General features: G+C 70.5%; 51 protein-coding genes, 1 tRNA gene, 1 other RNA gene and 3 pseudogenes (1 of these 56 cut by a window edge). 29 read left to right on the top strand and 27 right to left on the bottom strand.

Annotation, left to right across the window (positions count from 1 at the left end; genetic code table 11):
• The first annotated feature begins 68 nt into the window (after positions 1 to 68).
• A complete protein-coding gene (locus AC27L4_RS28820; RefSeq protein ID WP_487144520.1) occupies positions 69 to 386 on the top strand; it encodes a hypothetical protein in 318 nt (105 codons plus the stop codon).
• Between the two features lie 90 nt (positions 387 to 476).
• Positions 477 to 800 (top strand): hypothetical protein, encoded by a 324-nt coding sequence (locus AC27L4_RS28825; protein WP_487144519.1) that lies wholly within the window; start codon positions 477 to 479, stop codon positions 798 to 800.
• Positions 801 to 821: 21 nt separating this feature from the next.
• Here AC27L4_RS28825 and AC27L4_RS28830 read toward each other — a convergent pair whose 3' ends face one another.
• Both AC27L4_RS28830 and AC27L4_RS28835 read right to left on the bottom strand, forming a co-directional pair.
• Positions 822 to 1,001, bottom strand: coding sequence for a hypothetical protein (locus tag AC27L4_RS28830; RefSeq protein ID WP_487146070.1), 180 nt, complete (start codon positions 999 to 1,001; stop codon positions 822 to 824).
• A gap of 116 nt (positions 1,002 to 1,117) precedes the next feature.
• Positions 1,118 to 2,014 (bottom strand): annotated as a pseudogene (locus AC27L4_RS28835) (Mrp/NBP35 family ATP-binding protein); the annotation flags it as partial.
• Here AC27L4_RS28835 and AC27L4_RS28840 point away from each other — a divergent pair.
• The 3 genes from AC27L4_RS28840 to AC27L4_RS28850 all read left to right on the top strand — a co-directional run bounded on the left by AC27L4_RS28840 (position 1,924) and on the right by AC27L4_RS28850 (position 3,905).
• Entirely contained in the window at positions 1,924 to 2,604 is a 681-nt protein-coding gene (locus tag AC27L4_RS28840; RefSeq protein ID WP_487146382.1) for an RtcB family protein, read from the top strand. The pseudogene AC27L4_RS28835 and the gene AC27L4_RS28840 overlap by 91 nt on opposite strands.
• A 2-nt stretch (positions 2,605 to 2,606) precedes the next feature.
• Positions 2,607 to 3,209, top strand: a complete 603-nt coding sequence (prfH, locus tag AC27L4_RS28845; RefSeq protein WP_487146071.1) for a peptide chain release factor H — start codon at positions 2,607 to 2,609, stop codon at positions 3,207 to 3,209.
• Between the two features lie 237 nt (positions 3,210 to 3,446).
• Complete coding sequence (locus tag AC27L4_RS28850; protein WP_487146072.1) at positions 3,447 to 3,905, top strand: FAD-dependent oxidoreductase; 459 nt, start codon at positions 3,447 to 3,449, stop codon at positions 3,903 to 3,905.
• Here the strand turns inward: AC27L4_RS28850 and AC27L4_RS28855 are convergent.
• Positions 3,892 to 4,620, bottom strand: a complete 729-nt coding sequence (locus AC27L4_RS28855; RefSeq protein ID WP_487142885.1) for an SDR family oxidoreductase — start codon at positions 4,618 to 4,620, stop codon at positions 3,892 to 3,894. The two genes, AC27L4_RS28850 and AC27L4_RS28855, sit on opposite strands and share 14 nt — an antisense overlap.
• A 447-nt stretch (positions 4,621 to 5,067) precedes the next feature.
• Between AC27L4_RS28855 and AC27L4_RS28860 the strand changes: the two genes are divergently transcribed.
• The 3 genes and pseudogenes from AC27L4_RS28860 to AC27L4_RS28870 form a co-directional block, all read left to right on the top strand.
• Positions 5,068 to 5,364 carry a hypothetical protein gene (locus tag AC27L4_RS28860; protein WP_487146383.1) on the top strand — a complete coding sequence of 99 codons (297 nt, stop codon included), beginning with the start codon at positions 5,068 to 5,070 and terminating at the stop codon, positions 5,362 to 5,364.
• Positions 5,352 to 6,113 (top strand): annotated as a pseudogene (locus AC27L4_RS28865) (fumarate hydratase C-terminal domain-containing protein); the annotation flags it as partial. The gene AC27L4_RS28860 and the pseudogene AC27L4_RS28865, both read left to right, overlap by 13 nt.
• Positions 6,108 to 6,616, top strand: a pseudogene (locus AC27L4_RS28870) (sodium/proton-translocating pyrophosphatase); the annotation flags it as partial. The pseudogenes AC27L4_RS28865 and AC27L4_RS28870, both read left to right, overlap by 6 nt.
• 704 nt (positions 6,617 to 7,320) lie before the next feature.
• Here AC27L4_RS28870 and AC27L4_RS28875 read toward each other — a convergent pair.
• The 4 genes from AC27L4_RS28875 to plsX form a co-directional block, all read right to left on the bottom strand.
• A complete protein-coding gene (locus tag AC27L4_RS28875) occupies positions 7,321 to 8,052 on the bottom strand; it encodes a MerR family transcriptional regulator (protein ID WP_487146073.1) in 732 nt (243 codons plus the stop codon).
• Between the two features lie 28 nt (positions 8,053 to 8,080).
• Positions 8,081 to 8,398 carry an integration host factor subunit alpha gene (locus AC27L4_RS28880; RefSeq protein ID WP_487146074.1) on the bottom strand — a complete coding sequence of 106 codons (318 nt, stop codon included), beginning with the start codon at positions 8,396 to 8,398 and terminating at the stop codon, positions 8,081 to 8,083.
• 126 nt (positions 8,399 to 8,524) lie between these two features.
• Positions 8,525 to 9,502: a beta-ketoacyl-ACP synthase III gene (locus AC27L4_RS28885; protein ID WP_487146075.1), complete on the bottom strand. Its 978-nt coding sequence runs from the start codon at positions 9,500 to 9,502 to the stop codon at positions 8,525 to 8,527.
• Positions 9,502 to 10,560, bottom strand: a complete 1,059-nt coding sequence (gene plsX / locus AC27L4_RS28890) for a phosphate acyltransferase PlsX (protein ID WP_487146076.1) — start codon at positions 10,558 to 10,560, stop codon at positions 9,502 to 9,504. Before plsX ends, AC27L4_RS28885 begins: the two co-directional genes overlap by 1 nt.
• Positions 10,561 to 10,796: 236 nt before the next feature.
• Between plsX and AC27L4_RS28895 the strand changes: the two genes are divergently transcribed.
• Positions 10,797 to 11,735 carry a hypothetical protein gene (locus tag AC27L4_RS28895; protein WP_487146077.1) on the top strand — a complete coding sequence of 313 codons (939 nt, stop codon included), beginning with the start codon at positions 10,797 to 10,799 and terminating at the stop codon, positions 11,733 to 11,735.
• A 46-nt stretch (positions 11,736 to 11,781) separates the two neighbouring features.
• On the opposite strand, the gene AC27L4_RS28900 is transcribed toward AC27L4_RS28895, so the two are convergent.
• Both AC27L4_RS28900 and AC27L4_RS28905 read right to left on the bottom strand, forming a co-directional pair.
• Entirely contained in the window at positions 11,782 to 13,278 is a 1,497-nt protein-coding gene (locus AC27L4_RS28900) for a DUF1176 domain-containing protein (RefSeq protein WP_487146078.1), read from the bottom strand.
• A 131-nt stretch (positions 13,279 to 13,409) separates the two neighbouring features.
• Positions 13,410 to 14,774 carry an L-serine ammonia-lyase gene (locus AC27L4_RS28905; protein WP_487146079.1) on the bottom strand — a complete coding sequence of 455 codons (1,365 nt, stop codon included), beginning with the start codon at positions 14,772 to 14,774 and terminating at the stop codon, positions 13,410 to 13,412.
• Positions 14,775 to 15,099: 325 nt separating this feature from the next.
• On the opposite strand from AC27L4_RS28905, the gene AC27L4_RS28910 reads away from it, so the two are divergent.
• From AC27L4_RS28910 to AC27L4_RS28925, 4 genes are all read left to right on the top strand, one after another.
• Positions 15,100 to 15,175 (top strand) — tRNA-Thr (locus tag AC27L4_RS28910).
• Between the two features lie 104 nt (positions 15,176 to 15,279).
• Positions 15,280 to 16,758 (top strand): protein adenylyltransferase SelO, encoded by a 1,479-nt coding sequence (locus tag AC27L4_RS28915; RefSeq protein ID WP_487146080.1) that lies wholly within the window; start codon positions 15,280 to 15,282, stop codon positions 16,756 to 16,758.
• A 265-nt stretch (positions 16,759 to 17,023) separates the two neighbouring features.
• Entirely contained in the window at positions 17,024 to 17,989 is a 966-nt protein-coding gene (locus AC27L4_RS28920; RefSeq protein WP_487146081.1) for a DMT family transporter, read from the top strand.
• Positions 17,990 to 18,881: 892 nt separating this feature from the next.
• Positions 18,882 to 19,724 carry a Cof-type HAD-IIB family hydrolase gene (locus AC27L4_RS28925; RefSeq protein WP_487146082.1) on the top strand — a complete coding sequence of 281 codons (843 nt, stop codon included), beginning with the start codon at positions 18,882 to 18,884 and terminating at the stop codon, positions 19,722 to 19,724.
• A gap of 18 nt (positions 19,725 to 19,742) precedes the next feature.
• On the opposite strand, the gene AC27L4_RS28930 is transcribed toward AC27L4_RS28925, so the two are convergent.
• Entirely contained in the window at positions 19,743 to 21,185 is a 1,443-nt protein-coding gene (locus tag AC27L4_RS28930; RefSeq protein ID WP_487146083.1) for a DEAD/DEAH box helicase family protein, read from the bottom strand.
• Between the two features lie 169 nt (positions 21,186 to 21,354).
• Between AC27L4_RS28930 and AC27L4_RS28935 the strand changes: the two genes are divergently transcribed.
• Positions 21,355 to 21,588, top strand: a complete 234-nt coding sequence (locus tag AC27L4_RS28935) for a BrnA antitoxin family protein (RefSeq protein ID WP_487146084.1) — start codon at positions 21,355 to 21,357, stop codon at positions 21,586 to 21,588.
• 72 nt (positions 21,589 to 21,660) lie between these two features.
• Entirely contained in the window at positions 21,661 to 22,086 is a 426-nt protein-coding gene (locus AC27L4_RS28940; RefSeq protein WP_487146085.1) for a cupin domain-containing protein, read from the top strand.
• 19 nt (positions 22,087 to 22,105) lie between these two features.
• Here the strand turns inward: AC27L4_RS28940 and AC27L4_RS28945 are convergent, their stop codons facing one another.
• Positions 22,106 to 23,047 (bottom strand): NAD-dependent epimerase/dehydratase family protein, encoded by a 942-nt coding sequence (locus tag AC27L4_RS28945; RefSeq protein WP_487146086.1) that lies wholly within the window; start codon positions 23,045 to 23,047, stop codon positions 22,106 to 22,108.
• A 372-nt stretch (positions 23,048 to 23,419) separates the two neighbouring features.
• Between AC27L4_RS28945 and AC27L4_RS28950 the strand changes: the two genes are divergently transcribed.
• The gene (locus AC27L4_RS28950) at positions 23,420 to 25,462 is read left to right on the top strand and encodes a M3 family metallopeptidase (protein WP_487146087.1); all 2,043 of its coding nucleotides are present in this window, start codon (positions 23,420 to 23,422) and stop codon (positions 25,460 to 25,462) included.
• A 75-nt stretch (positions 25,463 to 25,537) separates the two neighbouring features.
• Here the strand turns inward: AC27L4_RS28950 and AC27L4_RS28955 are convergent, their stop codons facing one another.
• Positions 25,538 to 26,311: an AraC family transcriptional regulator gene (locus tag AC27L4_RS28955; protein WP_487146088.1), complete on the bottom strand. Its 774-nt coding sequence runs from the start codon at positions 26,309 to 26,311 to the stop codon at positions 25,538 to 25,540.
• 91 nt (positions 26,312 to 26,402) lie between these two features.
• Here AC27L4_RS28955 and AC27L4_RS28960 point away from each other — a divergent pair, with 91 nt between their 5' ends.
• From AC27L4_RS28960 to AC27L4_RS28970, 3 genes are all read left to right on the top strand, one after another.
• The gene (locus AC27L4_RS28960) at positions 26,403 to 27,317 is read left to right on the top strand and encodes a DMT family transporter (RefSeq protein ID WP_487146089.1); all 915 of its coding nucleotides are present in this window, start codon (positions 26,403 to 26,405) and stop codon (positions 27,315 to 27,317) included.
• A 458-nt stretch (positions 27,318 to 27,775) separates the two neighbouring features.
• Entirely contained in the window at positions 27,776 to 28,036 is a 261-nt protein-coding gene (locus AC27L4_RS28965) for a hypothetical protein (RefSeq protein ID WP_487146090.1), read from the top strand.
• Between the two features lie 150 nt (positions 28,037 to 28,186).
• Positions 28,187 to 28,417, top strand: coding sequence for a DUF6894 family protein (locus AC27L4_RS28970; protein ID WP_487146091.1), 231 nt, complete (start codon positions 28,187 to 28,189; stop codon positions 28,415 to 28,417).
• Between the two features lie 64 nt (positions 28,418 to 28,481).
• Here the strand turns inward: AC27L4_RS28970 and AC27L4_RS28975 are convergent, their stop codons facing one another.
• The 3 genes from AC27L4_RS28975 to AC27L4_RS28985 form a co-directional block, all read right to left on the bottom strand.
• Positions 28,482 to 28,721 (bottom strand): hypothetical protein, encoded by a 240-nt coding sequence (locus AC27L4_RS28975; RefSeq protein ID WP_487146092.1) that lies wholly within the window; start codon positions 28,719 to 28,721, stop codon positions 28,482 to 28,484.
• Positions 28,722 to 28,916: 195 nt separating this feature from the next.
• Entirely contained in the window at positions 28,917 to 29,372 is a 456-nt protein-coding gene (locus AC27L4_RS28980; protein WP_487146093.1) for a hypothetical protein, read from the bottom strand.
• 170 nt (positions 29,373 to 29,542) lie between these two features.
• Entirely contained in the window at positions 29,543 to 31,918 is a 2,376-nt protein-coding gene (locus tag AC27L4_RS28985; RefSeq protein WP_487146094.1) for an ATP-dependent helicase, read from the bottom strand.
• Between the two features lie 138 nt (positions 31,919 to 32,056).
• Between AC27L4_RS28985 and AC27L4_RS28990 the strand changes: the two genes are divergently transcribed.
• Complete coding sequence (locus AC27L4_RS28990) at positions 32,057 to 33,610, top strand: acetolactate synthase large subunit (protein WP_487146095.1); 1,554 nt, start codon at positions 32,057 to 32,059, stop codon at positions 33,608 to 33,610.
• A gap of 41 nt (positions 33,611 to 33,651) precedes the next feature.
• Here AC27L4_RS28990 and AC27L4_RS28995 read toward each other — a convergent pair whose 3' ends face one another.
• Entirely contained in the window at positions 33,652 to 34,134 is a 483-nt protein-coding gene (locus tag AC27L4_RS28995) for a YidB family protein (RefSeq protein ID WP_487146096.1), read from the bottom strand.
• 203 nt (positions 34,135 to 34,337) lie between these two features.
• Between AC27L4_RS28995 and AC27L4_RS29000 the strand changes: the two genes are divergently transcribed.
• The gene (locus tag AC27L4_RS29000) at positions 34,338 to 34,595 is read left to right on the top strand and encodes a GlsB/YeaQ/YmgE family stress response membrane protein (RefSeq protein ID WP_487146097.1); all 258 of its coding nucleotides are present in this window, start codon (positions 34,338 to 34,340) and stop codon (positions 34,593 to 34,595) included.
• A gap of 160 nt (positions 34,596 to 34,755) precedes the next feature.
• Entirely contained in the window at positions 34,756 to 35,388 is a 633-nt protein-coding gene (locus AC27L4_RS29005; protein WP_487146098.1) for a LysE family translocator, read from the top strand.
• A gap of 32 nt (positions 35,389 to 35,420) precedes the next feature.
• Here the strand turns inward: AC27L4_RS29005 and AC27L4_RS29010 are convergent, their stop codons facing one another.
• Positions 35,421 to 35,942, bottom strand: a complete 522-nt coding sequence (locus AC27L4_RS29010; protein ID WP_487146099.1) for a thioesterase family protein — start codon at positions 35,940 to 35,942, stop codon at positions 35,421 to 35,423.
• Between the two features lie 181 nt (positions 35,943 to 36,123).
• Between AC27L4_RS29010 and AC27L4_RS29015 the strand changes: the two genes are divergently transcribed.
• Positions 36,124 to 37,536, top strand: coding sequence for an FAD-binding oxidoreductase (locus tag AC27L4_RS29015; protein ID WP_487146100.1), 1,413 nt, complete (start codon positions 36,124 to 36,126; stop codon positions 37,534 to 37,536).
• Here the strand turns inward: AC27L4_RS29015 and AC27L4_RS29020 are convergent.
• Positions 37,526 to 37,795 carry a hypothetical protein gene (locus tag AC27L4_RS29020; RefSeq protein ID WP_487146101.1) on the bottom strand — a complete coding sequence of 90 codons (270 nt, stop codon included), beginning with the start codon at positions 37,793 to 37,795 and terminating at the stop codon, positions 37,526 to 37,528. The two genes, AC27L4_RS29015 and AC27L4_RS29020, sit on opposite strands and share 11 nt — an antisense overlap.
• 241 nt (positions 37,796 to 38,036) lie before the next feature.
• Here AC27L4_RS29020 and AC27L4_RS29025 point away from each other — a divergent pair, with 241 nt between their 5' ends.
• Entirely contained in the window at positions 38,037 to 41,813 is a 3,777-nt protein-coding gene (locus tag AC27L4_RS29025) for an AsmA family protein (protein WP_487146102.1), read from the top strand.
• A gap of 119 nt (positions 41,814 to 41,932) precedes the next feature.
• Here AC27L4_RS29025 and AC27L4_RS29030 read toward each other — a convergent pair whose 3' ends face one another.
• The 3 genes from AC27L4_RS29030 to fumC form a co-directional block, all read right to left on the bottom strand.
• On the bottom strand, positions 41,933 to 42,148 hold the full coding sequence (locus AC27L4_RS29030; protein ID WP_487146103.1) for a ribbon-helix-helix domain-containing protein: 216 nt from the start codon (positions 42,146 to 42,148) through the stop codon (positions 41,933 to 41,935).
• Entirely contained in the window at positions 42,145 to 42,345 is a 201-nt protein-coding gene (locus AC27L4_RS29035; RefSeq protein ID WP_487146104.1) for a DUF4169 family protein, read from the bottom strand. Before AC27L4_RS29035 ends, AC27L4_RS29030 begins: the two co-directional genes overlap by 4 nt.
• Before the next feature lie 116 nt (positions 42,346 to 42,461).
• Positions 42,462 to 43,856: a class II fumarate hydratase gene (gene fumC / locus AC27L4_RS29040; RefSeq protein WP_487146105.1), complete on the bottom strand. Its 1,395-nt coding sequence runs from the start codon at positions 43,854 to 43,856 to the stop codon at positions 42,462 to 42,464.
• 141 nt (positions 43,857 to 43,997) lie between these two features.
• On the opposite strand from fumC, the gene ssrA reads away from it, so the two are divergent.
• Both ssrA and AC27L4_RS29050 read left to right on the top strand, forming a co-directional pair.
• Positions 43,998 to 44,353: a transfer-messenger RNA gene (ssrA, locus tag AC27L4_RS29045) on the top strand.
• Positions 44,354 to 44,393: 40 nt separating this feature from the next.
• Positions 44,394 to 45,014 carry an SspB family protein gene (locus tag AC27L4_RS29050; RefSeq protein ID WP_487146106.1) on the top strand — a complete coding sequence of 207 codons (621 nt, stop codon included), beginning with the start codon at positions 44,394 to 44,396 and terminating at the stop codon, positions 45,012 to 45,014.
• A 508-nt stretch (positions 45,015 to 45,522) separates the two neighbouring features.
• Here the strand turns inward: AC27L4_RS29050 and AC27L4_RS29055 are convergent.
• The 5 genes from AC27L4_RS29055 to miaA form a co-directional block, all read right to left on the bottom strand.
• Positions 45,523 to 47,010, bottom strand: a complete 1,488-nt coding sequence (locus tag AC27L4_RS29055) for a Do family serine endopeptidase (protein WP_487146107.1) — start codon at positions 47,008 to 47,010, stop codon at positions 45,523 to 45,525.
• Positions 47,011 to 47,139: 129 nt separating this feature from the next.
• Positions 47,140 to 47,340 (bottom strand): DUF2065 domain-containing protein, encoded by a 201-nt coding sequence (locus AC27L4_RS29060; protein ID WP_487146108.1) that lies wholly within the window; start codon positions 47,338 to 47,340, stop codon positions 47,140 to 47,142.
• Between the two features lie 78 nt (positions 47,341 to 47,418).
• Positions 47,419 to 48,375: a protease modulator HflC gene (gene hflC, locus AC27L4_RS29065; protein ID WP_487146109.1), complete on the bottom strand. Its 957-nt coding sequence runs from the start codon at positions 48,373 to 48,375 to the stop codon at positions 47,419 to 47,421.
• Positions 48,372 to 49,508, bottom strand: a complete 1,137-nt coding sequence (hflK, locus tag AC27L4_RS29070) for an FtsH protease activity modulator HflK (protein ID WP_487146110.1) — start codon at positions 49,506 to 49,508, stop codon at positions 48,372 to 48,374. Before hflK ends, hflC begins: the two co-directional genes overlap by 4 nt.
• 182 nt (positions 49,509 to 49,690) lie before the next feature.
• Positions 49,691 to 50,623, bottom strand: a complete 933-nt coding sequence (gene miaA / locus AC27L4_RS29075) for a tRNA (adenosine(37)-N6)-dimethylallyltransferase MiaA (protein WP_487146111.1) — start codon at positions 50,621 to 50,623, stop codon at positions 49,691 to 49,693.
• 3 nt (positions 50,624 to 50,626) lie between these two features.
• Between miaA and serB the strand changes: the two genes are divergently transcribed.
• Positions 50,627 to 51,517: a phosphoserine phosphatase SerB gene (serB, locus tag AC27L4_RS29080; RefSeq protein WP_487146112.1), complete on the top strand. Its 891-nt coding sequence runs from the start codon at positions 50,627 to 50,629 to the stop codon at positions 51,515 to 51,517.
• Positions 51,518 to 51,614: 97 nt separating this feature from the next.
• On the opposite strand, the gene AC27L4_RS29085 is transcribed toward serB, so the two are convergent.
• Positions 51,615 to 53,003 carry an esterase-like activity of phytase family protein gene (locus AC27L4_RS29085; protein ID WP_487146113.1) on the bottom strand — a complete coding sequence of 463 codons (1,389 nt, stop codon included), beginning with the start codon at positions 53,001 to 53,003 and terminating at the stop codon, positions 51,615 to 51,617.
• A 139-nt stretch (positions 53,004 to 53,142) separates the two neighbouring features.
• Between AC27L4_RS29085 and AC27L4_RS29090 the strand changes: the two genes are divergently transcribed.
• Entirely contained in the window at positions 53,143 to 54,084 is a 942-nt protein-coding gene (locus AC27L4_RS29090) for a thymidylate synthase (RefSeq protein WP_487146114.1), read from the top strand.
• Between the two features lie 11 nt (positions 54,085 to 54,095).
• Positions 54,096 to 54,433: the 5' portion of a dihydrofolate reductase gene (locus tag AC27L4_RS29095; RefSeq protein WP_487146115.1), read on the top strand. Its footprint extends 178 nt past the window's final position; only the first 338 of its 516 coding nucleotides appear in the window; it begins with the start codon at positions 54,096 to 54,098; its stop codon lies beyond the right edge, outside the window.

The raw sequence follows: 54,433 nt of genomic DNA on the forward strand, positions 1-54,433 counted from the left end.
TGCGGCGCGCAGACCTGGGCTTACATGGACCCGCGCCGGTTTGAGAGGCTCAAGCGCCTGGTGCGATCGTGAGGGACCGGTGGGACGCACCAAAGGCTCGGCTGGGCGAGCTGCGCGAGGCCGGCGTCGGCGTCTGGATGTCCTGTCCGAGCTGCCACGCCACATGGACGATCGAACCGGCCGAGATCGCCGGCGACGACATGATGCCGCTCCCGGCCCTGGCGGCGTCGCAGCGCTGCGGCACATGCGGCCGGCACGGCGGTATCGATGCGTCGCCCGATCCGCAGCCGTGGGTGCGATGGCTGCGGCGCACCAAGCAGCATCATCGGCTGCCGTTCTACGCGCCGATGATCCGCGACGACGACGAGCCGCCGGCGCCCGGGTGACGCGATGGCCGCCATGTCCCGCGGCCCGGCCGGGCTCTATGGTCCACCTCCGCCGCGATCGATTCGGCTTCAACCAACTGCGCCCGCCCCATGCAGCACTATGTCGACGCCCTCGCGCTCCTGCGCAAATCCGATCCGGTCGATATGCCGAGCCGCTGGCGACAGGCCGTCGACGATGCGACGGAATTCCTGGCAGACTGGGGCGAAAGGGCCGCGGCAGGCGGATGGACCGTCGAGGAGCTGTTCGGGCTCGACGCGGTCGCGCCGCTCGCGCGCTACGACCGCATGGGCCTCATCTGGCTGCTGCGCGGCAAGCCGGTGAAGGCGCTGGATGAGCGGCACGCCAGGATCGGCACGAGTACGACCTATTGGCGCAAGCATGCCTGCCCGGGCGTGACGATCGCCGCCCTTTGATTGTGGACGTGTCGTCGCGCCCTACGGATCGGCCGGAGGGAAGTCCCGCTCGGCCCGCTGCATCAGCGTCCGCTTGCCCGGCGCATAGGGCGCGCTCGCGGGCGGCGGCGGCGCGAGGCGCTTGAGCGTCTCATTAAGCACCTCGATCCGGGTCGTCATCGCCGCCATGCCGCCCGACAGCCGGTCGAAGCCGTCCTTCATCGTGTCCGCCACCCGGTCGACCCTGGCATTGAGCGCGGCGATCGAGCCCTCGACGGCTCCGACGCGAAAGCCGAGATTTTCGATCGGGGCTGCCTTGGTTTCCACCGCCGCGAAGCGGGCCGCGACCGCCGTGGCGGCGTGCCGGCATCGGAGCGCTCGCGGACGTCGAGGGACAGCGGCAATTCGCCGAGGAACGGCACGCCGAGGCGTTCCGCCTCGTGCCGCGCCCCGCCATGGCCGAACAGGTTGGTGACGTGGCCGCAGTTCGGGCAGCTGAACGTCGACATGTTCTCGACGATGCCGAGCACCGGCACGCTCACCTTCTGGAACATGGCGACGCCGCGGCGGGCGTCGATCAGCGCCAGATCCTGCGGCGTCGAGACGATCACCGCACCGGCAAGCGGGGTGTGCTGGGCCATGGTGAGCTGCGCGTCGCCGGTGCCCGGCGGCATGTCGACGACCATGACGTCGAGCTCGCCCCAGCGCACTTCGCGCAGGAGCTGGGTCAGCGCCGACATCACCATCGGGCCGCGCCAGATCATCGGCGTCTCCTCGTCGACGAGGAAGCCGATCGACATGACCTTGACCCCATAGGCCTCCAGCGGCTTCATGATCCGCCCCTCGACGATCTCGGGCTTGCCGTGCAGGCCGAAGAGCTTCGGCATGGACGGGCCGAAGATGTCGGCGTCGAGGAGGCCGATCTTCAGGCCCTGCTGGGCAAGGCCGATGGCGAGGTTGCACGCCGTGGTCGACTTGCCGACGCCCCCCTTGCCGGAGGCGACGGCGATGACATGGGTGACGCCCGGCAGGCCCGGGGCACGCTGGGCGGCCGCCTGGGCCCGCGGCCGGCCTGCCCGCCGACATCGCCGCCGCCCATGCGCAGGCGATCGGCACGGTCGGCGGCGGCAATCACTTCGTCGAGCTGCAGGCGGTCCACGCGGTGGTGGACGAGCCGGCCTGCGCCCGGGCGGGGCTGGAGGCCGGACGCCTCCTGCTGCTGGTGCATTCCGGCTCGCGCGGGCTCGGGCCGGAAGTGCTGGCGCGCCATCCCTTCGTCCACGGTGAGGGCTTGGCGCTGGACGGGCCGGGCCGGGCCTACGTCGCCGACCACGACGTCGCCCTGGTCTTCGCCCGCCTCAACCGGGCGGGGCTGGCCGAACGCGCCGCCGGCCTCCTCGGGCTCGGCGGCCGGCCCTGGCTTGATGTGCCGCACAACCACGTTACCGTGGCGGGCGGCCAGGTCCTGCACCGCAAGGGCGCGGCGCAGGCCGATCTCGGCCTGGTGCCGGTGCCTGGCTCGCGCGGCGCCATGACCTACCTCGTCGCGCCCGATCCGGATGCGCCGGGGGCCTTGTGCTCCATCGCCCACGGCGCCGGCCGCAAGCGCGACCGCGCCTCCATGCACGGGCGGCGGCGCGACGCCGAGCGGCCCAACCCGGTCGGCAACCGCGTCATCTGCGCCGACCGCAAGCTGGCGCTGGAGGAGGCGCCCGAGGCCTACAAGGACATCGCCCGGGTCGTCGCCGACCTGGCGATGCACGGGCTCGCGCGCACCGTCGCCGTGCTGCGCCCGATCGTCACCTTCAAGACCGGGAGAGCCTGAGCATGGCCGACCTCGTTCTGATGGTGACGGCCGGCCGCGGCCCGGCGGAATGCCGCATCGTCGCCGTGCGCGTCGCCCGGCGACTGGCGGAAGAAGCGACAGCCGCCGGCCTCGGCGTAGCGCTCGGCCTGGAGCCGGGCCGCGAGGCCGCGGCCTCGGTCCTGGTCTGTCTCGGCGGCGATGGCGTCGAGGCCTTCGCCGCGGCCTGGACCGGCAGCGTGCTCTGGGTCGACGGCCGGCTGCGCGGCGGCGGGGCGCGACGCAACTGGTACGTGGCGGTGCACCGGCTTCCTCCCCCGGCAGCCCGCCCGGCGCTGTCGGACGGCGACGTCCGCTACGAGGCGATGCGGGCGGGCGGCCCGGGCGGCCAGCACCAGAACGTCACCGAGAGTGCGGTGCGCGCCGTGCATGGACCGACCGGCCTCAGCGCCATCGCCCGTGACGGCCGCTCGCAGCACCAGAACCGCAAGCTCGCCCGCGAGCGCCTCGGCGCCCTCGTCGCCGCCCTGGCCGAGCAGGCCAAGGCGGGGGCACAGCGCGCCGAGTGGCTCGACCGCATCGCGGTCGAGCGCGGCAATCCGCGGCGGACGTTCCGCGGACCGTGAGGGCAAGCCGGCGCGCCCTGCCCGCGCCGGAAGCCGCTTTGCCCACGCAGCCTGTCCGGCTTGGAGGATATCCCATCGAAGATGACATGAAACGGTGGTAGGCCGCGTCGAACGCGATCCGTCGAGTGCCCAGGGGAACCGGTTGCATGAGCGTTACTCTCGCCCAGATGAAGGCCGTCGAGGCGCTGTCGCGAACAGGCAAATTCGCCGCCGCTTTGCAACGAAGAGCACGGGACCATGAAGGACAGTTTTGATCTCGTCGTCGTCGGCGCAGGCATCGTCGGCCTCGGCACGGCGCTGGCGGCGGCGCGCAAGGGCAGGAAGGTCGCGGTCGTCGAACGCAATGCCCGGGCGGTCGGCGCCTCGATCCGCAATTTCGGCTTCGTCACCGTCTCCGGCCAGAAGGCCGGCGACCATTGGGGCCGCGCCCGCCGCTCCCGCGACGTCTGGACCGAGATCGCGCACGAGGCGGGCATCGAAATCCTGCATCGCGGCCTCGTCATGCCGGCCTATCGCCCGGAGGCGGAAGACGTTCTCGAGGCCTTCCTCGCCACGCCCATGGGCGCGGACTGCCGCACTGCGACACCGGCGGAGGCCGCCCCACCCTCTCGCGGTTGGCGGGGGGCGGACGGCGAGAGGAGCGGCGCAGCGCGCCGGCCCCTCGCACCCGCCCGTCCAGGCCTCAAACGGCCGTGAAGCCGCCGTCGATCGGCAGGGAGACGCCGGTGATCATCGCCGCGCCCTCGCTCAGCAGGAAGACGATCGGCGCGGCGATCTCGTCCTCGGTCGCCCAGCGGCCGAGCGGCATCGTCTTGAGGAACGGGTCGCGGATCTGCGGCTGGCCCCAGTAGGCGGCCGACATCTCGGTCATCACGACCGTCGGATTGACGCTGTTGACGCGGATGCCGTACTTGCCGAGCTCGAGCGCCGACACGCGCGTGATGTTGTCGAGCGCCGCCTTGGACGAGCCGTAGGAGATGTGGCCGGGCAGGGCGACGAGCGAGGCCTGGCTCGAGACGTTGACGATCGCGCCGCCCTTGCCGAGCCGGACCATCGACTGGGACGTGTACTTGGTGACCAGCAGGGCGCCGCGGGCGTTGATCGCGATCACCTTGTCGAAGATGGCGATGTCGGTGTCCATCGGGGTGGCGATCTCGCCGCCGAAGCCGCCGCAATTGACCACGCCCCAGACGTCGAGGCCTTCGAGCGCGCTGCGGATGCTCTCGTCCGAGGTCAGGTCGAACGGCAGGGTGCGGCAGCCCGTCTCGGCCGCGAGCGCCTCGAGCTTGCCGCCGTCGCGGCCGCTGGCGATGACGTCGGCGCCGGCGGCGCGGAGCTGGCGGACGGTGGCGGCGCCGATGCCGCCGCTGGCGCCGGTGACGAGGATGGGACCCTTGTCGAAATCAGGCATGTCGGGATGTTTCCTTTCGTGTGGACCAGAGCGAAAACGTTATAGAGCATGGACGGCGTTCGGATGAGCCGGATAATGACGGAACGGCCGCGCATGCCGGATCCGTGCCGCCGGGTCGAGCAGGCGGTGGAGGCCTTCCGCGTGGCGCCGCCCTCGCTGCCGGAGGAGGAGGTGGAGGAGGCGTGCCAGCTGCTGCAATGGCTCGCCGCCAACAACTTCACGCTGCTGGGCCTGCGCGAATACCGCTTCGCCTCCGCCGACATGGCCACGGCCGAGGTGGTGGAAGGGCCGGGCCTTGGCATCCTGCGCGATCCCTCGGTCAAGATCCTGCGCCGCGGCGCCGAGCTGGTGGTGATGACGCCGGAGATCCGCGAGTTCCTGCGCGAGCCGACGGCGCTGATCGTCACCAAGGCCAATGTGAAGAGCCGGGTGCACCGGCGCATCCACATGGACTATGTCGGCGTCAAGCTCTACGCGCCGTCGGGCAGGCTCGAGGGCGAGCTGCGCATCGTCGGCCTGCTCACCTCCACCGCCTATACCCGCTCGGTGCGGCAGATCCCCTATCTCCGTCACAAGGTGGCGCAGGTGCTGCGCCGCGCCGGCTTCGAATCCGACAGCCATTCCGGCAAGGCGGCGCTGCACATCCTGGAGGAATATCCGCGCGACGAGCTGTTCCAGATCGATGTCGAGACGCTGTTCGGCTTCGTCATGGAGATCCTGATGCTCTACGAGCGGCCGAACTGACGCTGAAGGCGGTGAAGCTGGCCTCGGCCCGCTACCTCGACACGTTGCCGACGCAGGGCTCCGAGCTCGGCCATGCCTTCCGCGACCTGGAGATGGAGGCCGAGGTGCACAAGCTGACCCAGGCGCTCGGGGTCGGCGCCCAGTTCGGCGGCAAGTATTTCTGCCACGACGTCCGGGTCATCCGCTTGCCGCGCCACGGCGCCAGCCTGCCGATCGGCCTCGGCGTCTCCTGCTCGGCCGATCGCCAGGCGCTGGGCAAGATCACCCGCGAGGGCGTGTTCCTGGAGGAACTGGAGCACAACCCGGCCCGCTTCCTGCCGGAGATCGACGAGACCAAGCTCGGCGGCGAGGTGGTGCGCATCGACCTCACCCGGCCGATGCCGGAGATCCTGTCGGCCTTGTCGCGGAATCCGATCCGCACCCGCGTCTCGCTCACCGGCCCGATGATCGTCGCCCGCGACCTTGCCCATGCCAAGCTGCGTGAGCGCCTGGAGGCGGGGGGAGGGCTGCCCGACTACATCAAGAACCACCCGGTCTATTATGCCGGCCCGGCGAAGACCCCGGCGGGCTACGCCTCCGGCTCCTTCGGCCCGACCACCGCCGGGCGCATGGACGCCTATGTCGACCAGTTCCAGGCGGCCGGGGGCTCGATGGTGATGCTGGCCAAGGGCAACCGCTCGCGCGAGGTGCGCGAGGCCTGCGCCAAGCATGGCGGCTTCTACCTCGGCTCGATCGGCGGCCCGGCGGCCTCGGCCATCGTCGAGGAGGTGCGGCGCCAGTTCCGCGAGCGGCCCGGCATCATGAAGGGCACGGAGAGAAGCCGGACTACGGCAAGGCCGTCGACCTTCTGACCAAGGCCGCGATCCGCGAGATGGTGGTGCCCTCGCTGCTGCCGGTGCTGTCGCCGATCGTGATCTACTTCGCGGTGCTGTGGATCACCGGCTCGAAGTCGGACGCCTTCGCCGCGGTCGGCGCCATGCTGCTCGGCGTGATCGTCACCGGCCTGTTCGTCGCCGTGTCGATGACCGCCGGCGGCGGCGCCTGGGACAATGCCAAGAAGTCGTTCGAGGACGGCTTCGTCGACGCCAACGGCCAGAAGCACATGAAGGGCTCGGAAGCGCACAAGGCCTCGGTGACCGGCGACACGGTCGGCGACCCCTACAAGGACACGGCCGGCCCGGCGGTCAACCCGGCGATCAAGATCACCAACATCGTGGCGCTGCTGCTGCTGGCGATCCTGGCGCATCATTGAGGGCAGGGCGGGCGCGCCGGGGGACCTGCGCGCCCGCTGCCCGAACGGTCCGGAATGGGGGCGAAAAGCCTTCTCCACGCAGGCCGGACGTTTCCGACCTGCTCTTCGCATGCCGATCTCGGGAACATTCGAGATCGGGGATGGGAAAGTGCCCCCGACGCAGTCGGGGCGAATCGTGTGGTCCGCGGGTCTCGCCCTTTGCCTGCCCTGCACCACCGTCGTGCCAGCCGAACACGGACTTGCACTTGCCCGCCACACCCCACCCGGCGCCGCTTCGCGGCGCCACCCTCCCCACCTTCGGTGGCTAGTGTCGGCACACAAGTCGTTCATGAGATTTCAAGCGCGACGCCAGCCGATCCCCTCCCCCTTGCGGGGAGGGGTAAGGGGGTGGGGGTCGTTGACGCAGGGCTCTTCCTACCCTGCACGACCCCCACCCTTCATCCCTCCCCGCAAGGGGGAGGGAAGACGCAAGCGTCCCGCCTCAGCCTGTCTCCGCCCCTCTCGCCCGGCCCCTAGGATGTGTGCCGACACTAGCCTTCGGTGGAGAGGGTTTTTTGTGCGGCGGCTCCTTCGGTCATCCTGGACCGCACGGAAGAACCAAGGCCTTGCCGGCGGTCAGCCAGGAAACTCGCGCGGGGACAGCGGCGCACGAGGATGCGCGGAAACGATGCTGCGGTGGGCCGTATGGATGAAGCGCGCCGCGCCTATCGCGTCGCGTCGAGGATCCGCTTGCACTCCAGCAACTCGAACAAGGCCGTCTGCAGCCGGCGCCCGGTCTCGCGACCGACCGCGTAGGGCGGGAGCGGGGCCGGAGGGGCGGGGGCGGCCGGCGGCGGCGCCGGAGAGCGGGCCGGCTCCGGAGGCGGCGTGACGCCGCGCGGCGCCGTCGGCGCGGCATGGGAGGCCGGTGCGGCGCGGCTGGCCTGGGGGGCATGGCCGGCCGGCGGAGCGGCCGCGCGCGGCGACTCGAATGCGGCAGCCTCGTCCGCCTCGAAGCCGCCGTCGTCGAAGAGGGGCGCCTGATCGAACAAGGGCTCCTGCCGCGCCGCGCCGTCGGCCTTGCGGCCGGGCAGCTCGGCCTCCGGCCAGTCCTGCCGGCGGCGGCGCTCCTCCTCGCTCTCGACGCGCGGGATGGTGGCGACGGGCGGCGCGAAATTCTCGGTCTGGGCCCGGCCCATCTCGCAGACATGCTTGAGGCCGCGCTCCTTCAGGATGCGCTGCACGCCCTTGATCGTATAGCCTTCGCCGTAGAGGTAGTAGCGGATGCCCTTGAGCAGGTCGACATCGTCGGGGCGGTAGTAGCGCCGGCCGCCGCCGCGCTTCAGCGGCTTGATCTGGGCGAAGCGGGTTTCCCAGAAACGCAGGACATGCTGCGGCAGGTCCAGGTCCTCGGCGACCTCGCTGATGGTGCGGAATGCCTCGGGTGACTTGTCCAAGCGCGCGACCCCTCACTCTATGCCGGGTTCAATCCTCGTCCTCGGCGTCGACCGTCACCCCGTTGATGCGGGCCTTGAGGATGTTGGAGGGCTTGAACACCATGACCCGGCGCGGCGCGATCGGCACCTCCTCGCCGGTCTTGGGGTTGCGCCCGATGCGCTGCCCCTTGGACCGGACGATGAACGAGCCGAACGAGGAGAGTTTCACCGTCTCGCCCTTCTCCAGGCAATCCGTGATCTCCTGCAGCACCCGCTCGACCAACTGCGCCGATTCGGTCCGTGACAGGCCAACCTTCTGATAGACAGCCTCGCAAAGATCCGCTCGTGTGACGGTATTTCCCGCCATCGCCGTCGTGCCCCCTTCATATTCTTGCGAACGCCAACCCCTTGATACTGGGCCAACTCTCGACTCTATCTCACTGGGAGGGCGACGCTATTGGTCGAAGGACGTGCGGTCAACCCGCAAACGCGCCTACCAGCGAATCAGCGCCGCGCCCCAGGTGAAGCCGCCGCCCATCGCCTCCAGCAGCACCATGTCGCCTTTCTTGATGCGCCCGTCCCGGGTCGCCGCATCGAGGGCGAGGGGAATCGAGGCGGCGGAGGTGTTGGCATGCTCGTCCACGGTCAGCACCACCTTGGAGGGCGGCAGCCCGAGCTTCTCGGCCGTGGCATGGATGATGCGCTGGTTGGCCTGATGCGGCACGAACCAGTCGATGGCCTCGAAGGGCAGGCCGACATCCTCCAGCGTGTCGTGCAGGATCTGCGGCACCATGCCGACCGCGAGCTTGAACACCTCCTTGCCGTCCATGCGCAGGTGACCGACCTGGCCGGTCGAGGAGGGGCCGCCATCGACGAAGAGCTTCGACTTGTGCCGGCCGTCCGAGCGCAGGCGCGCGGCCAGGACGCCGCGGTCCTGGATCGAGCCCTCGCCCATGCTGGCCTCCAGCACGACGGCGCCGGCGCCGTCGCCGAACAGCACGCAGGTGGTGCGATCCTCCCAGTCGAGGATGCGCGAGAAGGTCTCCGCGCCGATGACGATGGCCCGCTTGGCCGAGCCGCTGCGCAGGAAGTTGTCGGCGATGGTCAGGCCGTAGACGAAGCCGGTGCATACCGCCTGCACGTCGAAGGCGGCGCCGCCGGTGATGCCGAGATTGGCCTGAACCGTGGTGGCGGTGGCGGGAAAGGTGTTGTCGGGCGTCGAGGTCGCCAGGACGATCAGGTCGATCTCGCTGGCCGGCAGGTCGGCCGCGGCGAGAGCCCGGCGTGCGGCCTCGGTGGCGAGGTCGGAGGTGAACTGGCCCTCGGCGGCGATGTGGCGGGCGCGGATGCCGGTGCGCTGCACGATCCACTCGTCGGACGTGTCGATCCTCCCGGCCAGCTCATCGTTGGTGACGCGTTTCTCGGGCAGATAGGCGCCGACGCCGCGGACGACGGAACGGAGCGTCGCCATCAGGCGTCGTCCTCGGCCGAAGCGGCTTCGGCCAGAGCGCGGCGGTCGGGATCGAGACTTTCGGTGATCTTTCGCATGAGATCTTGTTTCACCATGTCGTAGGCGATGTCGATGGCGGACGCATAGCCCTCCGCATCCGCACCGCCATGGCTCTTGACCACGATGCCGTTGAGGCCGAGGAAGACGCCGCCGTTCACCTTGCGCGGGTCCAGCTTTTCGCGCAGGGCATTGAAGGCGCCCTTGGCGAAGATATAGCCGATCTTGGCCCAAATTGTGCGCGACATCGCCGAGCGCAGGTAGCCGGCGATCTGCTTGGCCGTGCCTTCGGCCGTTTTCAGGGCGATATTGCCGGCAAAGCCCTCGGTGACGACCACGTCGACCGTGCCCTTGCCGATGTCGTCGCCTTCGACGAAGCCGTGATAGACGAAGCCGGGCACCGGCTGGTCGCGCAGCCGGCGGCCGGCTTCGCGCACCATCTCCAGGCCCTTGACCTCCTCGACGCCGATGTTGAGCAGGCCGACGGTCGGGGCCTCGATGTCGAGCACGGCGCGGGCCATGGCCGCGCCCATCACCGCCATGTCGACCAGCGCCTCGGCGTCGGCGCCGATCGAGGCGCCGAGGTCGAGCACGATCGATTCCCCGCGCAGCGTCGGCCACAGCGCGGCGATGGCCGGGCGTTCGATCTGGGCCATGGTGTGCAGGCAGAAGCGCGCCATGGCCATCAGCGCGCCGGTGTTGCCGGCCGAGACCGCTGCGTCGGCCTCGCCCTGCTTGACCGATTCGATCGCCCGCCACATCGACGAGGTCCGCCGGCCGTAGCGCAGCGCCTGACTCGGCTTGTCGTCCATGCGGATGGCGACGTCGGTGTGGTGCAGGATCGAGACCGCGGCGACCTTGGGGTGCTTGTCGAGCAGCGGGCGCACCAGCGCTTCCTGCCCGTGGATGACGAAGCTCAGGTCCGGGTGGCGCAGCAGCGACAGCGCCGCGCCGGGGATGACCACGGAGGGACCATGGTCGCCGCCCATGGCGTCGAGCGCAATACGGATTTTTGATGCCATGTGTCGGTTGCGCGCCTCGTGCGGGTCTGTCCGACAATGTCTCCAGCCCGGGCCGGACAATAGCGGCTCGGCTCTCGGAGGCAAGGGGCTTGGCGGTCCGCCTTCGGCCGGGGAGGGCGGACGCACCGCCGTTTGCGTGCCGCCGCGATTGGAGGGATGCTGCGGCGGCAGCCCGGCGCCTCCCCCGACAAGGGAGCCGCGCCCGATCGCGAAGGCTGCCGATCGCGGAGGGTGCCATGCGGCTGCGATGCCTGTTCCCTGTCCTGCCGGCGATCGCGGCCTGCGGCAGCGCCGCTGCCGGCGCGACGGATATCGTCGGCCCGCTCGACATCAGGACGCCCCGCCGGACGACGGAGCACGATCCGTCGGCCGGCGCCCTGATCGAGACATGGCTGGCGGCCTCGCGATGGCCGGCGACGAAGCGCTTCGACCAGGAGCGCTACGAGATCCGATTCTATCGCGTCGTCTGGGCAAGGGCCGGGCGTGCCGCGCTGCATGTGCGGCTGCTGCCGCTTGCGGGCAGCGCCGAGACCCTGGCCGCCGCGCGCTGCCCCGGGCGCACCAGCCCGATCGAGGTGCAGCTCTATTACGAATGGAGCGCAGACCTCGGCAGCTGGACCTCGGTCGACGCACGCGGCGATCCGGGCTTCGCCGCCTGTCCGGAGGCGGGGGCCTTCTGGACCGCGGAGGAGATGGCCACGCTCGTCGATCCGCCGGCGCTGCCGGTGCCGCCGAGGGTCGATCCGAAGGATGTGGTGACGCCGCCGCCCGGCTCGGCCGACCGTGCGGCCCTGCTCGATGCGGTGCGGCCGATCGACGAGACGCTGTTCGGCAAGCCGATCAAGTTCCGGGTGCAGTCGATGCGGGTGGCGGCCGGCTTCGCCTTCATGTCGGTGCATCCGGAGCGCCCGAACGGCGTGCCGATCGAGCGGAGGACCTGGGACAAGGCCGTCCATGACTGCGAGCACACGCCGGATTCGGTGATGCACGAGTACTGGATGAAGAAGGTCGGCAAGACCTGGACGATCGGCCTGCGCAACGATGTCTGCGCCGACGATTCGATCGCCTGGGACGGCGATATCGTCGGCGCTCCGCCCGCGCTGGCCGGCAAGGCGAACTGGGAGGAGCGGCTCACCTATCCGCTCGAGGCGATCAAGACCGGCATCGCCCATTGAGTCCGGGCCATATCGACCGCGCGGCGGCGGTCAGGGCGTCCCCGGATCAGCCGCGCCTGGCCCGGTAGAGCACCGGCCAGTCGTCCGGCAGTACGCCGCGGCATTCGGTCATCTCGGCGTGCTCGATCAGCTGGAAGGCGGTGCCGTCCCAGGCCCATTCGGAGGCCGTGCCGCAATCGCCGATGCCCTCGCCCTTGACGAAGGCCGAGACGCTCATGCCGTCGCTCGCGAGGCCGAGATTGGTGGCGATGCCCGGCCCGGCGTCCGGCTGTCGCCCCGGCAGCGGGAACACGGCCGGCCGCGGCGCACCGTCGCCGACGATCCAATAGGCGTAGTCGATATTGTAGGCGCCGGCGCCGCTGCACACGCCCCACAGCGTCAGCGTGTCGGAGAGCCCGATGCGCGAGTCCGGGAAATTGGCGTCGCAGCCGCTGTCGGCCGGCGGCGGAGCCACGCCTTTGGGCCGGCGCGGGACCGGCGGCTTGAGCTCGGTGAGCTTCACCGCCTTGACCACCGGCGCCGCCGGAGCGGCGGGGATCGAGGAGGCCGGCGCCGTCCCCTTGCGGGTGAGCGCCGTCACCGTGCCGATCCGCTTCTGCGCATCGTCCATGAAGAGGAGGGCGGCGGCTGAGCCGGCCAGAGGCACCGTCTCGCTCGCGCCGGGCCTGCCGCTCTCGATCACGGTGACGGTGAGGCTCGTGGCGTTGCTGAGCGCCGCGATGGCGGGCAGTGCCGCGGCCCCTTCCAGCGTGCCGGTGACGAACTGGTCGTCGGCGCGCAGCTTGAGCGCGCCGTCCAGCCCTGCCGGCAGGGTGCCGCCGGCCAGGGCGAGCCGGAGCGAAGGCGCCTTCGGCGTGTCCTGGCCGGCGACGACGATGTCGAGGCGCGGCTGGTCCTCGGCGCCGGCGCCGCGGCTGATCTTGATGTAGGCGCCCTTGTCGGTGTCGGAGATCATGCCGAGCGCCGTGCAGGCCCGCAGGTTGTCGCAGCCGACCGCCCAGTTCTTGAACTGCTTCAGCGGCGGCACGGCGGCCGCGGTGACTGGAGGAGGGGCCGCGGCCTGGCCTTCCGGCGGCAGTCCGGTTCGCTGGATGGTGATGACCCGGATGTCGGAGGTCGCGCAGGCGGTGTCGCGGCAGATGCCGTTCAGCCAGATCTCGCCCCGGCCCAGCATCAGGCCCTGATAGTTCGCCATCATGCTGTCATAGGCCTGGTCGCGCACGGCCGCGACGATGTCCGGGGTGACGATGTCGTCGAACTGCGCCGCGAACTGCCGGGCTGTTCTGACGACGGTCCTGCGGCCCTTGACCTTGACGGTGATGGGATAGCCGACCAGCGCCGCGAAGCCGGCGGCGTCATGGTCGCGCAGGGCCTGCTGCAGGGTCGCGACGGCCTTGCGGTACGCGTCGTGGTCGCCGAGGGCCTGGTCGACCGCTTGGTCCTGCGCCCGGTCGCCCGCCTTGTCCTGGCCGCGCGCCGGGCCGGCGATGCCGATGAGAGCGCAGAGCGCGAGGGCCGTCGCAAGCCGCGGGGTGTTCGCCATGATCCGTCCTATGGAGCTGTGGGCCGGTGCGTGCGGCCGGGCGGCCACGCGGCGCCATGCTGCCAAATCGCCGATCGGAAGGATACCCGTGCGGCAGGCGAGGCGACGTTTTCAACGGCAGAGCGGGGGCGTCAGCACTCCACCGCGTTGACGGCGAGGCCGCCCTGCGAGGTCTCCTTGTATTTCGACTGCATGTCGGCGCCGGTGGCGCGCATGGTGGCGATGACCTGGTCGAGGCTGACCTTGTGGGTGCCGTCGCCGTGCAGGGCGAGGGAGGCGGCGGCGATCGCCTTGTTGGCGCCGAAGGCGTTGCGCTCGATGCAGGGGATCTGCACCAGCCCGCCGATCGGGTCGCAGGTCATGCCGAGATGGTGCTCCATGCCGATCTCGGCGGCGTTCTCGATCTGCTCGTTGGTGCCGCCGAGCGCGGCGGCGAGCCCGGCCGCGGCCATGGAGGCGGCCACGCCGACCTCGCCCTGGCAGCCGACCTCGGCACCGGAGATCGAGGCGTTCATCTTGAACAGGGTGCCGATGGCGGCCGCCGTGAGCAGGAAGTCGTCGGCGCCGGCCTCCGAATAGTCGCAGAACTCGCGGTAGTAGCGCAGCACCGCCGGGACGATGCCGGCGGCGCCGTTGGTGGGTGCGGTGACGACGCGCCCGCCGGCGGCGTTCTCCTCGTTCACCGCGATGGCGAACAGCGACACCCAGTCCATGACCTGGTGCGCCGCCCGCACGTTGCGGCTGCGGTCCGCCGTCAGCCGGTCGTGCAGCGCCTTGGCGCGGCGCTTCACCTTCAGGCCGCCGGGCAACTCGCCGGCCTGGGCCATGCCGCGGTCGATGGCGGCGTCCATGACGGCGCGGATGCGGGCGAGCTTGCCGCGCACCGCGTCCTCGGACTCGCGCGCGGTCTCGTTCGCCATGACGATGCCGGCGATGGAGAGGCCGTGCGCCTTGCCGATGACCAGGAGGTCGGCGCCGTTGCGGAAGGGGTGAGGCACGGCGGCAGCGGCCGCGTCCGCGGCCTCCTCACCTTCGGCCATCACGAAGCCGCCGCCGACCGAGAAATAGAACTCGGTGAGCATGGCCTTGCCGTGCTCGTCATAGGCGGTGAAGGCGAGGGTGTTGGGATGGCCCTTGGCCGGGGTCTTGCGGTCGAACACCACGTCGCGCTGCCGGTCGAAAGCGATGGCGCGCCGCCCGCCGATCGACAGCATCTTCTCGTCGGTGGCGTCGGCGATGATCGCCGGGGCGGCATCCGGATCGATGGTCTCCGGCACCTCGCCGGCGAGCCCGAGGATCACGGCGGTGTCGGTGGCGTGGCCGTGGCCGGTCCAGGCCAGCGAGCCGTAGAGCACGGTCTCGATGCGGCTGACATGGTGGAACAGGTGCTTGCGGCGCAGCGACTCCACGAAGCGGTTCGCCGCCCGCATCGGCCCCACCGTGTGCGAGGACGATGGACCGATGCCGATCTTGAAGATGTCGAACACGGAGATCATCGTCGCGTCGCTCCCTCCGCCGGAGCCGGCGCCCATCCTGCGGGCGCGATCCTCCGGCAAACCCCAGATCCCGGCGGACAGTCGCGGGCCGGCCCCTGCATTCCGGTCCGCGACTGTCCGCCGAAGGGCGAAGACTCCGGGCGTCTTGCGACCCGGCTGTCGCATCAGCCCTAGCACGCGACACCTTGCGCCGCGAGGCGCGAATTGCTACCCCAAAACCGACGTCGGTTTCGCTTCGCATGAGGCCCCTCCGCCTTGCCTGCCGGCCTTCCGGCGGCTATGCCATTGGAGCCGATGAAGCGGGCGCGACCGCGTCCGACGGCATGCCCTTGTAGCTCAGCTGGTAGAGCAGCGGTTTTGTAAACCGAAGGTCGCGGGTTCAAGTCCTGCCGGGGGCACCACTTCCAAGGATCGTCGCGGGTTCAAATCCCGTCCGGATCATCCTACATCTGAGGAGGGAGGGCCGGTCGTCTCCGGCCCCGCAACCCTGCCGCCAGGGGCCGCGATGACCGTTTCGATCGCCTTCGACAACAGCTATGCCCGCCTGCCGCCGGCCTTTCACGCCCGCGTGCTGCCGACGCCGGTGTCGGCGCCGCGGCTGATCAAGCTCAACCGCCCGCTCGCCCTCGAGCTCGGGCTGGATCCCGACGCGCTGGCCTCGCCGGCGGGCGTCGAGATGCTGGCCGGCACCAGCGTCCCCGAGGGCGCCGAGCCGATCGCCGCGGCCTATGCCGGGCACCAGTTCGGCAGCTTCGTGCCCCAGCTCGGCGACGGGCGCGCGATCCTCCTGGGCGAGGTGGTCGGCCGTGACGGCCGGCGCCGCGACATCCAGCTCAAGGGCTCGGGGCCGACGCCGTTCTCCCGGCGCGGCGACGGTCGGGCGGCGCTCGGGCCGGTGCTGCGCGAATACCTGGTCAGCGAGGCCATGGCGGCGCTCGGCATCCCGACGACCCGCGCGCTCGCGGCGGTCGCCACCGGCGAATGGGTGCGGCGCGAGCAGGCGCTGCCGGGGGCGGTGCTGACCCGCGTCGCCTCCAGCCACATCCGGGTCGGCAGCTTCCAGTTCTTCGCCGCACGCGGCGACGAGGCCTCGGTGCGGCGCCTGGCCGACCACGTCATCGCCCGGCACTATCCGGAAGCGGCCGAGGCCGCCAACCCCTACCTCGCCCTGCTGGAGGGCGTGGTGGCGCGTCAGGCCGACCTGGTGGTGCGCTGGATGCTGGTCGGCTTCATCCATGGGGTGATGAACACCGACAACATGTCGGTGGCCGGCGAGACCATCGACTACGGTCCCTGCGCCTTCATGGACGCCTACGACCCGGCCACGGTGTTCTCCTCGATCGACGAGACCGGCCGCTATGCCTATGCCAACCAGCCCGGCATCGCCCGCTGGAACCTGGCCCGGCTGGCCGAATGCCTGCTGCCGCTGCTGGGCGAGGACCAGGAGGCGGCGGTGGAGCAGGCGAACGCGGCGCTCGCCGCCTTCGTCGAGCGCTTCGAGCGCGCCTATCTCGACGGGCTCAGGGCCAAGATCGGGCTCCGGACGGCTGAGGACGACGACCTCGCCCTGATCCGCGACCTGCTCGGGCGCATGGCCGCCGGCAAGGCCGACTTCACGCTGACCTTCCGGCGCCTCGGCGACGCCGCCGTCGACGCCGGGGCGGACGCGCCCGTGCGGGCCCTGTTCGAGGAGCCGGCATCCTATGACGACTGGGCCGTCCGCTGGCGCCTCAGGCTCGCGGCCGAGCCGGGCGGCGGCGCGACGCGCCGGGAGGCGATGCGCGCCGTCAACCCCGCCTTCATCCCACGCAACCACCAGGTCGAGGCGGTGATCGCCGCCGCGGTGGAGAGCCGGGACTTCGCGCCCTTCGAGGACCTGCTCGACGTGCTGTCGGCGCCCTACGCCGACCGGCCGGCCCTGGCCCGCTATGCCGACCCGCCACCGCCGGCCGAGCGGGTGTACCGGACCTTCTGCGGCACCTGAGCAGGCCCGGCTGCGGCCGAATCGCGCGCAAGCGGGCCGGCCATGCGAAAAGAGGCGCAGGGAGCGCCTCTCCCGGCGGGCGAGGGGGCCCGTCCCGCGTCGGGGCGGGCGCTCGGCGGTCAATCCCGAAGTGTCGGTTCCACCCGCGGCATATTGGCGTTGCCAAACGATTTCGACATCCGTTCATCTTCCGTATAGGCTTAGCGAACTATTATATCCGACAGGTCGGCCGATCTCCGGCCGAGTCCGTCCTTCGTCTGAGATCATGGCCCCCCCTCCCTCCAGCGTCGGCGCCGCCGATGCGTCGAACTTCGCCGCTCTCTCGTCCGCGGCTGCGCCCAGGCGCGCTGTCTCCGTCCCCGACACCGTCCTCAAGGGCATCGGCTTCATCCTCGGCTCGACGCTGTTCTTCTGCGCCGGCGACGTCCTCGCCAAGATGGCCGCGGCGACGCTGCCGGCCGTCGAGGTCACCTGGCTGCGCTACCTCACCTTCGCGATGATGGTCGTGCCGGCCGCGCTGATCCTGAACGGCCGCGCCGCCTTCAAGACGCAGCGGCCGGGCCTGCAGGGGCTGCGCGCCATGGCCGTGGTGTGCTCGTCGGTGCTGTTCGTCGAGGGGCTCAAATACCTCCAGGTCGCCGAGGCGACCGCGATCAACTTCGTCTCGCCGATCTTTATCATGGCCCTGTCGATCCCGATCCTCGGCGAGAAGGTCGGCCCCTATCGCTGGGCCGCGGCCGCGGTGAGCTTTCTCGGCGTGCTGGTGGTGGTGCGGCCGGGGACGAGCGCGTTCCAGACGGCGGCGCTGTTCCCGCTGTGTTCGGCCATGATCTGGGCGACGGCGGCGGTCGTCACCCGCAAGATGAGCGCCGAGCGGCCGGAGGTGACGCTGGCCTGGACCGCCGTCGGCGGCTTCCTGGTCCTGTCGCTGGTCGCGCCGTTCGAATGGCGCGTGCCCACCCTGGCCGAGGCCGGGCTCGGCATCCTCACCGGCGTGTTCTCGACCATCGGCCACTGGCTGCTCGTCAAGGGCTACCGGCTGGCGCCGGCCTCGATCCTGGCGCCCTTCACCTATGTCCAGCTCCTGTTCGCCACCGTGCTCGGCCTCGCGGCGTTCGGCGTGATCCCGAGCTTCTGGACCATCGTCGGCGGCCTGGTGATCGCCGCCAGCGGCCTCTACACCGCCCACCGCGAGCGGGTGCGCCGCGCCGAGGCCTTGCGCCGCGGCTGAAGAGGACGCCGCGCGCGGATCACGCGGGAGGGGGCGGAACCGGCCGGCGGCCGACAACCACGCGCGGGACGTGGCCGCAGGCATAGAGGCACTGCGGCTGCTTTCGCTGCGATGGAAGGATGCGCTTCACCCCACGGGCGTGGGGAACACCGCTGGTGCCCGAATGCGTCGATCTGCGCGACGGTTCATCTCCACGCCCGTGGGGAGCACTCTTAGGCGTCGTCCGCGAATAAGTGCTCCGGGCGCGACGCCGGCCGGTCCCCTCCCCCTTGCGGGGAGGGGTGAGGGGCTGGGGGGCGTAGACGTAGGGTTCATCCTATCCTGCACGACCCCCACCCTTTCATCCCTCCCCACCCATCTCGGGTGTTCCCGAGATGGGCAGACAAGGAAGGCAAGTCGGAAACATCCGACTTGCCGGGGGAGGGAAGACGCGGGCGTCGCGGCAAGTCCGGCATGGAGCCCATCTCGCCCACAGGGGGGCTTCACAAAATAGAGGTGAAGCACTTATTCCCGGACGCAGCCTTACTGCAAAAGCTTGTTTCCACTGCTTTTTCACGATGTCAAGGAACGCACCGCCGATCCGGCTTTGTTCCAACGGCAGAATGCTGTGGCGGCGCGTCAAGGCGACCGGGGCTGAACGCAGGCCGAAACCAGCCGGCGAGCCGGGCTATCGGCCCTGTCCGAGCAAAGGCTCCGCCGGGCTGGATTCACGAGCCGACGGCGACGCGGTGACCACGGTTGCGTGCCCGGCGGCGGAACCGACGCCCGGGCGGCGTGCGGTCCACGCCGCCGCCATGGCAGGTTCAAGATCGGGCGAGCGCATCGGCGAACATCGTGCCAGACTGTCCCCGGGGCGAGGCAGTGTGGCCTCGCCCGAATGGGAGGACCGAGCGTGACCAGCGACCAACCGAAGACCGCCGCCGCCTCGCGCATCTCGCTCGTCGTCTCCGACGTCGACGGCACCCTCGTCACTCATGACAAGACGCTCGCGCCCTCGACGATCGCGGCGGCGCGGCGCCTGCGCGAGGCCGGCATCGCCCTGGCCGCCGTGTCGAGCCGGCCGCCGCGCGGCATGGCGATGCTGGCGGAGCCGCTCGGCCTCGACCTGTTCGGCGGCTTCAACGGCGGGCGCATCGTCGACCGCGGCGGCCGCATCGTCGAGGAGCACGACGTGCCGGCGGAGGCGGCCCGCATGGCGATCCCGGCGTTGCAGGCGGCCGGCGCCGACATCTGGGTCTTCGCCGGCGACCAGTGGCTGGTCACCAACCCGGCCGGCGCCTATGTCGCGCACGAACAGCGCACCGTCCGGTTCGACCCGACGGCGGTGGCCGATTTCGAGGGACATCTCGACCGCATCGGCAAGATCGTGGGCTCTTCCAACGACTTCGACGGCCTTGCCCGCGTGGAGCAGGAACTCTCGGCGGCCCTCGGGCCGCTCGCCTCGGCCCGGCGCTCGCAGCGCTACTATCTCGACGTGACCCACCCGACAGCCGACAAGGGCCACGCCGTCCGCGCCTTCGCGCGGCACTGGGGCGTGCCGGTCGAGGAGGTGGCGGTGCTCGGCGACATGGCCAACGACCTGCCGATGTTCGCGGTCGCGGGCCTCGCCATCGCCATGGGCAACGCCCCGCCCGAGGTTCAGGCCCGCGCGCACGCGGTCACGGCCTCGAACGACGCCGACGGCTGGGCGCAGGCGATCGAGGCGCAGGTGCTGCCGCGGGCGCCGGCGCGCTGACCGCCGGGGCCGCTTGCCCTACGCCGCCTGCACCTCCCGGCCCGAGGCTTCGACGATGCCGGCGATGGCGTCGAGCATCGCCGTGTCGTCGCCGGCCATGCCGTCCATCATCGCCATGCGGCCGATGACGGTGGCGGCGATCTTCTCCTCCACCGTCGCCTCGGCATAGGCATAATAGATCACCGCCCGCTGGCCGTCGCGGTGGCAGCGGCCCTCGATCTGCGCCAGCTGGATGGCGCTGTGGCGCATGTCGTGCACCACCAGCGAGCGTTCGCGCTCGCCGCCCGGCAGCTCGCCGCGGTGCAGGGAGATCGATTCCGTCACCGTGAACAGCACGGCGTCGAGCTCGCCGGTCTGGAAGGCGAGGCGGATGCGCTCATTGGCGTCGCCCGCCTGCTCCCCGTTGATCTCGCCGACGCGCCAGCCCCTGCCGCGCAGGGCCTCGGCCAGCATGGCGCTGGTCTCGAGGAAGGCGACGGAGACGGCGACCTGCTGGCCGTTGGCGACGAGGTCGTCGACGAAATCGGCCGTGCCGGCGATGCGGATCAGGCTGGCCTTCTGCCGGAAGCGCAGATCCGCGGCCCAGCCGGCCGGACGGCGGGTGCTGCCGCCGGCGAGGCCGAGCTCGCGGCGGAACTCGCGCCAGGTCGCCTCGTAGAGGCGGCGGCCGGCGGCGTCGAGCGCGGTCGGCGCCAGCTCGCGCTGCACCTCCGGCCAGCCGGCGATCTCCTCGGGCCGGCGGCGCAGGCCGATGGCGCGCTCGCCCCTGTAGAGCAGGTCGGAGATCAGCCGGCGGTCGCGCTCGTTCGGCTCCCAGCTCCAGTTCTTCCAGCGCCCCCTGGCCTTGCCGATGCGCAGGCGCTTCATCAGGGCGCGGAAGCTGTCGAGGTCGCCGCCGAGGCCGCCCGTCGCCTCGGCCATGAGCTTGCCGAGATAGGAGAGCTCGTGCGGCGCCTGGCCCGCCGTGGCGCTGATGTAGACGGTGAAGGCGGCCGCCTCCGCCATCTGCCGGCAGACCAGACCCTGCTGCGAGGCGGGGTTGCGGATGCGGTGGCTCTCGTCGATCACCACGATCGGCCAGGTGCGCTTGGGCCGGCCGTGCCGGGCGAGCTCGTTGTTCTTCGCCCGCACCGAGCGCCTGGTGCTGACGGCGGGCGGCGCCATCAGCGACTTGGTCTTCTCGTAGTTGAGCAGGGTGACGCCGCGGGCGGCGCTGCCGGAGCGGGCGATGGTGCGGCGCCATTGCGGGATGGCGCCCTTCGGGCAGATGATCAGGATCTCGGCCTCGGGCATGGCGGCAACCGCCAGCCAGGCCGAGAGGGTCTTGCCGAGGCCGGTGAGGTCGCCGAGCAGAAAGCCCGGCCGTCCCTCGGCCCGCGCGTTGAGGATGGCGTCGCGCGCCGCCTCCTGGTGCGGACGCGGGACGAAGAGCGGGCCGTCGGGGCGGGCGGGGGCTGGCATCGGCGCAGGGCAGCACGAAGCGGTGATTCCGTTCAACCCGCGCGGCGACGAAGCGTTGACCAAGACGCGGCATGGGGCTCGCGCGGCGCGGCGCTCTCCATTATGACTGGGCGCCGGACCAGAGCCCGGCCGCAGGCCTGGCCGGCAGCATGCAGATCGAGAGCGCCCGATGGCGAACAACCGGCCGAGACGACCGCAGGACCCCTTCGCCGCGGCTGAAGCCGTGTTCGGCGCCCCGCCGCCGGCCGCTCCGGCGCCACGGCCGCAGGGGCAGGCCCTGCCGGCTGTCAAGGAGAGCGTGACGCTGAAGCTCGATAGCGACGTCCTCGCCTTCTTCCAGGAGGACGGCCCGGGCTGGCAGGACCGCATCAACGCGGCGCTGCGGGCGGCCGCGGGCCTCTGAGCCCGTCATCATCGCGAACGGCGCGGTCCCGCCGCAGGGCGGGTGCCGGCATCGATCATCGAGGGAGGTATCATGATAAGAATTGCGCGCGTGGCGGCGGCGGCGCTGCTGCTCACGGTCGGCGGCGCGATCGCCAAGGAGGCGGCCAAGCCGGTCACGGTGACGCAGTTGCTGGCCACCGCGACCACCGCCAGCGGCCAGCCCATCCGCCTGCCGCAAGGCGACGTCAAGCTGACGGTCTCCGAATACCAGATCGCGCCGGGCGCCAAGCTGCCGGTGCACCAGCACCCGTTCCCGCGCTACGCCTATGTGCTCCAGGGCACGCTGTCGGTGGTGCTGCCCGACACCGGCCAGAGCTTCACCTACCGCCAGGGCGACGTCATCGTCGAAGTGGTCGGGACCTGGCACTACGGCGCCAACGAAGGCGCCGAGCCGGTGCGCCTGATCGTGTTCGACCAGGTGCCGGGCGACCAGCCGGCGACGATCCTCAAGCAATAGCGCAGTCGCCGCGAACGCGTCAGCGCACGTCGGCCGCGCCGAGCTTGCCGGCCGCGACCAGTCCGCGGAAGAGGTCGAGCGTCTCGGCGACTCCCGCCTCGAGCGGCCATTGGCGGTAGGCGCCGATGGCGGCGGCGAGCGGCGTATCGTCGATCGCATCGGGGAAGGGGAAGCGCCCGCCGCGTCCGCCGATGCGGGCGGCGGGCTCGCGGGCCTGGATCATCGCCGTGACGGCCTCGATGGTCGAGGGCACGCCGTTGAGGTCGAACACGCCGGCGCCGGCCTGGTCCTGCGCCACGGCCTGGACGAAGGCGGCGGCCGCCTCGCGGACATAGAGGAACGGGAAGGGGCCGGTGAAGGGCATCTCATAGGCCGTGCCGGTCACGGCGGCGAGCATGGCGACGGTCGGCGCGGCGCTCATGCCCTGGTCGCGGCCGGGGCCGTAGACGACGCCGGGCCGGATGCCGACGCTCGGCACCTGCCAGTCCTGCCAGTAGACCGCGGCCATGGCCTCGCCGCAGGCCTTGTGGGCACCGTAGAGCGTGGCGAGCCAGGGGCTGTCCGCGCCCATGCCCTGCACCGCGATCGAGCTGGCATAGGCCAGGCGCCGGATGCCGGCATGGCGCGCCGTCTCCAGCACGTTGACGGTGCCGAGCACGTTGACCTTGGCGCCCGCCACCGGATCGGCCTTGCAGAACGGCACCTGCAGCGCCGCCAGGTGGATGACGGCATTGACGCCATGGCGCTCCGCGATCGCCTTCAGCCGGTCGCCGTCGGCGATGTCGCCGACCTCCCAGGCGACGGCGGCGAGGGCGTCCTCGTCCATCGCCAGGCCGGCCCGGCGCTTGTCGGGCGACAGGTCGAAGCCCACGACCCGGGCGCCCGCCTCGACAAGGTCCTTCATCACCCAGGCCGCGATGCAGCCGCCGGCCCCCGTCACCAGGACGACATCGTCTGCCATTGCGAATCCCTCGCCGCCTGCGCCAGCCGCGACCATATCGGCGCCGGCGCGTGCACGGAAGAGGAGGGCCGGCCATGCCCGGCAGGGCGATGGGCAGGATGATGCGCGTGAAGGCGCCCCAGACCGAGCCGCCGTCGACAGTTGCGAAGCGTCGTCGAGTTTCTCTCCTTTCCCGGCGTCGCGGCGTCGTCCCGGGCGGCTTTACCCTTTCATCCGGCCGAGGCGCCGCGGCTCCGGCATGGAATGAAGCAGTCCGCGCGGCGGACGTCGAGAGGGGCGATCGCAACCGCTGCCCGGCTCCTTGCGCCGCCCGGCGCAACGCCTATGTCTGGGGTCCCGATCGTCCAACGCCCCAGCCCGGAGTCGCGCCTGATGCCGTCCGACAATCCTCTCCTCGCGACCTGGGACACCCCGTTCGGTGCGCCGCCCTTCGCGGCGATTGCGCCGGAGCATTTTCCGCCGGCCTTCGAGGAAAGCCTGGCCGCGCACAAGCGGGAGATCGCCGCGATCGCCGGAAACCCGGAGCCGCCGACCTTCGCCAACACGATCGAGGCGCTGGAGCTGAGCGGCCGGGCGAGCCAGCAGGTCGGCGCGGTGTTCTTCAATCTCGCCGGCGCCCATACCAGCGACGCCCTGCAGGCGATCGAGCGCGACATCGCGCCGGTGCTGTCGCGGCACCGTACCGCGATCTTCCTCGACGAGGCGCTGTTCCGCCGCATCGACGACCTGTTCGCCCGGCGCGCGACGCTCGGCCTCGACCCCGAACAGGACCGGGTGCTGGAGCGCTACCACACGGCGTTCCTGCGCGCCGGCGCCGGCCGGCCGGCCGAGGCCAAGGCGCGGCTGGCTGAAATCGGCGAGCGGCTGGCGAGCCTCGGCACGCAGTTCGGCCAGAACGTCCTGGCCGACGAGAAGGACTGGACGCTGGTGCTGGAAGGCGAGGCGGATCTCGCCGGCCTGCCCGGGTTCCTGCGCGACGCCGCGGCCCGCGCCGCCGCCGACCGCGGGCTGGACGGCCGGCACGTGATCACCCTGTCGCGCTCGTCGATCGAGCCCTTCCTGCAGTTTTCCACCCGGCGCGACCTGCGCGAGACCGCTTTCCGGGCCTGGCTCGCCCGCGGCGAGGGCGGCAAGACCGACAACCGGGCGATCATCGCCGAGACGGTGGCGCTCAGGGCCGAGCGCGCGCGCCTGCTCGGCTATGAGAGCTTCGCCCATTTCCGGCTCGCCGATTCCATGGCGAGGACGCCGGGCGCGGCCATGGATCTGCTGCGCTCGGTCTGGGCTCCGGCCCGGGCCCGCGCCCTGGAGGAGCGGGCGGCGCTGCAGGCGCTGGTCGCCGGCGATGGCGACAAGTTCGACATCGCCGCATGGGACTGGCGCTTCTACGCCGAGCGCCGGCGCAAGGCCGAGTTCGACCTCGACGAGGGCGAGCTGAAGCCCTATCTGCAGCTCGACCGCATCATCGCCGCCGCCTTCGAGACGGCGCATCGCCTGTTCGGCCTCGGCTTCACCGAGCGCTTCGACGTGCCGACCTACCACCCGGACGTGCGGACCTTCGAGGTGACCGCCGCGGACGGGCGTTTCGTCGGCCTGTTCCTCGGCGACTATTTCGCCCGTCCCTCCAAGCGCAGCGGCGCCTGGATGAGCAGCTTCCGGCCGCAGGAGAAGCTCGCCGGCGAGATCCGGCCGGTCATCGTCAACGTCATGAACTTCGCCAAGGCCGCCGACGGCCAGCCGACGCTGTTGTCCTTCGACGATGCGCGCACCCTGTTCCACGAGTTCGGGCACGGGCTGCACGGCCTGCTCTCGGACGTCACCTATCCCATGATCTCCGGCACCAACGTGGTGCGCGACTTCGTCGAGTTCCCCTCGCAGCTCTACGAGCACTGGCTGGAGCGGCCCGAGATCCTGCGGGAATTCGCGGCGCATTACCGGACGGGCGAGCCGATGCCGGAGGCGCTGCAGCAGCGGCTGCTGGCGAGCCGGACCTTCAACCAGGGCTTCGCCACGGTCGAATACGTGTCCTCGGCCCTCGTCGACCTGGAGATGCACCTCCTCGACCAGCCGGACGGGCTCGATGCCGGCGCCTTCGAGGCCAGGGTGCTGGCCGAGATCGACATGCCTGCCGGCATGGTGATGCGCCACCGGCCGCCGCATTTCCAGCACGTCTTCGCCGGTGACGGCTATTCCTCGGCCTATTACAGCTATCTGTGGTCGGAGGTGCTGGACGCCGACGGCTTCGGCGCCTTCGAGGCGGCCGGCGACGTCTTCGACCCGGCGACGGCGGCGCGCCTGCGCGACTTCGTCTATGCCGCCGGCAACCGCCGGCCACCCGACGAGGCCTACCGCGCCTTCCGCGGCCGTGACCCGGATCCGGCGGCGCTGCTGAGGAAGCGGGGGCTCGCGGCCTAGCGACGGGCACGCCGGCCACCGTCACGCGGTCGGGGCGAGGAAGGAGCGGGATGGCCCGATGTCGGTCGGGGAGGCTCAGCGATAGAAGGCGCTGGGCGGCATGCCGAAATGGCGGCGGAACATGGCGGTGAAGGCGCTCTGGCTGGCATAGCCGCTGTCGAGCGCGACATCGATGATCCGCTCGCCGCGGGCGAGGCGCTCCAGCGCGTACAGCAGCCTTGCCTGCTGGCGCCACAGGCCGAAGCCGAGGCCGGTTTCCCGCGCGAACAGACGGTGGAGCGTCTTGGGCGTGATGCCCAGCCGCCCGGCCCATTGCTCGGCGGTGGTGACGTCGGCCGGACAGGCGGCCAGCGCGTCGCAGACGGCGCGAAGGCGCGCATCGGCCGGGGTCGGCAGATGCAGCGGCAGCACGTCGAGCTCGCGAAGCTCGTCGAGCAGCAGCAGCATGAGGCGCTCGTCGCGGCTACCCGGCTCATAGTCGGCCGGCACCGCCGTGGCCGCGACGATCAGCTCGCGCAGCAGCGGCGACACGGCGATGACGCAGCTCGCCCGCGGCAGGTGCGGCGCGGCGTCGGTGTCGACGAAGACGGTGCGGATCTTCACCTCGCCGCGCATCCCGACTTCGTGCTCCAGGCCGGCGACCAGCCAGACGGCCCGGTTCGGCGGCACCACCCAGGAGCCGGCGGCCGAGCGGACGATCATCACGCCCTCGATGGCGTGCAGGAGCTGGCCGCGCGGATGGGCGTGCCGCCCGGTGGAACTACCCGAGGGATAGTCGATCTCCATCGCCGCCACCGGCCGGGGCGTGGCGTGATATTGCAGGTGGCGGGTGGTCAACTCGTCCAGCATGTCCCGATCTCGCTAACTCCTGTCATTCTAGCGTGAGACGGACAGAGAGGCGATCGCCTATCACCCGGGGCCTTTCCACTTGCGAGGCCCCATGCTGAAACGCAACGCTGCCCTTCTCTACCCCTTCCTGGCCATCGTCCTGTGGGCCGGCAACGTCATCGTCTCGCGGCTTTCGGCCCATGCGATCGGCGCGCAGGCGATCACCTTCTATCGCCTGGTCCTCGCCGTCGGCCTGATGAGCCTGTTCGTGGCCGTGCCGGCCTGGCGCAACCGGGCCGTGCTTTGGCCGCTGATGGGCCAGTTCGTCATCCTGGGCTTTCTCGCCACCTGCCTGTTCCAGAGCCTGTCCTACCTGGCTGCCGAGACGACCACGGCGACGAACATGGCGGTGTTCACGGCGCTGACGCCGCTGCTGACCGTGGCGCTCAGCGCTGCCGTGCTTGGCGAACCGCCGACACTGGGCATGGTCGGCGGCGGCATGCTGTCCTTCGCGGGCCTGGTCTATCTCGTCAGCGGCGGCAGCCCGGCTGTCCTGCTGCGCGAGGGCGTGCATGCGGGCGATGCGCTGATGTTGCTGGCGGCCCTGGTCTACGCGCTCTACGGCGTCCTGCTGAAGCGCTGGCAATTGCCGGTCGGCGCCTGGCAATCGACCTATATGCAGGCCCTGTGCACGCTCGTGGTCATGCTCCCGGCTTTCATGGCGACGCCGTCGCCATCGCGCCGGCTCGACGCCGAGACGCTGCCTCTGATCGCCTATGCCGGCATCATGGCGTCGGTCGTGCTGCCGTTCCTGTGGATCCGCGGCGTCGAGCGTCTCGGTCCCAGCCGCTGCGCCGCCTTCATCAACCTCCTGCCGGTCCTGACGGCCGCGATCGCGATTTCGATGTTGGGCGAGCCGGTGAAGCCGTTCCACGTCATCGGCGGCGGCCTGGCGCTCGCCGGCGTCGCCCTGGCGCAGCTCGTCAAGCGGCCGCTGGCGCGCCGGCCGGCCGTGCCGGCCGAATGAGGGGACGTGATCATGACCGTCGCCACGGCCATCGCGCTCCGGCCTCGCCGCTGGCGACCGGGAGCGTCGGGCGCCGGCGTGGGCGATGCAGCGCGGCTCTCTCGTCCGGCCGGACAGCCCGGCAGTTCTCGCAGGCGCGCGTCCGGGGCGGCGGGGCAGGGGGGGCCAAGCCTGGGCGGCGCGGCCACAGCTTTGCCCCGATCCGTTGCGAAGGTGGCGACAGGGCGATGCTTGACCCGCCGCGGTCGCCATGGACGTCTGCCCCGAGGCCAAATTCTCGATCGACCGGGCTTGACGTCGATGTGACCGACCTGTAACAATCCGCCTGTTACCGACTGGTAACATTCCGTTTGGAGACTTGGGGATGTGCGGTGCCGCGTCGCCACTGGCCCGGGGCGCGAAGGGTGACTCATGGAAGGCGCCCGGAAGGGCGAGCGGCCGAGGAAGGAGACAGCAGCATGACACGGCATCGTGAACCGACGATCGAAGAACTCCTGACCGATCCGCTGACCGTCTCGCTGATGGAGGCGGACGGCGTCGATGCCGTCGAACTGCGCGGCATGCTGCAACTGGTCGCGCGGCGTCTGGCGCGCCGCTCGAGCGAGCCCGGGCTCGCCGCCGCCAAGCCGGCGCCGCAGGGCGAGAAGGCCCTCCTTCGCGATTGCATCTATTTTGCCGCGGCCCTGCGGGCGGCCAAAAGCAGCCATCTCGCCTCCTAGGCGTCCGATTCGACCGAAGCCGGGACTTGGCGGCCGTGTGCGGCAGCACTGCTTCCGGCCTCGCACGTCAAGCTCCTACGGCGGGAACAAATCGGGATTCGCTCGCGTTGAGGTCGCTGCAACGTCCAAGAGCGGGGGGATGAGCAGCCGATGTCACGATACTATTTCCACCTGCGCCAGCACGGCGGCTTGACTCTCGACGCCGAAGGCTACGAGGCCCGCGATGCGGCGGAAGCCTGGAACGAAGGAGTGGAGGCAGCTCGCTCGCTGTTGACCGATGCGGCCGCAGCCGGGGTCGATCTCGACAGGAACGCCTTCGAGTGCACCGACGAGGAGGGGGACTTGGTGTTCACCCTGCCGCTCGGCATGCTGCGGCACTGATCCCCGCCGACCCCCTATCCAGCGACTTTCCGCGACGGCGTCGGAGTACCGCCGCACCAGACGCTCAGGCTTTCGCCGCGGCGCCCGGTGCCTGTGCGTCTCCTGCAGACTCCTTCTGGTTGACCTTCCGCACGCTGCGCAGCACGCGGCGGTAGATCTGCGAGACGACCTGCACCGGGTCGCGCCCGGGCGTGAGTTCGCTCCTGGCGAACACGGCGGCGGTCAGGGTGGCGGCGACCTGTCGTTCATCCATGATCCGGCCTTCCATGGCGGCATCCCACATCCGGAAAATATGCACGGTCATGGTGACGGATGAATGAATTTCCGTTTCTCCGGAGCAGATGGTGCGACGAGGGGCCTCACCCGGGGGCGGTCGGCGGCGGACCGCGACGTTAGGCCCAGGCCGGCCTCAACCAAGGGGGCACCCAGAGTCGTCTCATGCAAAAGCCGGCCCTAACGGGCCGGCTTCCCTGCAACGACGCCGAGCGCTTCGCTCGCCTCAGTTGCAGACTTCCACGCGGCGCCAGCGCCAATAATAGCCGTCGAAGACGCGCTCGCGGCGCCAATAGCAGGCCGGCTCCGCATAATAGGGCTCGGCGTAGTAGGGCCCGCCGTAACCGTAATAGCCGGGAGCCGCCAGGGCGGAGCCCAGGATCGCGCCGCCGACGATGCCGGCCGCGGCAGCGCCGCCCCAGCCGTAGCCGCCGCGATAGCCCCAGCCTCCATAGCCCCAGCCGCCATGGCGCCAGCCGCCGCCATTCCAGCCGTAGCGCATGCGATAGCCGTTGTTCCAGCCGCCGCCATGCCAGCCGCGGCCGCCCCAGCCGCCACCGCCCCAGCCGCCGGGGCGTCGAATTTCGTATCCGGACCTTGCCTCGGCCGGGACGGTGGTGGTTACCACGGCGCTACCGATGGCAAGGCTCGCAATCAAGACCGATGCAAGTTTGCCGAACATCTCAAGCCTCCATCCTGGCTCGACACACACTGCGAGTGTGCAGCCTGACGAAGGCGAATATATGGAAACGGCGCTGAATGACCGATGCATCGGCCGTTCATCCGCCGTTCATCTTTGCGGGTCGGCCCTCGCGACAGCCGATTGCAAAGGGCGAACCTTGCGGTATCCGCTTACGCCGGCTCGAGGAAGCTGTCGACCACCCGCTTGCGGCCCGCCTTGTCGAAGTCCACCGTCAGCTTGTTGCCGTCCACCTCGGCGACATCGCCATTGCCGAACTTGAGGTGGAACACCCGGTCGCCGACCTTGAAGCTCGAGGCGACGCCGGTCGACTTCGCCACCAGCTCGCCCTCGATCGTCAGGGACTCGCGGCGTGGACCCGCGGTCGCCTTGAAGCCGGCGGCCATGTTGGCCTGGGCCCGCTGCCAGCCCGGCGTCGCATAGCTGGAGCCGGCGAAAGGCTGGGCCCGGTCGAAGCGGCTCATGCCCAGGCCGCTCGATCCATAGGCCGGCGCCGCCTGCACCACATCGACGTGCTTTTCCGGCAGCTCGTCGACGAAGCGGGAGGGGATGGTCGACTGCCACAGGCCGTGGATGCGGCGGTTGGAGGCGAACCAGACCTTGGCGCGCCGGCGTGCCCGGGTCAGGCCGACATAGGCAAGCCGCCGTTCCTCCTCCAGCCCGGCGCGGCCGTTCTCGTCGAGCGAGCGCGGATGCGGGAACAGGGCCTCCTCCCAGCCGGGCAGGAACACGGTCTCGAATTCCAGCCCCTTGGCGGCATGGAGGGTCATGATCGAGACCTTCTGCTCGCTGTCGCCCTCGGCGGTGTCCATCACCAGGGAGATGTGCTCGAGGAAGCCGGCCATGTTCTCGAAGCCCTCCATCGAGCGGACGAGCTCCTTGAGGTTCTCGAGGCGGCCGGCGGCCTCGGCGGAACGATCCTTCTGCCACATCTCGGTGTAGCCGCTCTCTTCCAGGATCAGCTCCGCCAGTTCCTGGTGCGGCATGGCGTCGACCTGGCCGGCCCAGCGCGCGAAGGCCGCCATCAGGCCCTGCAGGGTGTGGCGCGGCTTGGGCTTGAGCTCCTCGGTCTCCGACAGCACGCGGGCGGCCTGCATCAGCGGCACGCCGTTCCGGCGGCCGTAATCGTGCAGCAGCTGGACGGTGGCGTCGCCGAGGCCGCGCTTGGGCACGTTGACGATGCGCTCGAAGGCGAGGTCGTCGGCCGGCTGCAGCGTGGCGCGGAAATAGGCCAGGGCGTCGCGGATCTCGGCGCGCTCGTAGAAGCGCGGGCCGCCGATGACGCGGTAGGGCAGGCCGAGCGTGACGAAGCGGTCCTCGAACTCGCGCATCTGGAAGGAGGCGCGCACCAGGATGGCGATCTCGTCGAGCGGCTGGCCCTGGCGCTGAAGCGCCTCGATCTCGTCGCCGATCGCCCGTGCCTCCTCGCCCGAATCCCAGGCGCCGGAGACGGTGACGCGTTCGCCGGCCTCGTCGTCGGTGAACAGGGTCTTGCCCAGCCGTCCCTCATTGTGGGCGATGAGATGGGCGGCGGCGCCGAGGATATGGCCGGTGGAGCGGTAGTTGCGCTCGAGGCGGATCACGGCCGCGCCGGGAAAATCCTTCTCGAAGCGCAGGATGTTGTCGACCTCGGCGCCGCGCCAGCCATAGATCGACTGGTCGTCGTCGCCGACGCAGCACAGGTTCGGCTTCTCGCCGGGCGGCGTCTGCGCCAGCAGGCGCAGCCACAGATATTGCGCCGTGTTGGTGTCCTGGTACTCGTCCACCAGCATGAAGCGGAAGCGCCGGTGATACTCGGCCAGCACGCCGGGATGCTCGCGGAACAGCCGGATGGCCTCCAGCAGGAGATCGCCGAAATCCACGGCGTTCAGTGTCTTCAACCGTTCCTGATAGGCGGCGTAGAGCGTCCCGCCGCGCCCGCCCGCGAAGGCGGCGGCCTCGCCGGCCGGCACCTGCGGCGGCGTCAGGCCGCGATTCTTCCAGCCGTCGATCCATTGCGCCAGCTGCCGGGCCGGCCAGCGCTTCTCGTCGATGTCCGCGGCCTCGATCACCTGCTTCATCAGCCGGACCTGGTCGTCGGTGTCGAGGATGGTGAAGTTCGACTTGAGGCCGGCAAGCTCGGCGTGGCGCCGCAGGATCTTGACGCCGATGGCGTGGAATGTGCCGAGCCAGGGCATGCCCTCGACGCTCTGGCCGATCAGCATGCCGATGCGCTGGCGCATCTCGCGCGCCGCCTTGTTGGTGAAGGTGACGGCCAGGATCTGGTGCGGCGAGGCGCGGCCGGTGGCCAGGATATGGGCGATGCGGGTGGTCAGCACGCGTGTCTTGCCGGTGCCGGCGCCGGCCAGCACCAGCACGGGGCCGTCCAGCGTCTCGACGGCGGCGCGCTGCTCCGGGTTCAGGCCGGCGAGATAGGGCGTCGGCGCCGCCAGCGCCCGCGCGCGCGCGGCGATGCCGCCGGGCGCGGGCTGAGGGGGGGAGGTCGGGTCGTGAGCGTCGGACACGCGCGGCTGTCTTGCTGATTCCATTCGGCGGACCATGGAACAGATAGGGTCCGGCGTCGAGATTGCCAGCGCCGCAGCCCGCGCCGGCGGGATTGATGCGCCGCAGATTCATGTTGATATGCGCGGCCGGGCTGCCGGCGGGAAGAGGGAGCATTGGACGCCATGAACGGAGCCGATCAACTGTGCGATGCGCTGCTGGCCCAGGGGGTCGATGTCTGCTTCGCCAATCCAGGCACCTCCGAGATGCATTTCGTCGCCGCCCTCGACCGCAAGCCTGAGATGCGCTGCATCCTCGGCGTCGCCGAGGGGGTGGTCACGGGCGCCGCCGACGGCTATGGCCGCATGGCCGGGCGGCCGGCGGCGACGCTGCTGCACACCGGCCCGGGCCTCGCCAACGGCCTGGCCAACCTGCACAACGCCCGGCGCGCCCGCACGCCGATGATCAACGTCGTGGGCGACCATGCCGGCTACCACCTGCCGTTCGATGCGCCGCTGACCAGCGACATCGAGAGCTTCGCCAGGCCGGTCTCGCATTGGGTGCGCCGGATCGCCGGGCCGGACGATGTCGGGCCGGCGGCCCGCGCCGCCCATGCCGCGGCGGTGACGCTGCCGGGCATCGCCACGCTGATCCTGCCGGCCGACGCCGCCTGGAGCGCGGCGGTGGCGGGCGGCGCCGTGCCGGCGTCGCCGCCCGCGCCGACGGCCGCGGCGGCCGAGACGATCCGCCGTGTCGCGGCGGCGATCCGCGCCGCGCCGGGCCGGGCCGGGCTACTGCTCGGCGGCACGTCCGGGCAGGGCGAAGCGCTGGCGCTGGCCGGACGGATCGCCGACCGGCACGGGGTGAAGCTGCATGGCGAGGTGCTGGTCTCCCGGCTGGAGCGCGGGCGAGGCCGTCCGGCGGTGATGCGCACGCCCTATCCCATCGACATGGCCCTGGCCGCCCTGCGCGACCTCGACGTGCTGGTCCTCGTGCAGGCGCCGGCCCCGGTCGCCTTCTTCGCCTATCCCGGCAAGCCGAGCGGGCTGGTGCCCGAGGGCTGCGAGGTGATCACCCTGGCTGCTCCCGGCGAGGACGCCGCCGGCGCCCTGGCGGCGCTGGCCGAGGCGCTCGGGCCCGGGGCCGGGCTGCCGGCCGCGCCGACGCCGCTCCCGCACGAGCAGGGGATGCCGCAGGGCGACCTCACCGAGGATGCGGTCGCCGTCATCGTCGCGCAGAAGCTGCCGGAGCAGGCCATCGTCTGCGACGAGGCACTGACCTCGGCCCGGCGCTTCTTCGCCCTGTCGCAGGCGGCCCCGCCGCACGACTATCTCATGAACACCGGCGGAGCGATCGGCATCGGCATTCCGCTCGCCACCGGCGCGGCCGTCGCCTGTCCGGGGCGCAAGGTCGTGGCGCTGCAGGCCGACGGCAGCGGGCTCTACACCGTGCAGGGCCTGTGGACCCAGGCGCGAGAGGCCCTCGACGTGGTGACGATCGTATTCGCCAACCGGGCCTACGCCATCCTGCACGGCGAGATGCGGGCGGTGGGCGTCAGCCATTTCGGCCGCAACGCCGAGCGCATGCTCAATCTGGACAATCCGGCGACGGACTGGGTCGCGCTGGCGCGGGGCTTCGGCGTCGAAGCGGCGCGGGCGACGACCTGCGCGGCCTTCGCCGACCTTATGGACCACGCGTTGCGGCAGCGCGGGCCGTTCTTGATCGAAGCCGTCATCTGAGCCCGAAGCCCGGCGGACGCGGCCCGCCGGGCGAGGAACCCTCAGAGGCCGAGCTCGGAACGGGTGGGCACGCGCCCGTTCGGCGTCAGCTTGTCGATCAGGCCCGGCAGCACCTGGGAAAGGCCGTTGAGCAGGTCCTGTTCGCTGATGCCGGCCTGCCTGGCGAGGTCGCTGATGGTGTTCTGGCCCAGGGCCTGGCCGAGCTGGCCGGGCTGGACCGGGTGGTTCTGGCCGGTGCCGACCCACGAATTGGCCGCGTCGCCGAGGCCACCCTGCTGCAGCTTGCCGAGCAGGCCGCCGAGTCCCCCGAGCAGGCCGCCATCGTCGTCGCCGGAGGCCGGCGCCTGGGGCGGGGCGGGGGCGGGAGCCTGCGGCGCGGTCTGCTGGGGTGCGCCGGCGTCGTCCGAGGAACCGCGGCCGCTCAGCATCTTGCCGAGGATCAGGGCGCCGGCGGCGATGATCAGCGGCTTGGCGATATTGCCGTCAGGCACGGCGTTCTTGAGTGCGTCGTCGAAAAGTCCCACGGGGTCCTCCTTCGCTAGCGTGACGGCAGTGCCGTCTGCCTCTCACATTGGAACCGGGATCGGGACGCGGCAAGTCTTCCCCGATCGTCGACCGGCGAATATTCGCGCTTGCCTATGTCGAAACAATGCCACAACGATGAACACCCCCGCTCTCGGCGGGAGAATACCGGCACGACGTTTCTTTTTTGGAGGACTATCGTACCATGGGTATCGTCTCCTGGCTCATTCTCGGCCTGATCGCAGGCTTCATCGGCAGCAAGATCGTCAACAAGAGCGGGCAGGGGCTCCTGATGGACATCGCCCTGGGCATCGTCGGGGCGGTGGTCGGCGGGCTGGTCGTCAGCGGCCTCGGCGGCCCGGGCGTGAGCGGCGTGAACCTCACCAGCATCGTCGTGTCCGTGGTCGGAGCCGTGATCGTCCTGTTCGTCTACCACGCGGTGACGGGCCGGCGCTCGCTCTGACCCTGCCGACGGCCTCGCGCCTCCGAAGGGGGAACTCGAGGGCATCCGGACCTGCGGCCGTGGGGCGCCGGCGGGATGAACGGCGGCTTGCGGCGCATCGAGGGGCGGCGCATGATGCTGCGGCCGCCGCGATGGCGGTTCCCGCCGTTCGAGCTCCCCGATGGATTTCCCCCTGTTCGCCGCGACCTTCCTGGCGGGCTTCATCTATACGATCTCGCCCGGGCCGGCTTTCCTGGCCCTGTTCACGCTCGGCGCGGCCAAGGGGCGGCGGGCCGGCGGCTGGTTCATGATCGGCCACCTCGTGGGCGATGTCGGCTGGTCGATGCTGGCGCTGGCGGCCATCGTCGGCGTGAGCCAGATCGGGCCGACGCTGTTCGACCTGCTCGGCATGGCCTGCGGCGTCTACCTGATCTATCTGGGCGCGCGGGCCGTCCTCGCCCGTGCCAAGGGCCGGGCGGCGGTGATCGGCGCCGAGCGGCCGCTGGCGAACGGCGTCCTGTTCGGCCTGACCAACCCGAAATCCTACCCGGTGGCGCTGGCCACCTTCGGCGCCCTGGTGGCGCCCTATGGCGACCGGATCACCCTGGCGGCGACGCCCTGGCTGATCGCTGCCGCTTTCCTCGGCTTCGTCGCCGCCGACCTCATCCTTTATGTCTGGATCGGCCTCGAGCCGATGCGCCGCTTCTTCTCCCGCTACGGCATCTGGGTGACGCGCGTCGTCGGCGTGGTGTTCGTCGGCTTCGGGGCGAAATCGCTGATCGAGGGCGTGCGCGGGCTGGCCTCGCGCGCCTGACGTTCGGACGCGCGTGTCGGCGGCCGCCGGGCTCAGGCGAAGGCGGCGGCCCTGTCCGGCATGCGGATCGCGCGCCCGGCCCCGTCGGGCCGGGGCAGCCGCTCATGCGCCGCCCGCATCTGCTCGAGCCGGGACAGGATATCGTCCGGGAAGGGCGTCACCTTGCGGGCGTCCAGGTCGACATGCAGCGAAAGCACCTCGCAGGTCGCCGAGACCCAGCCCTCGGTCGCGTGGCACAGCTCCTCATGGACGTGCAGGCGCTTGCGGTCGTAGCCGAGCAGATGCACCCGCACGCGGACAGGGTCCTCCAGGCGCAACTCGCGCCGGTACACGACATGGGCCTCGCCGGTGAAGAAGGACAGCCTGCGCTCGCGCACATAATCCTCGGTCAGGCCGACGAGGGCCGTCGCCTCGCCGAGCGCATTGTCGAACAGCACGTGGTAATAGGCCATGTTGAGATGGCCGTTATAGTCGATCCAATGCGGCTCGATCCGCATCGTCGAGGATACGAACGGTGCGAAGAACAGCGCCGGCATCGGGCTGGCGTCGGACATCGACAGGTCTCCCGCAGCGCATCGGGCACTGGCATTTCGCAGGGGCGGATGTCGGTCGGCTGTCGACGATGCCGCCGCGGGCCTTCTTCGAGGCCGTCGACGACGATCGGAGCTTGCCGAAACCATCCGCGACCCACAGTGTAGGCGAAGATTCTCCGACCTCAAGCGGTAAAAGCGTGCCATGGCCCAGGACCCCGATCATCGTCAACGCGTCGCGACGGCCGATGTCGAGAGGGTGCTGGCCGCGCTCGCCCCGCGCCTCGGCAACCGCATGGTGGTCTCCGAGGCGGTGCGGGTGCAGCACGCCAACACCCTGACCTGGGTCGAGCCGGAGCCGCCGGACGCGGTCGCCTATCCCCTGTCGACCGAGGAAGTGGCCGAGATCGTCAAGGCCTGCGCCGCCCATCGCGTGCCGGTCATCCCGTTCGGCACCGGCACCTCGTTCGAAGGCCACGTCAACGCCCCTTACGGGGGCGTGTCGATCGACACGTCGATGATGACCTCGATCCTGGCCGTGCACGGCGAGGACCTCGACGCGGTGGTGCAGGCGGGGGTGACGCGCAAGGCGCTCAACGAGCACCTGCGCGACACAGGCCTGTTCTTCCCGATCGACCCGGGCGCCGACGCGTCGCTCGGAGGCATGGCCTCGACGCGCGCCTCCGGTACCAATGCGGTGCGCTACGGCACGATGAAGGACAATGTCCTGTCTTTGACGGCGGTGCTGCCGAACGGCGAGATCGTCAGGACGGCGCGGCGCGCCCGCAAGAGCTCGTCGGGCTACGACCTGACCCGCCTTCTGGTCGGGGCCGAGGGCACGCTCGGGGTGATCACCGAGCTGACGCTGAGGCTGCACGGCATCCCGGAGGCCGTCGGCGCCGGCATCTGCCCCTTCCCCTCGATCAAGGCGGCGTGCGACGCGGTGATCCTGACCATCCAGTCCGGCCTGCCGGTGGCGCGGATCGAGCTGCTGGATCCGTTGATGGTGCGGGCCTGCAACGCCTATTCCAAGCTCAGCCTGCCCGAGACGCCGATGCTGTTCCTGGAGTTCCACGGCACGGACGCCGGTGTCGCCGAGCAGGCCGGGCGCTTCGGCGAGATCACCGCCGAGTTCCAGGGCGGGCCCTTCGAATGGGCGACCAGGGCGGAGGACCGCACGCGGCTGTGGACGGCGCGCCACAACGCCTATTGGTCGGTGGCGGCGCTGCGGCCGGGCGCGCGCAGCGTCACCACCGATGTCTGCGTGCCGATCTCGCGCCTCGCAGAATGCGTCGAGGAGACCAGCCGCGACATCGCCGAGACCGGGCTCGTCGCGCCGATCGTCGGTCATGTCGGCGACGGCAACTTCCATGTGCAGCCGCTGATCGACATGAGCGACCCCGGCGAGGTCGATGCCTGCCGCGGTTTCCTGGAGCGGCTGGTGCACCGGGCCATCGCCATGGACGGCACCTGCACCGGCGAGCACGGCGTCGGCCAGGCGAAGATGAAATATCTCCTGGAGGAGCACGGCGCGCCGGCGCTCGACCTGATGCGCACGATCAAGCGCGCCATCGACCCCGACGGCATCATGAATCCCGGCAAGATCGTCAGGGCATGAGGATCAGCGAGGCTTCGGTCCGCGTGCGCTTGGCCGGCGGGACCGCCTGGTCGCGCGGCTGCCAGCGGATGACGATCGGCAATTGCAGGCCGGACGGCACCGGCCGTCCGTCGATGTAGCCGCTCGCCTGCACGCCGCCTTCGATGGAATGCAGGACCAGGGCGTCGGCGGCTGCCAGGCGCGTCGGCACCGACTGCGGCTGCCTGGCCGTTCCGGCAAGCGCTGCCGCCGCCAGGCCCGCGCCGGCGACAGCCGCCATCACAAGCACGACTCCAGGAGTAGGACGTGACATGATTGCACCGGCCATGAAGATGGGGCAGACGTGAAACGCTGGGCGTTCCCTGATGTTCCCTGCCAGTAGCGGCGACTCGCGAAAATTTTTTGACGCTTCCCGGGCGACGTGATCGCCGGGCGCCATCGTGAAAATCGCGCATCGGCGTTTGACCCGGCCGCCTCGATAGGGTCATGTCGACCCCCATTGACCAACAGGGAATCTCGGCGTGCGCGAGGCGCTCACCGTCATCGGTTTTTTGCTGATCGTCGCGTTTGCGGCACTGTTTGCCGCGCCGCTTTATGTCGATTGGAACAATTGGCGCGGCACGATCGCCGAGCGGCTGACCGATCATCTCGGCGTGCCGGTGTCGATCGCAGGCGCGGTGGAAGCGCATATCCTGCCGCAGCCCTGGCTTTCGCTGCATGGCGTCACGATCGGCGATCCGGGCGGGCAGACCCAGCTCGCCGTCGAGGGGGTCGACGGCGACCTCAGCCTGACCGCGCTGATGCGCGGCGACGTGGAGCTAACCAACCTGGTGCTGACCGCGCCGAAGCTGACCATCCGCACCGGCGAGGACGGGATGGTGCAGCCCCTGGCCCGCCTGCCGGCCATGGGGGCTTCGATCGACAGTTTCGAGGTGCGGGACGGCTCGATCCGCTTCATCGACGCGAAGGCGGGCCGGGACATCCTGATGGAAGGGTTGCGCCTTGTGGGCGAAGCGCGCTCGCTCGCCGGCCCGTTCAAGGCCGAGGGCGGACTGCAGATCGGCGGCGTCGCGCACACGCTGAAGATCGCCACCGGCATGCTCGGCGACAAAGGCCTGACCGTGAAGGCGACCGTGGTGCCGGCGGACCGGCCGATGACCATGGATTTCGACGGCGCCGTGCGGATCGAGGACGGGCAGCCCCTGTTCGACGGCACGGGAACGCTGGCCCGCCTCTCCGTCAACACCCACGGCGACAAGGCTCCGCCCGAGGAGCCCTGGACGGTGGCCGGGCATATGATGCTGACGCCCTCGGCCCTGGCGGCCGACCGTGTCGCCATCCAGATCGGGCCGGACGAGCGCTCGCTTCGCTTCGCCGGCAGCGCCGCCATGGCCATCGGCAAGGGGGAGCGCCTCGATGCGACGCTGACGACGACGCAGATCGACCTCGACCGCTTCGCCGGCGCCACCCCGGATCGCCGCATCGCTCCGCTGGCGGCGCTGGCTCGGCTGCGGGAGGCGCTGCCCGCCGTCGCGCTGCCGAGCGTGCCGAGCCGGGTCGGCGTCCAGGCCCAGGGCGTGATGCTCGGCGGCCAGCTCCTGCAGACCGTGCGGGCGGATCTGCGCTCCGACGGCCAGGCCTGGACCGTGACCCGGCTTGAGGCGGGCCTGCCGGGGCAGGGCGCCCTGACGCTCGCCGGCAATGTGGACACCTCCGACGGCGAGGGGCGCTTCGCCGGCACGGTGTCGCTGCGCGCGCGCCAGGCCTCCAGCCTGCTGGCGTGGGCGCAAGGCATCGAGCGCATCACCGCGCCGAACGCGGCGCGGCGCCTCACCCTCGACGCGGCAGTCGCGGCCGACGGCGACTCGGTGTCGCTGTCCAAGCTCAAGCTCGCCATCGACGATGCCAGCGTGCAGGGCCGGCTGCTCTGGGCCCGGCTGGCGCCGGACAGCGACGCCGGGCGGGTGGAGGCGGATCTCACGGCCAAGCGCCTCGACCTCGACCTGCTGCCTTCGGCCGCGGCGCTGCTGCCGGGGACGAGCTCGACCTTTTCCGAGGTCGACGTGACGCTGGCGCTGGAATCCCTGGCCTTCGCCGGCATCGAAGCCCGCCGCGCCAGCGGACGCATCAAGGTCGGCGGCAAGCTGGTGGTGCTGGAGGACGTGGTCGTCGACGACCTCGGCGGCACCAGCCTGCAGGCCAATGGCCGTATCGACAATATCGGGGCCGCGCCGCAGGGCGAGATCCGCGTCTCGGTCGACGGCAGCGACCTGACCGGCCTGGCGACGGCGCTCGGCCGCAGCCCGCTGCCGCCGGCGGTCCGTGCCGCCTTCGCCGAGCGGGCACCGCTGCTGTCGCCGACGCGGGCCGACATCGTCGTCGCCTTCGGCGCCACCCGCCGGGTGACGCTCGACGGCAAGCTCGGCGGCACGGTGACGCAATTCTCCGCCGACCTGACGGGCGACGCCGCCCGGCCGGACGTCGATGTGCGGCTGCGGGCCGACAGCCTCGATGCGGTGGCGCTGCTGCGCCAGATCGGCCTCTCGCCCCTGCCGCTCAAGATCCCCGGCCGCACCACCTTCCAGGCGACGCTGACCGGGCCGATCGAAGGCCCCGGCCGCTGGAGCGCCTCGTTCGACGGTGTCGGCGTCGAGCTGAGGGGCAGCGGCAAGGCGACCGGGCTGCTCGAGGAACCGTCGGTCGACGGTCGGCTGTCGCTGCGCTCGAGCGACGTGCTGACGCCGGCGCAGCTCTTCGGCGTCGCCCTGCCGGGCGTCCTGCCCGGCGACTTCGCCGAGCTCGACACAGGTTTCCGGGCCAGCAAGGGCCGCCTCGTCCTCGACGACCTCACCGGCGCGATGTTCGGCGTGCCGGTGACAGGGGCGGTTGCGATCACGCCCGGCTCGCCGGCGACGGTCGACGGGCGGCTGAACCTGCAGACCGTCGACGCCCTGCAGCTTGGGGCGCTGGTCACCGGCAGCGACCTGCTCGGCGCCCCCTCGGCCGGCTCGGCCTGGCCGGACTCCCCGTTCGGGGCCGGGGTGCTGGACGGCGTGGTCGGCCAGCTTGCCGTCACGGCCGACACCCTGCGGTTCTCGCCGAAGCTGCCGGCTGCCCGCGACGCGAAGGCGGTTGTCACGCTCGAGCGGGGGGCGGTCGACATCGACGGCTTCAGGGCGGCGCTGGGCGGCGGCGTGCTGACAAGCCGGCTGCGCTTTTCGCGCACCGCCCAGCAGGCGGCGCTGACCGGCAACCTGGCCCTGGCCGGGGCCGCGCTCGACACGCCAGAGGCATCGGGACGCCTCGATTTCAGCCTCGACATGCAGGGGACGGGGCGCTCGCCCGCTGCCCTGGTGGCTTCGCTCACCGGCGGCGGCGCGCTGGCGCTGCGCCAGCCCCGCTTCGGTGCCCTGTCCGAAAACGCCTTCGCCGCGACCGTCGCCGCCGTCGACGGCGGCGTGCCGCCCGAGATCGGCCGGGTGCGGCCGGTGTTCGAGCAGGCCCTGGCGCAGGCGCCGCTGACGCCCGGCGACATTGCCTCGTCGCTCAGCCTGGCCGGCGGCGTGGTGCGCATCGCCACCACCACGGCGCGGACAGCGACGGCCGGCCTGTCGCTGGCGGGTTCGCTCGACCTGGCGACGATGACGGCGAAGACGGACCTGCTGCTGGCCCCGCCGGCGCCGGCCGACGGCTTCGGCGGGCCGCCGCCGGCGATCCAGGTGACGGCGAGCGGGCCGCTCGATGCCATGCAGCGCCAGGTCGACGTTTCCGCCCTGACAGCATGGCTGACGGTGCGGGCGGCCGAGCAGGAAGCCAAGAAGCTGGAGGCCCTGGAAGCGGAGAAGCAGGCGCGCGACAGGGTGCTGGAAGAGGCCCGGCGCGCCGAGGCGGCCCGCATGCAGAAGATTCTCGATGCCCAGCGCGCGGCCGAGGAGGCCCGCAAGGCTGAGGAGGCTCGCAAGGCGGCCGAAGCCCAGAAAGCCATCGACGACAGGAAGGGGGCGGAAACGCCCCGCCCGGCGCCGCCGCCTCCGCCGGACCCGAGCCCGGCGCCGACCTTGCCGCTGCCGACCCCGTCGTCTCCGGCCCCGCAACTGCCGACGCTGCCCTCGCTCGCGGCGCCGCCGGCGCCTGGCCAGCCGCCGGGCGCGACGTTGCCGCCGCCGCCGGGCGAACCGGCCGCCCCCGTGCCGCCGACCCGGGCCGGACCGCCGGCGGGCACGACCGAGCCCCTGCTGGTGCCGGAGTTCCCGCCGCCGATAGAGGTCAAGCCTGCGCCGCGGATCAAGCGGCTCTGACGATCCGCCGCGAAGATCGGCGAAACGATCCGACGGCCCGTCGACTTGCGAGGGAGGTCCCGGGATGATGGTCCGGGCGGCCGGGCTCGCCGGCGACGAGCCGTGGGGATGCTGCGGCGTCAGCGGCGACGCACGTTCTCCAGCACGAACAGGCGGATGGCGGAAGACAGGTTGCCTTGCAGGCGCGTGGCGTCGATGTCGGCGACCAGGTCTGACAGCGTCTTGTCCTGCTCGTCGGCGATCGTTTTCAGCGCTTCCCAGAAAGCATCCTCGAGCGAGACACTGGTCTTATGCCCGGTGATGACGATCGATCTCTTGACAACCTTGCTTTTCATAATGGCTCGTCAGAATTTTGGCGATCGCTCAAACGATGTTCATCCAAGCGTCTGTTTGCGAGGGTTTGCTCCGCTTCCGTCTTGTCCCGGTCGGCGCGCGTTCTCCCATATTTTGCTCTGTTGCCGGCCGCGAGGGCTTCACGCTCCTGGCGTTCCTTTGCTTTGCGGGCGCTGCGAAGATTTACGATGTCGGCCATCCCTTCATACCTCAATTTCCGCCGAGTAGGAATTAAGACCAGATACGTAGAATCGATTAGCCGCAGCCACTCACCTAAGCTTGGTTCCCCCGCGTCTGCAACCTGGATGTGTATCCCTAGGCATCCGGGGTCGTCATGCGCGAGGCGTCGACCGTGGCGTCGAAGGTGGCGCCGTCGACGAGGCCGGATTTCAGCGCCTCCTCGCGCAATGTCGTGCCGTTGCGGTGCGCGGCCTTGGCGATCTTGGCGGCGCCGTCATAGCCCACGACCGGCGCCAGCGCGGTCACCAGCATCAGCGAGCGCGACATCAGATCGCCGATGCGGGCCTTGTCCGCCGCCAGGCCTTCGATGCAATGCTCCCGGAAGCTGTCGGCGGCATCGGCGAGCAACCGGATCGACTGGAGCAGGGCGTCGGCGATCACCGGCTTGTAGACGTTGAGCTCCAGATGCCCCTGGCTGCCCGCGACCGTGACCGCCGTCTGATTGCCGAACACGCGGACACACACCATGGTCATCGCCTCGCACTGGGTCGGGTTGACCTTGCCGGGCATGATCGAGGAGCCCGGCTCGTTCTCCGGCAGCACCAGTTCGCCGATGCCGGCGCGCGGTCCCGAGCCGAGCAGGCGGATGTCGTTGGCGATCTTGAACAGGCCGACCGCCAGTGTGTTGAGGGCGCCGTGCGCGGCGACGATCGCGTCATGCGTCGCCAGCGCCTCGAACTTGTTGGCGGCGGTGCGGAAGGGCAGGCCGGTCAGCTCGGCGAGCTCGGCGGCGATGCGCTCGGCAAAGCCCGTCCTGGTGTTGAGACCGGTGCCGACCGCCGTGCCGCCCTGGGCCAGCGGCATGAGCTCCTCGAGCGCCCGCTCGACTCGCCGCCGCCCGCCCTCGACCTGGGCGGCATAGCCGGAGAATTCCTGGCCGAGGGTGAGGGGCGTGGCGTCCTGCAGATGGGTGCGGCCGATCTTGATGATGGGCTCGAAGGCCTTGGCCTTGGCGTCGAGCGCGCCGTGGAGCGCCACGAGCGCCGGCAGGAGGCGCTGCCTGATCTCGACCGCGGCGGCCACGTGCATGGCCGTGGGGAATGTGTCGTTGGACGACTGGCCGCGGTTGACGTGATCATTGGGATGCACGGGCGTCTTCGAGCCGCGCTTGCCGCCGAGCAGCTCGATGGCGCGATTGGAGATCACCTCGTTGGCGTTCATGTTGCTCTGGGTGCCCGAACCGGTCTGCCAGACCACCAGCGGGAACTCCGCGTCGAGCCGCCCGTCGGCCACTTCGCGTGCCGCGGCCTCGATCGCCTCGGCCAGCGCCGGGTCGAGCGCGCCGAGGGCCCGGTTGGCCCGCGCCGCCGCCAGCTTGATCAGGCCGAGCGCATGCACCAGCGGACGCGGCATGCGCTCCCCGCCGATGCGGAAATTCACCAGGGAGCGTTGGGTTTGCGCGCCCCAGTAGCGGTCGGCCGGAACGGCGATCGGTCCGAAGCTGTCTGTTTCGGTGCGCGTGGCGGTCATGGTGCTTCCATTCAGGCGGTTTGAAGATGAACCGGACATGAAGATGGCGACATGCCTCGGCGGCGTCCGGGCCGCCGCATCGGCGCCTCCCTTCACATAGGCGAGGGCGGGGCGCCGGGAAGCGGGGACGATCGCAAATCCGCTCTTTTTTCTGCGCCCGTCCATCGCTATATTCCCGGTGCCGGTTCGCGCCGGCTATGGCGATAAACGAACGCCGCAATAAGCCTATCGGACCCGGGGGCAGTACCCGGCGCCTCCACCACAGCCCGTCCTTTCCGGCGGGTTGCGGCGGGGGCGAAACAGGATCGACGAGGGTGTAAAGGGTGGTCTTTTGCCCGGCATGGTTCCGCCGTTATCGGGCCTAACTTATAGTTGCCAACGACAACTATGCTCCGGTTGCGGTTGCCGCGTAAGCGGTAACTAGACCGAAATCAAAGTCCTTATGGGTAGCACCGTAAGGCGGGGTCCGGAGGCACCTGGCAACAGAAGCCTCCACTTCATTCCGGGCCTGCGGCCCATCGAAATGTCGAGCAGGCCATGACGACGGATCACATCCGCTACGATCTTCTGACCCAGGATGCATTGCGCGGTGTGGTGAAACGCGTGCTCGCCGATGCGGCCCGTGAGGGGCTGCCGGGGGAGCATCATTTCTACGTCTCGTTCAAGACCCAGTTTCCCGGTGTCAAGATCTCGACGCGGCTGGCTGAAAAATATCCCGAGGAGATCACCATCGTCCTGCAGCACCAGTTCTGGGATCTCACGGTCAACGACTACGGCTTCGAGGTCGGCCTATCCTTCGGCAATGCGCCGGAGAAGCTGGTGGTGCCGTTCGAGGCGGTGTGCGGCTTCTACGATCCGTCGGCCTCCTTCGGACTGAAGTTCGAGGTGGCGACCGACGATTCCGACGAGCCGGCCGCCGACCAGGCGCCGCGGCCTGCTCCGCGCGGGGCTGCGTCCGAGCCGGCCGAGGCACCCGTGGCCCGCACCCGCGCCAGGAGCGTGCCGGCCGTCGCGCCGCAGGCCGAGAAGGGCGGCAAGGCCGAGGCGAAGTCGACCAAGCCGCTGAAGGTGATCCCCGACGAGGAGGAAGCGGCTCCCGCCGCGGAGGCCACCGGCGAAAAGATCGTCAGCCTCGACACCTTCCGGAAGAAGAAATAGCGCCGGCTGCCCCGGACCGGTCCGGCCGGAGGCGGCGCCGAGGGGAGCCGGCCGAGGCGGCGATTCGCGCGCCCTCGCCGCTGGAGCGTGCGTCGTCCCGCTGATATCAGTCATCCGGCGAACCGACCCGGCAAGGCGCGCAAGGTCTCCCGCGGGAAGCGTTTCCGCGTGGCCGCAAAGCGGGGAGAATGGAATGTGGCGCGGGCTCCGGCCCGCGCGGCGCACTTGCAGGGCCGTCGAAGGCGCGGCCTGCCGGCCCCCGGTCCGGCTTGCGCATGCAGCCCGCCACCGTCGCCGCGGAAGGCGTTCGAATTCGAACCTGCCTTGGATGGACCGGCGGCTATCCCGTTGGACACACCCGATTCGGCATCGTTCGTGTCCGCGTGGATGGCCGGATCAGTCCGGCAGCGACGGCTGAGAGGGCTCCGCCTTTCCCGGAAGCGACATGGTCCGGCTTCATCCCGGCCGACGAGGACGAGCCCGGCCATGCCGCATCGGTCCGTGCGGCCTATTGCAACGCCACCGCGACGAAGCGCAACTCGCCCTGGCCATTGGAGAGCAGCAGCAGCGCCTGCTTGGTGCCGTTCTTCTTCAACTCGTCCAGGCGCGCCGTCACGTCGCTGGGGGTGGCGACGACCTGCTGGCCGACCTGGACGATGACGTCGCCGGCCTTGATCTGCTTGTCGTCGGCCGGCGAGCCGTCGTCCACGCCGGTGACGACCACGCCCTTGGTGTTGTCGGCAAGCTTGTACTTGTCGCGCAGTTCCTTGGTGAGACCCGACATCTCCAGGCCGAGCGCCTTGGTGACCACCGGCTTCTCCGGCTCCGCCGGCTGGGCATTGGCCTTCTTCGGGGCTTCGCCTTCGTCCAGGCGCTGGATCTTGACCGTCTTGGTGACCTCGGCGCCCTTGCGCAGGATCACCACCTCGACCTCCTTGTCCACCGGCGTGTCGGCGACGATGCGGGGCAGGTCGCGCATCTCGCGGATGTTCCTGCCGTCGAACCGGATGATGACGTCGCCGGGCTCCAGGCCCGCCGGCTTGGCCGGCCCCTTTTCGTCGACGCCGGCGACCAGAGCGCCGCGGGCCTGGTCCATGCCGAGGCTCTCGGCGATGTCGTCGGTCACCTGCTGGATCTTGACGCCCAGCCAGCCGCGGCGGGTCTCGCCATATTTCTGCAACTGCTCGACGACCGCCGCCGCCGTGGTGGCCGGCACCGAGAAGCCGATGCCGATCGAGCCGCCGGTCGGCGAGATGATGGCGGTGTTGATGCCGACGACATTGCCGTCCATGTCGAACAGCGGGCCGCCGGAATTGCCGCGGTTGATGGCGGCGTCGGTCTGGATGTAGTTGTCGTAGGGACCGGAGTTGATGTCGCGGTTGTTGGCCGAGACGATGCCGAGCGTCACGGTGCCGCCGAGCCCGAACGGGTTGCCGATGGCCAGCACCCAGTCGCCGACCCGGATCTTGCCGTCGGTCGCGAACTTGACGGCCTTCAGCGGCTTCGTCGGCTCGACCTTGAGCACGGCGAGGTCGACCTTCTTGTCGCGGCCGAGCACCTTGGCGCTGAGCTTGGTGCCGTCGTTGAAGTTCACCTGGATGTCGTCGGCGCCTTCGATCACGTGATTGTTGGTGACGATGACGCCGGAGGGATCGATGACGAAGCCCGAGCCGAGCGAGGAGGTCTTGTGCGGCCGCGGCGCCTCGCCCTTCTTGTTCTTGAAGAATTCGTTGAAGAACTCCTCGAACGGCGTGCCGGGCGGCAGCTGAGGCATTTGGGGCGGACCGACATCGTCGCCGCCGCCGCCGACGGTCTGGGTCGTGGAGATGTTGACGACGCTGTCGATGAGCTGGGCCGCCAGATCCGCGACGGAGGCGGGGCCGGCCGCGGCGAGGGCCGGGCGGCTGGTGACGGCGGCAAGCGGGCTGGCGGCGAGGATGACAGCCAGGGCGGTGGCCCCGGCCTGGCGCATCAGAGTTCTGGCGAAGTCAGGCATCGTTGTCCTCGGAACATGACAAGGCGCGAAGCGAGCGCGACCCGCCGCACGGATGAATTGGAGCATAGCAGCGATTCAAGCATCGAATGCGGCATGAGCGTGGCGCCGGCGACGCTTCACGCAAGTGTGTCAGCCGCGAATGAGCCACAGCACCGCCAGGCCGATCACGGCGGATATGACGCCGGCGACGCGCAATTGCTGCGTCGGCGAGGCGGCGACGGACGCCATCATCCGGCGCACGGGGTCCGGAAAGGCGAGAAAGATCAGGCCTTCGATCACGAAGGCGAGGCCGATGGCCGTTATAAAATCACCGAAGGAGAAGTCGCCCATCGCCCCACACGCAAAACGCCGCCCGGGAAGAATCCCGGGCGGCGTCAGTGGATCGTCATCTTTGCGGCCGCGTCAAGCCTATTGCGCGGGCGCAGGCTGTGCCGGTGTCGGCTGCGCCGGTGCGGGAGCGGTCGGCTTGGGTGACGCGCCCTCGATCCCCTTCATGCCCAGCATCGGATTCTGCATGTAGCGGAAGAAGTCCGAATCCGGCCGCAGCAGCATGCGCGTGTTGCTCGGCTTCAGCGAGTCCGTATAGGCCTGCATCGAGCGATAGAAGGCGAAGAAGTTGGGGTCCCTGTTGTAGGCGTCGGCGAAGATGCGGATGCGGTCGGCATCGGCCGCGCCGCGGATCTCGTTGGCCTTGCCGTTGGCATCGCCGCGCACCTTGGCGACGCTGCGGTCGGCCTCGGCGCGGATGCGCTGGGCCTGCTCGGAGCCCTGCGCCCGGAACTGGGCCGCCTCGCGCTGGCGCTCGGTCTGCATGCGCTGGTAGACCGCCTGGCTGTTGGCGTCCGGCAGGTCGGCGCGGCGGATACGGACATCGACGACGGAGACGCCGAACCCGACCGCCTCGCGGTTCATCTCGTCGCGGATCTTGGTCATCAGGCCGGCGCGGTTGTCGCGCACCACGTCGAGGAAGCTCGCCTGGCCGAGGACGCGGCGCAGGGCCGAGCTCATGATGCTGGTCAGCCTGAGCTCGGCGCCGTTGATCGAGGTCAGCGTCTGGTAGAACTTCAGCGGATCGACGATGCGGTAGCGGGCGAAGGCGTCGACCACCAGGCGCTTCTGGTCGTTGGCGATCACCTCCTGCGACGGGCTGTCGAGGTCGAGGATGCGCTTGTCGAGATAGACGACGTTGTCGATGAACGGCGCCTTCGCATACAGGCCCGGCTCGGAGCGCGGGGTCTGCGGCTGGCCGAGGCGCAGCGGCAGGGCGTATTGCGTCTGCGGCACGATGTAGAGCGACATGTAGGCGAGGATCGCCACCGCGATCAGGACGATGATGGCGGCGCCGCCGAAGAAGGAATTCCTCACTGGCCGCCTCCCTGGCTGGCGCCGGCCTGGCTGCCCTGGCGCAGCAGCAGCTCGTTCAGCGACAGGAAGGGCACGACGCCCTGGCCGGCCTGCTTGTCGTCGACGATGATCTTGTCCATCCCCGACAGGACCTCGGACATGGTTTCGAGATAGATGCGTTGGCGCGTCACGTCGGGCGCTTTCTTATAGGCTTCAAAGACCTCGACGAAGGCCGCGGCCTGGCCGTTGGCTTCCGCTACGGTGCGGTCGCGATAGGCTTCGGCGGCCTGGGTGATCCGCGAGGCCTCGCCGCGAGCTTCGGGCACGACCTGGTTGGCATAGGTCTGCGCCTGGTTCTGCAGGCGCTCGAAGTCGGCGCGGGCGGCCTGCACGTCGCGGAAGGCGTCGATGACCTGCTGCGGCGGGTCGACCTTCTGCAACTGCACCAGGCGGACGATGACGCCGGCCTTGTACTCGTCGAGCGCCTTCTGCATCAATTCGAGCACCTGCTGCTCGATGGCCTGGCGCTCACCCGTCAGGATCGGCTGGATGTTGCGCCGGCCGATGGCCTCGCGCATGGCGCTCTCGGCCACGGCGCGGATGGTGCCGTCCGGGTCCTTCATGTTGAACAGGTAGTCCTGCGGCTTGTTCGGGTCGATCTGCCACTGGACGCTGAAATTGATGTCGACGATGTTCTCGTCGCCGGTCAGCATCAGGCTTTCGTCATTGTTGCGGCTGCTGCCGTCGCCGCGCACGCCGACGTCGAAGGAGTTGGTGCGGGTGACCTGCGGCTTTTCCACCGAGCCGATCGGGTAGGGCCAGTTGTAGTTCAGGCCCGGCGGGGTGATCGACTGGAACTTGCCGAACACCAGGTTGACGCCGACTTCGTCAGGCTGGACGCGGTACCAGCCGGTCAGCGCCCAGGCGATCAGCAGGCCGGCGACGACGAAGGCGATGCCGCGCGGACCGATGCCGTCGCCGCCGGGAAGCACGTTCTTGAGCCGGTCCTGGCTCTTGCGCAGCAGATCTTCCAGATCCGGCGGGTGCGGCCCGCCGCCATTGCCGCCGCCCCATGGTCCACGGCCGCCGTCTCTGCCACCTCCGCCGCCCCCCCAGGGGCCTCCCCCGCCGCCGCTCTGGTTGCTCCAAGGCATGCCTTCAGGTTCCTCTGCGTTCTCGGTCAAAGACTTACGGCTACAATTTCGCGTTACGGCAGCGGTTGTCGCGCCGCCGCATGCACAGCGCTGCATATAGGATGCCAGCCGGTCTGATCAATCAAAAGCGGTCGGGGGCCCCGGGAATGGGGGGTGTTGTAATGTCCCGGTAATGTTCGGCGTCAGGCCTTCCCAGCCAGGGCGTCCAGCGCCGCGGCCTCGGCCTGGGCGGGGGCGACGAAGGTCCAGCCCGGCATCTGGTGCCGGAACCAGGTGAACTGGCGCTTGGCGTAATGGCGCGTGTCCGCCTTGGAGCCGGTCACGGCCTCCTCGATACCGATCTCGCCGGCGAGATGCCGGATCAGCCAGGGCACGCCGTGCGCCCGCATCACCGGCAGCGCCGGGTCGAGGCCGCGGGCCGCCAGGCGCCTGACCTCGTCCATGCCGCCGGCCCGGATCATCACGTCGAAGCGGGCGTCGATGCGCGCGTAGAGCGCCCCGCGCTCGGGCGCCAGGAACAGGCGCAGGCAGCGCGAGCCGTCGAGCAGCGGCGCCGAATGGGGCTCGGCCTGCCAGGCCGACAGCGGCCGGCCCGTGGCTGCGAACACTTCGAGCGCCCGCAGCAGGCGCTGGCGGTCGCTGGGGCGCAGGCGGGCGGCGGTCGCCGGATCGAGCCGGGCCAGCCGCTCGTGCAGCGCTTCGGCCGCCATGTCCTGCGCCTCGGCGCGGATCTCCCGGCGCACGGCGTCGGGAACGGCGGGCATGTCGGCGAGGCCGCGCTCGAGCGCCTTGAAGTAGAGGCCGGTGCCGCCGGTGACGATCGGCAGCCGGCCGGCGCCCAGCGTTGCGGCGAGCGCGGCCCCGGCCTCCTCGCGCCAGCGCCCGACCGAGTGGTTGGTGGCCCCGTCGACATGTCCGTAGAGGCGGTGCGGCGCCCGTGCGGTCTCCACCGCGTCGGGCCGGGCGGTGATGATGGCGAGATCGGCATAGACCTGCATGGAATCGGCGTTGATCACCTCGCCGTCGAAGCGCTCGGCGAGCGTGAGGGCCAGGGCCGACTTGCCGCTCGCGGTCGGACCTGCCAGAAGCACCGCGTCGATCCTGTCCGCGCTCATTCCATGCCCCGCATTGCCACGCTGATCTCGAATCCTTCTTTGCCCGCGCTCGACGCGGCAGCGCTGTCGCGCGCGGCCGGGGCGCTGTCCCGCCCGCATCAGCCGATGACCCTGGCGCCCGGCGTCGCCGCCGACATCGCTTTCGACGGCGACGGCGAGACCGGCGCGGTCGAAGCGCGGCTGCGCGCCGCCCTGGACGGGCTGCCGCTCGACGTCGTGGTGCAGGAGAGCGCCGGCCGGCGCAAGCACCTTTTCCTCGCCGACATGGATTCGACCATGATCGGACAGGAATGCATCGACGAGCTCGCAGATTTCGTCGGGGCCAGGCAGCATGTGGCTGCGATCACCGAGCGGGCGATGCGCGGCGAGATCGCTTTCGAGCCGGCGCTGCGCGAGCGCGTGGCGCTGCTGGCCGGCCTGCCGGCATCGGTGGTCGACGACGTCATGGCGGAGCGCATCACCCTGATGCCCGGCGGGCCGGAGCTGGTGCGGACCATGAAGGCCCACGGCGCCCATACGGCGCTGGTCTCCGGCGGATTCACCCTGTTCACCGAGAAGGTGGCGGCGCTGATCGGCTTCGACGAGAACCACGCCAACATCCTGGAGGTGGCGGACGGCCGGCTGACCGGCGCGGTGCGCGAGCCGATCCTCGGGCGCGAGGCCAAGCTTGCCAGCCTGGTCCGCCTGCGCGACGAGCGCGGCCTGGCGCGCGGCGACGTGCTGGCGGTCGGCGACGGCGCCAACGACCTCGCCATGCTGGGTGAGGCGGGCCTCGGCGTCGCCTATCACGCCAAGCCGGCGGTGGCGGCGGCGGCGCGCATGCGGATCGACCACGCCGACCTGACGGCCCTGCTCTATGCCCAGGGCTACAGGCGGGAGGAGTTCGCGGGGTAGGCGCCGGCGCGAACCGGATGCAAAAGACCCTCTCCCGGTCGGAAGAGGGTCATCATGCCAAGTCCTTTCGGCATTGCGGAGCCGTCGGCCGAGACGCCTATTTGGCGTCGAGAAGCTCGGGCACGCTCAGCAGCACGAACTCGTTGTCGTCCTGCCGGTCGACGGCCCGGCCGGCGGAGAAGGGCAGGTTGTTGTCGTTGGCGACGATGATGTGTTCGGCATCGACCCGGGCGACGTTCTCGATGGTGATGAAGGGGAAGCTCAGCATGCCGTCATGGCCGCCCTGCCTCGCCTTGTGGTCGGGATCCCTGATCGCGAGCAGGTCGATCGAGGCGATCTTGCGCAGGAAGCCGTCGGCATCCGTATCGGCGAGGTCGATGAGATAGATCCGCTTCAGCTTGGCCGGCGCGGCAAAGCAATCCGGCCTGGGGGCTCCCTGGCACGCTCGGGCTGCGTCGCCCTCGCCCTGGTCGCGCTCGATGATCAGGCCACGAGTGCCGCCGATGAGGTTGAAGTCGCCGATCGAATTGCCGTTGGCTTCGAGCCGGTACTTCCACGACTTGCCGGTGAAACGCTTGCCGACCGCGTCGAACTCGAGGACGCGCAGATATTCGCGGCCCTGGGCGTCGGCTTCCGGCGCGCCCTTTGCCGTATCCCAAAGCCCGCCCTCCAGGAGCGGATAGAGCGTGCGGCCGTCCTCGGACACGGCCATGCCCTCGAAGCCCTTGCTGCGGCGCGCCTCGAAGGCAACCGCCCCGGGGGCTCCGGGCATGGCGAGATAGGGATTGTCGGGCGAGCGCACCGGCCGGCCTTCGGCGGTGGTGTCGACCACGGTCAGCACGCGGCCGGCGGCGTCCGTCTCGATCAGGAAGGGGCCGAGTTCGTCGCCGAACCAGTAATGATCGCCGATCCGCTGCACCGATTCGATGTCGAAGTCGGCGCCGGTGAGATAGCGCTCCCCGGTCGCTTCGGTGACGAGGCGGAACGGTACCTTCTTGTCCGGATCGCTGAGGAACAGCGTGTCCAGCAGCGCCACCCGGCCGGTCTGCCAGTCCGGCTTCACGCGGTGCACCATCAGCATCGCGTCCGGCGAATTGGTCCTGGCGCCGAAGCCGTTGTCGGTCAGGACGGCATATTCGCCGTTGCCGATGGACAGGATGCCGCTGAAGCCCTGCACGGCCTGGCCGACGAAGGGAAAGGTCTGTCCGGTCTCGCGCACCGCGTCCTTGCTGCCGGTGGTGCCCATGACGCTGAACGGCCGGTCGATGCGGGCCGGAGTCGGGCCGGCGAACTTGCCGGAGGTGGCGAACAGCGCCGGCGCATCGGCCGGCGGCGCGGCAAACGTCATGGCCGGCAGCACGGCATGGCCGGCGAGCACCGCGCGGACAGTCTGCGGCGCGGGTGCATCCTGCGCGCCGGCGGCAGCGGCGGACAGGGCGAGGAGCAGCGCGGCCAGCGAGGCGGCGCAGCGGTGGAAAGACGGCATGGAAACCCCCGATTCAGTCCCGAAGAACGCCGGACGTGTAGGCGGGCTGGATGACAGTTGCGTGGAGGAGGCATGACGCGCCTATGGATATTCCGCGCCGCCCGTCGCGGAATCGGCCGCGCTGTCCTATAGTGCCGCCATGCTCGACCGTACCCGCGCCGCCCACCCCGAGACGCAGTACCTGGACCTGATGCAGCGGGTCTGGCGTGACGGCGCGCCGCGGCGCGACCGCACCGGCGTCGGCACCCGCGCGGTGTTCGGCGAGAGGCTGGCCTTCGACCTGTCGGATGGCACCATCCCGCTCCTGACCACCAAGCGCGTCTCCTGGAAGACGATCGTGCGGGAATTGCTGTGGTTCCTCACCGGCGAGACCAATATCCGGCCGCTGCTCGAGGACGGCGTGACGATCTGGACGGACTGGCCGCTGGCCCGCTATCGCCGCGAGAGCGGCGAGGACATCGCCCAGGCCGCGTTCGAGGCGCGCATCGTCGCCGACGCGGATTTCGCGCAGCGCTGGGGCGACCTCGGCCCGGTCTATGGCGCGCAGTGGCGGCACTGGCCGGCCTATGAGCCGGCCGGCGAGGGGCTCTACCGACGCCGACCCGGTGGTATCGACCAGATCGAGAGGCTGGTGCGCGACATCCGCGCCAACCCGACCTCGCGCAGGCTGATGTTCACGGGCTGGAACGTCGCCGAGCTGGACGAGATGGCGCTGCCGCCCTGCCATACGACCTACCAGTATTTCGTCGCCGACGGCCGGCTCTCCGGCCTGTTGCACCAGCGCTCCTGCGACATCGGCCTGGGCCTGCCCTACAATCTCGTCACAGCCTCGCTGCTGATCTGCATGCTGGCCCAGCAATGCGACCTGGAGCCGGGCGAGTTCGTCTGGTTCGGCGGCGACACGCACCTCTACGAGAATCACGGCGATCTCGTCGCCACCCAGCTCGCCCGCGAGCCCCGGCCCTGGCCCAGGCTCTCCTTCGCCCGCCGGCCGGCGACGATCCTCGACTACCGCTTCGAGGATTTCGTGGTCGAGGGCTACGACCCGCATCCGGCCATCGCCGCGCCGATCGCCGTCTAGGCGCGAAACCGATGGGCAAGGCGCTTCCGATCGTGATGGTGGCGGCGATGGCGCGCAACGGCGTCATCGGCGTCGACAACGGCCTGCCCTGGCACATGCGCTCGGATCTGAAGCATTTCCGCGCCGCCACCTGGGGCAAGCCGATGATCATGGGTCGCAAGACCTATCAGTCGATCGGCCGGCCGCTGCCGGGGCGCGAGACCATCGTGGTGACGCGCGACCCGGGTTTCTCGGCCGAGGGCGTGCACGTGGTCGACGGGCTCGACGCAGCCTTCGCGCTCGCGGCGATGCTGGCGCAGGGCAGCGGCGCCGAGGCGATCATCGTCGCCGGCGGCGCCACCATCTATGC

It is taken from the genome of Labrys sp. Lb11 (assembly GCF_057554225.1).

Excerpts from the sequence above, each read along its gene's own strand:
- AC27L4_RS28945 (WP_487146086.1), bottom strand. The coding sequence starts at position 23,047 with ATGGCAGACGATGTCGTCCTGGTGACGGGGGCCGGCGGCTGCATCGCG.
- AC27L4_RS29085 (WP_487146113.1), bottom strand. The coding sequence starts at position 53,003 with ATGCCGTCTTTCCACCGCTGCGCCGCCTCGCTGGCCGCGCTGCTCCTC.
- prfH (WP_487146071.1), top strand. The coding sequence starts at position 2,607 with ATGGCCGACCTCGTTCTGATGGTGACGGCCGGCCGCGGCCCGGCGGAA.
- AC27L4_RS28855 (WP_487142885.1), bottom strand. The coding sequence starts at position 4,620 with ATGCCTGATTTCGACAAGGGTCCCATCCTCGTCACCGGCGCCAGCGGC.
- AC27L4_RS28895 (WP_487146077.1), top strand. The coding sequence starts at position 10,797 with ATGCGGCTGCGATGCCTGTTCCCTGTCCTGCCGGCGATCGCGGCCTGC.
- miaA (WP_487146111.1), bottom strand. The coding sequence starts at position 50,623 with ATGAGCGCGGACAGGATCGACGCGGTGCTTCTGGCAGGTCCGACCGCG.
- AC27L4_RS29000 (WP_487146097.1), top strand. The coding sequence starts at position 34,338 with ATGGGTATCGTCTCCTGGCTCATTCTCGGCCTGATCGCAGGCTTCATC.
- AC27L4_RS28885 (WP_487146075.1), bottom strand. The coding sequence starts at position 9,502 with ATGGCGACGCTCCGTTCCGTCGTCCGCGGCGTCGGCGCCTATCTGCCC.
- AC27L4_RS29015 (WP_487146100.1), top strand. The coding sequence starts at position 36,124 with ATGGCCCAGGACCCCGATCATCGTCAACGCGTCGCGACGGCCGATGTC.
- AC27L4_RS28970 (WP_487146091.1), top strand. The coding sequence starts at position 28,187 with ATGTCACGATACTATTTCCACCTGCGCCAGCACGGCGGCTTGACTCTC.
- serB (WP_487146112.1), top strand. The coding sequence starts at position 50,627 with ATGCCCCGCATTGCCACGCTGATCTCGAATCCTTCTTTGCCCGCGCTC.
- AC27L4_RS28960 (WP_487146089.1), top strand. The coding sequence starts at position 26,403 with ATGCTGAAACGCAACGCTGCCCTTCTCTACCCCTTCCTGGCCATCGTC.
- AC27L4_RS28905 (WP_487146079.1), bottom strand. The coding sequence starts at position 14,774 with ATGATCTCCGTGTTCGACATCTTCAAGATCGGCATCGGTCCATCGTCC.
- AC27L4_RS29030 (WP_487146103.1), bottom strand. The coding sequence starts at position 42,148 with ATGAAAAGCAAGGTTGTCAAGAGATCGATCGTCATCACCGGGCATAAG.
- AC27L4_RS28920 (WP_487146081.1), top strand. The coding sequence starts at position 17,024 with ATGGCCCCCCCTCCCTCCAGCGTCGGCGCCGCCGATGCGTCGAACTTC.
- hflK (WP_487146110.1), bottom strand. The coding sequence starts at position 49,508 with ATGCCTTGGAGCAACCAGAGCGGCGGCGGGGGAGGCCCCTGGGGGGGC.
- AC27L4_RS28965 (WP_487146090.1), top strand. The coding sequence starts at position 27,776 with ATGACACGGCATCGTGAACCGACGATCGAAGAACTCCTGACCGATCCG.
- AC27L4_RS29005 (WP_487146098.1), top strand. The coding sequence starts at position 34,756 with ATGGATTTCCCCCTGTTCGCCGCGACCTTCCTGGCGGGCTTCATCTAT.
- AC27L4_RS28980 (WP_487146093.1), bottom strand. The coding sequence starts at position 29,372 with ATGTTCGGCAAACTTGCATCGGTCTTGATTGCGAGCCTTGCCATCGGT.
- AC27L4_RS29090 (WP_487146114.1), top strand. The coding sequence starts at position 53,143 with ATGCTCGACCGTACCCGCGCCGCCCACCCCGAGACGCAGTACCTGGAC.
- AC27L4_RS28940 (WP_487146085.1), top strand. The coding sequence starts at position 21,661 with ATGATAAGAATTGCGCGCGTGGCGGCGGCGGCGCTGCTGCTCACGGTC.
- AC27L4_RS28930 (WP_487146083.1), bottom strand. The coding sequence starts at position 21,185 with ATGCCAGCCCCCGCCCGCCCCGACGGCCCGCTCTTCGTCCCGCGTCCG.
- plsX (WP_487146076.1), bottom strand. The coding sequence starts at position 10,560 with ATGGCATCAAAAATCCGTATTGCGCTCGACGCCATGGGCGGCGACCAT.
- AC27L4_RS29035 (WP_487146104.1), bottom strand. The coding sequence starts at position 42,345 with ATGGCCGACATCGTAAATCTTCGCAGCGCCCGCAAAGCAAAGGAACGC.
- AC27L4_RS29010 (WP_487146099.1), bottom strand. The coding sequence starts at position 35,942 with ATGTCCGACGCCAGCCCGATGCCGGCGCTGTTCTTCGCACCGTTCGTA.
- AC27L4_RS29060 (WP_487146108.1), bottom strand. The coding sequence starts at position 47,340 with ATGGGCGACTTCTCCTTCGGTGATTTTATAACGGCCATCGGCCTCGCC.
- AC27L4_RS28990 (WP_487146095.1), top strand. The coding sequence starts at position 32,057 with ATGAACGGAGCCGATCAACTGTGCGATGCGCTGCTGGCCCAGGGGGTC.
- AC27L4_RS28915 (WP_487146080.1), top strand. The coding sequence starts at position 15,280 with ATGACCGTTTCGATCGCCTTCGACAACAGCTATGCCCGCCTGCCGCCG.
- AC27L4_RS29055 (WP_487146107.1), bottom strand. The coding sequence starts at position 47,010 with ATGCCTGACTTCGCCAGAACTCTGATGCGCCAGGCCGGGGCCACCGCC.
- AC27L4_RS28860 (WP_487146383.1), top strand. The coding sequence starts at position 5,068 with ATGGACTATGTCGGCGTCAAGCTCTACGCGCCGTCGGGCAGGCTCGAG.
- AC27L4_RS28830 (WP_487146070.1), bottom strand. The coding sequence starts at position 1,001 with ATGAAGGACGGCTTCGACCGGCTGTCGGGCGGCATGGCGGCGATGACG.
- AC27L4_RS28955 (WP_487146088.1), bottom strand. The coding sequence starts at position 26,311 with ATGCTGGACGAGTTGACCACCCGCCACCTGCAATATCACGCCACGCCC.
- AC27L4_RS28950 (WP_487146087.1), top strand. The coding sequence starts at position 23,420 with ATGCCGTCCGACAATCCTCTCCTCGCGACCTGGGACACCCCGTTCGGT.
- AC27L4_RS28975 (WP_487146092.1), bottom strand. The coding sequence starts at position 28,721 with ATGACCGTGCATATTTTCCGGATGTGGGATGCCGCCATGGAAGGCCGG.
- AC27L4_RS28935 (WP_487146084.1), top strand. The coding sequence starts at position 21,355 with ATGGCGAACAACCGGCCGAGACGACCGCAGGACCCCTTCGCCGCGGCT.
- AC27L4_RS28880 (WP_487146074.1), bottom strand. The coding sequence starts at position 8,398 with ATGGCGGGAAATACCGTCACACGAGCGGATCTTTGCGAGGCTGTCTAT.
- AC27L4_RS28825 (WP_487144519.1), top strand. The coding sequence starts at position 477 with ATGCAGCACTATGTCGACGCCCTCGCGCTCCTGCGCAAATCCGATCCG.
- AC27L4_RS28985 (WP_487146094.1), bottom strand. The coding sequence starts at position 31,918 with ATGGAATCAGCAAGACAGCCGCGCGTGTCCGACGCTCACGACCCGACC.
- AC27L4_RS28850 (WP_487146072.1), top strand. The coding sequence starts at position 3,447 with ATGAAGGACAGTTTTGATCTCGTCGTCGTCGGCGCAGGCATCGTCGGC.
- AC27L4_RS28900 (WP_487146078.1), bottom strand. The coding sequence starts at position 13,278 with ATGGCGAACACCCCGCGGCTTGCGACGGCCCTCGCGCTCTGCGCTCTC.
- AC27L4_RS29050 (WP_487146106.1), top strand. The coding sequence starts at position 44,394 with ATGACGACGGATCACATCCGCTACGATCTTCTGACCCAGGATGCATTG.
- AC27L4_RS29020 (WP_487146101.1), bottom strand. The coding sequence starts at position 37,795 with ATGGCGGCTGTCGCCGGCGCGGGCCTGGCGGCGGCAGCGCTTGCCGGA.
- fumC (WP_487146105.1), bottom strand. The coding sequence starts at position 43,856 with ATGACCGCCACGCGCACCGAAACAGACAGCTTCGGACCGATCGCCGTT.